At 57.9% G+C, this 57,307-nt stretch carries 52 protein-coding genes and 1 pseudogene (2 of these 53 only partly in view); 36 read left to right on the top strand and 17 right to left on the bottom strand.

What is annotated here, in order from left to right; translation table 11 throughout:
- The 5 genes in view from ACVI9W_RS24780 to ACVI9W_RS24800 are tightly spaced (at most 51 nt apart) and all read left to right on the top strand, a layout consistent with a single transcriptional unit that may run on beyond the window.
- On the top strand, positions 1 to 157 hold the final stretch of the coding sequence (locus ACVI9W_RS24780; RefSeq protein WP_461531606.1) for an aromatic ring-hydroxylating oxygenase subunit alpha. Its footprint begins 1,118 nt before the window's first position; 157 of the gene's 1,275 nt are visible here — the last part of the coding sequence; its start codon lies beyond the left edge, outside the window; its stop codon occupies positions 155 to 157.
- A gap of 14 nt (positions 158 to 171) precedes the next feature.
- Positions 172 to 648, top strand: coding sequence for an aromatic-ring-hydroxylating dioxygenase subunit beta (locus tag ACVI9W_RS24785; protein ID WP_157192604.1), 477 nt, complete (start codon positions 172 to 174; stop codon positions 646 to 648).
- A 12-nt stretch (positions 649 to 660) separates the two neighbouring features.
- Complete coding sequence (locus ACVI9W_RS24790) at positions 661 to 1,401, top strand: SDR family NAD(P)-dependent oxidoreductase (protein WP_461531607.1); 741 nt, start codon at positions 661 to 663, stop codon at positions 1,399 to 1,401.
- 51 nt (positions 1,402 to 1,452) lie between these two features.
- Positions 1,453 to 2,412, top strand: a complete 960-nt coding sequence (locus ACVI9W_RS24795) for a PDR/VanB family oxidoreductase (protein WP_461531608.1) — start codon at positions 1,453 to 1,455, stop codon at positions 2,410 to 2,412.
- Between the two features lie 11 nt (positions 2,413 to 2,423).
- Positions 2,424 to 2,921, top strand: a complete 498-nt coding sequence (locus tag ACVI9W_RS24800) for a flavin reductase (protein WP_342622165.1) — start codon at positions 2,424 to 2,426, stop codon at positions 2,919 to 2,921.
- A 66-nt stretch (positions 2,922 to 2,987) separates the two neighbouring features.
- On the opposite strand, the gene ACVI9W_RS24805 is transcribed toward ACVI9W_RS24800, so the two are convergent.
- Entirely contained in the window at positions 2,988 to 3,464 is a 477-nt protein-coding gene (locus ACVI9W_RS24805; protein ID WP_157192600.1) for a MarR family winged helix-turn-helix transcriptional regulator, read from the bottom strand.
- A 234-nt stretch (positions 3,465 to 3,698) separates the two neighbouring features.
- On the opposite strand from ACVI9W_RS24805, the gene ACVI9W_RS24810 reads away from it, so the two are divergent.
- The 6 genes from ACVI9W_RS24810 to ACVI9W_RS24835 all read left to right on the top strand — a co-directional run bounded on the left by ACVI9W_RS24810 (position 3,699) and on the right by ACVI9W_RS24835 (position 10,967).
- Positions 3,699 to 4,844, top strand: a complete 1,146-nt coding sequence (locus tag ACVI9W_RS24810; RefSeq protein ID WP_461531609.1) for an amidase — start codon at positions 3,699 to 3,701, stop codon at positions 4,842 to 4,844.
- Entirely contained in the window at positions 4,841 to 5,365 is a 525-nt protein-coding gene (locus tag ACVI9W_RS24815; protein WP_461531610.1) for a nuclear transport factor 2 family protein, read from the top strand. The genes ACVI9W_RS24810 and ACVI9W_RS24815 overlap by 4 nt, the downstream gene beginning before the upstream one ends.
- Positions 5,366 to 5,379: 14 nt before the next feature.
- The gene (locus tag ACVI9W_RS24820) at positions 5,380 to 6,867 is read left to right on the top strand and encodes an aldehyde dehydrogenase family protein (RefSeq protein WP_461531611.1); all 1,488 of its coding nucleotides are present in this window, start codon (positions 5,380 to 5,382) and stop codon (positions 6,865 to 6,867) included.
- A 223-nt stretch (positions 6,868 to 7,090) separates the two neighbouring features.
- Positions 7,091 to 8,539, top strand: a complete 1,449-nt coding sequence (locus ACVI9W_RS24825) for an APC family permease (RefSeq protein ID WP_461531612.1) — start codon at positions 7,091 to 7,093, stop codon at positions 8,537 to 8,539.
- An 87-nt stretch (positions 8,540 to 8,626) separates the two neighbouring features.
- A complete protein-coding gene (locus ACVI9W_RS24830; protein WP_157192595.1) occupies positions 8,627 to 9,943 on the top strand; it encodes an alginate export family protein in 1,317 nt (438 codons plus the stop codon).
- 88 nt (positions 9,944 to 10,031) lie between these two features.
- The gene (locus tag ACVI9W_RS24835) at positions 10,032 to 10,967 is read left to right on the top strand and encodes a helix-turn-helix domain-containing protein (protein WP_461531613.1); all 936 of its coding nucleotides are present in this window, start codon (positions 10,032 to 10,034) and stop codon (positions 10,965 to 10,967) included.
- On the opposite strand, the gene ACVI9W_RS24840 is transcribed toward ACVI9W_RS24835, so the two are convergent.
- The gene (locus ACVI9W_RS24840; RefSeq protein ID WP_461531614.1) at positions 10,964 to 11,812 is read right to left on the bottom strand and encodes an AraC family transcriptional regulator; all 849 of its coding nucleotides are present in this window, start codon (positions 11,810 to 11,812) and stop codon (positions 10,964 to 10,966) included. The two genes, ACVI9W_RS24835 and ACVI9W_RS24840, sit on opposite strands and share 4 nt — an antisense overlap.
- Positions 11,813 to 12,028: 216 nt before the next feature.
- Between ACVI9W_RS24840 and ACVI9W_RS24845 the strand changes: the two genes are divergently transcribed.
- The 7 genes from ACVI9W_RS24845 to qhpG all read left to right on the top strand — a co-directional run bounded on the left by ACVI9W_RS24845 (position 12,029) and on the right by qhpG (position 20,677).
- A complete protein-coding gene (locus ACVI9W_RS24845) occupies positions 12,029 to 13,168 on the top strand; it encodes a tyramine oxidase subunit B (protein ID WP_342622157.1) in 1,140 nt (379 codons plus the stop codon).
- 32 nt (positions 13,169 to 13,200) lie between these two features.
- Complete coding sequence (locus ACVI9W_RS24850) at positions 13,201 to 13,623, top strand: RidA family protein (RefSeq protein WP_461531615.1); 423 nt, start codon at positions 13,201 to 13,203, stop codon at positions 13,621 to 13,623.
- 63 nt (positions 13,624 to 13,686) lie between these two features.
- The gene (locus ACVI9W_RS24855; protein WP_461531616.1) at positions 13,687 to 14,982 is read left to right on the top strand and encodes an NAD(P)/FAD-dependent oxidoreductase; all 1,296 of its coding nucleotides are present in this window, start codon (positions 13,687 to 13,689) and stop codon (positions 14,980 to 14,982) included.
- Positions 14,983 to 15,070: 88 nt separating this feature from the next.
- Complete coding sequence (locus tag ACVI9W_RS24860) at positions 15,071 to 16,978, top strand: sigma-54-dependent Fis family transcriptional regulator (RefSeq protein WP_461531617.1); 1,908 nt, start codon at positions 15,071 to 15,073, stop codon at positions 16,976 to 16,978.
- A gap of 10 nt (positions 16,979 to 16,988) precedes the next feature.
- Complete coding sequence (locus ACVI9W_RS24865; protein WP_461531618.1) at positions 16,989 to 18,722, top strand: ABC transporter ATP-binding protein; 1,734 nt, start codon at positions 16,989 to 16,991, stop codon at positions 18,720 to 18,722.
- Complete coding sequence (gene qhpE / locus ACVI9W_RS24870; RefSeq protein ID WP_461531619.1) at positions 18,712 to 19,392, top strand: subtilisin-like serine protease QhpE; 681 nt, start codon at positions 18,712 to 18,714, stop codon at positions 19,390 to 19,392. Before ACVI9W_RS24865 ends, qhpE begins: the two co-directional genes overlap by 11 nt.
- Positions 19,385 to 20,677 carry a flavin-dependent monooxygenase QhpG gene (gene qhpG / locus ACVI9W_RS24875; RefSeq protein ID WP_461531620.1) on the top strand — a complete coding sequence of 431 codons (1,293 nt, stop codon included), beginning with the start codon at positions 19,385 to 19,387 and terminating at the stop codon, positions 20,675 to 20,677. The genes qhpE and qhpG overlap by 8 nt, the downstream gene beginning before the upstream one ends.
- Positions 20,678 to 20,766: 89 nt before the next feature.
- Here qhpG and ACVI9W_RS24880 read toward each other — a convergent pair whose 3' ends face one another.
- The gene (locus tag ACVI9W_RS24880) at positions 20,767 to 22,260 is read right to left on the bottom strand and encodes an aldehyde dehydrogenase family protein (RefSeq protein ID WP_461531621.1); all 1,494 of its coding nucleotides are present in this window, start codon (positions 22,258 to 22,260) and stop codon (positions 20,767 to 20,769) included.
- A 409-nt stretch (positions 22,261 to 22,669) separates the two neighbouring features.
- Between ACVI9W_RS24880 and peaA the strand changes: the two genes are divergently transcribed.
- From peaA to ACVI9W_RS24910, 6 genes are all read left to right on the top strand, one after another.
- A complete protein-coding gene (gene peaA / locus ACVI9W_RS24885) occupies positions 22,670 to 24,238 on the top strand; it encodes a quinohemoprotein amine dehydrogenase subunit alpha (RefSeq protein ID WP_461531622.1) in 1,569 nt (522 codons plus the stop codon).
- A 73-nt stretch (positions 24,239 to 24,311) separates the two neighbouring features.
- On the top strand, positions 24,312 to 25,742 hold the full coding sequence (peaB, locus tag ACVI9W_RS24890) for a quinohemoprotein amine dehydrogenase maturation protein (protein ID WP_461531623.1): 1,431 nt from the start codon (positions 24,312 to 24,314) through the stop codon (positions 25,740 to 25,742).
- Position 25,743: 1 nt separating this feature from the next.
- Positions 25,744 to 26,067 (top strand): quinohemoprotein amine dehydrogenase subunit gamma, encoded by a 324-nt coding sequence (qhpC, locus tag ACVI9W_RS24895; protein ID WP_038610709.1) that lies wholly within the window; start codon positions 25,744 to 25,746, stop codon positions 26,065 to 26,067.
- 31 nt (positions 26,068 to 26,098) lie between these two features.
- Positions 26,099 to 27,223 carry a quinohemoprotein amine dehydrogenase subunit beta gene (gene peaD / locus ACVI9W_RS24900; RefSeq protein WP_461531624.1) on the top strand — a complete coding sequence of 375 codons (1,125 nt, stop codon included), beginning with the start codon at positions 26,099 to 26,101 and terminating at the stop codon, positions 27,221 to 27,223.
- 66 nt (positions 27,224 to 27,289) lie between these two features.
- Entirely contained in the window at positions 27,290 to 28,960 is a 1,671-nt protein-coding gene (locus tag ACVI9W_RS24905) for an AMP-binding protein (protein WP_461531625.1), read from the top strand.
- 443 nt (positions 28,961 to 29,403) lie between these two features.
- Positions 29,404 to 30,021, top strand: a complete 618-nt coding sequence (locus ACVI9W_RS24910; RefSeq protein WP_461531870.1) for a hypothetical protein — start codon at positions 29,404 to 29,406, stop codon at positions 30,019 to 30,021.
- A gap of 17 nt (positions 30,022 to 30,038) precedes the next feature.
- Here the strand turns inward: ACVI9W_RS24910 and ACVI9W_RS24915 are convergent, their stop codons facing one another.
- The 11 genes from ACVI9W_RS24915 to ACVI9W_RS24965 all read right to left on the bottom strand — a co-directional run bounded on the left by ACVI9W_RS24915 (position 30,039) and on the right by ACVI9W_RS24965 (position 42,537).
- Entirely contained in the window at positions 30,039 to 30,560 is a 522-nt protein-coding gene (locus ACVI9W_RS24915) for a winged helix-turn-helix transcriptional regulator (protein ID WP_461531626.1), read from the bottom strand.
- A 151-nt stretch (positions 30,561 to 30,711) separates the two neighbouring features.
- Positions 30,712 to 31,974 carry an OprD family porin gene (locus ACVI9W_RS24920; protein ID WP_461531627.1) on the bottom strand — a complete coding sequence of 421 codons (1,263 nt, stop codon included), beginning with the start codon at positions 31,972 to 31,974 and terminating at the stop codon, positions 30,712 to 30,714.
- Positions 31,975 to 32,004: 30 nt separating this feature from the next.
- Positions 32,005 to 32,724, bottom strand: coding sequence for a nitroreductase (locus ACVI9W_RS24925; protein WP_342622145.1), 720 nt, complete (start codon positions 32,722 to 32,724; stop codon positions 32,005 to 32,007).
- A gap of 40 nt (positions 32,725 to 32,764) precedes the next feature.
- Positions 32,765 to 34,108 carry an MFS transporter gene (locus ACVI9W_RS24930; RefSeq protein ID WP_461531628.1) on the bottom strand — a complete coding sequence of 448 codons (1,344 nt, stop codon included), beginning with the start codon at positions 34,106 to 34,108 and terminating at the stop codon, positions 32,765 to 32,767.
- Between the two features lie 209 nt (positions 34,109 to 34,317).
- Positions 34,318 to 35,361: an AraC family transcriptional regulator gene (locus ACVI9W_RS24935; RefSeq protein ID WP_422414901.1), complete on the bottom strand. Its 1,044-nt coding sequence runs from the start codon at positions 35,359 to 35,361 to the stop codon at positions 34,318 to 34,320.
- Between the two features lie 220 nt (positions 35,362 to 35,581).
- Positions 35,582 to 37,162, bottom strand: coding sequence for a peptidoglycan-binding protein (locus ACVI9W_RS24940; RefSeq protein ID WP_461531629.1), 1,581 nt, complete (start codon positions 37,160 to 37,162; stop codon positions 35,582 to 35,584).
- Between the two features lie 112 nt (positions 37,163 to 37,274).
- Entirely contained in the window at positions 37,275 to 37,718 is a 444-nt protein-coding gene (locus tag ACVI9W_RS24945) for a potassium channel family protein (RefSeq protein ID WP_461531630.1), read from the bottom strand.
- Entirely contained in the window at positions 37,712 to 38,764 is a 1,053-nt protein-coding gene (locus tag ACVI9W_RS24950; RefSeq protein ID WP_461531631.1) for a DUF2955 domain-containing protein, read from the bottom strand. The genes ACVI9W_RS24945 and ACVI9W_RS24950 overlap by 7 nt, the downstream gene beginning before the upstream one ends.
- Positions 38,754 to 39,872: an HlyD family secretion protein gene (locus tag ACVI9W_RS24955; protein WP_461531632.1), complete on the bottom strand. Its 1,119-nt coding sequence runs from the start codon at positions 39,870 to 39,872 to the stop codon at positions 38,754 to 38,756. Before ACVI9W_RS24955 ends, ACVI9W_RS24950 begins: the two co-directional genes overlap by 11 nt.
- Positions 39,869 to 41,377 (bottom strand): efflux transporter outer membrane subunit, encoded by a 1,509-nt coding sequence (locus tag ACVI9W_RS24960; RefSeq protein WP_461531633.1) that lies wholly within the window; start codon positions 41,375 to 41,377, stop codon positions 39,869 to 39,871. Before ACVI9W_RS24960 ends, ACVI9W_RS24955 begins: the two co-directional genes overlap by 4 nt.
- Before the next feature lie 14 nt (positions 41,378 to 41,391).
- Entirely contained in the window at positions 41,392 to 42,537 is a 1,146-nt protein-coding gene (locus ACVI9W_RS24965) for an AI-2E family transporter (protein WP_461531634.1), read from the bottom strand.
- 404 nt (positions 42,538 to 42,941) lie between these two features.
- On the opposite strand from ACVI9W_RS24965, the gene ACVI9W_RS24970 reads away from it, so the two are divergent.
- From ACVI9W_RS24970 to ACVI9W_RS24990, 5 genes are all read left to right on the top strand, one after another.
- A complete protein-coding gene (locus tag ACVI9W_RS24970; protein ID WP_461531635.1) occupies positions 42,942 to 43,256 on the top strand; it encodes a hypothetical protein in 315 nt (104 codons plus the stop codon).
- A gap of 695 nt (positions 43,257 to 43,951) precedes the next feature.
- On the top strand, positions 43,952 to 45,769 hold the full coding sequence (locus ACVI9W_RS24975; RefSeq protein ID WP_461531636.1) for a transposase: 1,818 nt from the start codon (positions 43,952 to 43,954) through the stop codon (positions 45,767 to 45,769).
- A 3-nt stretch (positions 45,770 to 45,772) separates the two neighbouring features.
- On the top strand, positions 45,773 to 46,645 hold the full coding sequence (locus ACVI9W_RS24980; RefSeq protein WP_461531637.1) for a TniB family NTP-binding protein: 873 nt from the start codon (positions 45,773 to 45,775) through the stop codon (positions 46,643 to 46,645).
- Positions 46,646 to 46,819: 174 nt separating this feature from the next.
- Positions 46,820 to 47,392: a hypothetical protein gene (locus ACVI9W_RS24985; RefSeq protein ID WP_461531638.1), complete on the top strand. Its 573-nt coding sequence runs from the start codon at positions 46,820 to 46,822 to the stop codon at positions 47,390 to 47,392.
- Between the two features lie 3 nt (positions 47,393 to 47,395).
- On the top strand, positions 47,396 to 48,436 hold the full coding sequence (locus tag ACVI9W_RS24990) for a hypothetical protein (RefSeq protein ID WP_461531639.1): 1,041 nt from the start codon (positions 47,396 to 47,398) through the stop codon (positions 48,434 to 48,436).
- An 80-nt stretch (positions 48,437 to 48,516) separates the two neighbouring features.
- Here the strand turns inward: ACVI9W_RS24990 and ACVI9W_RS24995 are convergent, their stop codons facing one another.
- Positions 48,517 to 48,987 (bottom strand): XRE family transcriptional regulator, encoded by a 471-nt coding sequence (locus ACVI9W_RS24995; RefSeq protein WP_461531640.1) that lies wholly within the window; start codon positions 48,985 to 48,987, stop codon positions 48,517 to 48,519.
- Positions 48,988 to 49,392: 405 nt separating this feature from the next.
- On the opposite strand from ACVI9W_RS24995, the pseudogene ACVI9W_RS25000 reads away from it, so the two are divergent.
- The 7 genes and pseudogenes from ACVI9W_RS25000 to ACVI9W_RS25030 all read left to right on the top strand — a co-directional run.
- Positions 49,393 to 49,689, top strand: a pseudogene (locus tag ACVI9W_RS25000) (serine/threonine protein phosphatase); the annotation flags it as partial.
- A 28-nt stretch (positions 49,690 to 49,717) separates the two neighbouring features.
- The gene (locus tag ACVI9W_RS25005; RefSeq protein WP_461531641.1) at positions 49,718 to 49,903 is read left to right on the top strand and encodes a hypothetical protein; all 186 of its coding nucleotides are present in this window, start codon (positions 49,718 to 49,720) and stop codon (positions 49,901 to 49,903) included.
- Between the two features lie 77 nt (positions 49,904 to 49,980).
- Positions 49,981 to 50,322 (top strand): hypothetical protein, encoded by a 342-nt coding sequence (locus ACVI9W_RS25010; RefSeq protein ID WP_461531642.1) that lies wholly within the window; start codon positions 49,981 to 49,983, stop codon positions 50,320 to 50,322.
- Between the two features lie 260 nt (positions 50,323 to 50,582).
- Positions 50,583 to 52,499 carry an ATP-dependent nuclease gene (locus ACVI9W_RS25015; RefSeq protein ID WP_461531643.1) on the top strand — a complete coding sequence of 639 codons (1,917 nt, stop codon included), beginning with the start codon at positions 50,583 to 50,585 and terminating at the stop codon, positions 52,497 to 52,499.
- Complete coding sequence (locus tag ACVI9W_RS25020) at positions 52,496 to 54,160, top strand: UvrD-helicase domain-containing protein (protein WP_461531644.1); 1,665 nt, start codon at positions 52,496 to 52,498, stop codon at positions 54,158 to 54,160. The genes ACVI9W_RS25015 and ACVI9W_RS25020 overlap by 4 nt, the downstream gene beginning before the upstream one ends.
- A gap of 264 nt (positions 54,161 to 54,424) precedes the next feature.
- Positions 54,425 to 55,231 carry a hypothetical protein gene (locus tag ACVI9W_RS25025; protein WP_461531645.1) on the top strand — a complete coding sequence of 269 codons (807 nt, stop codon included), beginning with the start codon at positions 54,425 to 54,427 and terminating at the stop codon, positions 55,229 to 55,231.
- 257 nt (positions 55,232 to 55,488) lie between these two features.
- The gene (locus ACVI9W_RS25030) at positions 55,489 to 55,947 is read left to right on the top strand and encodes a LexA family protein (protein ID WP_461531871.1); all 459 of its coding nucleotides are present in this window, start codon (positions 55,489 to 55,491) and stop codon (positions 55,945 to 55,947) included.
- Between the two features lie 69 nt (positions 55,948 to 56,016).
- On the opposite strand, the gene ACVI9W_RS25035 is transcribed toward ACVI9W_RS25030, so the two are convergent.
- Positions 56,017 to 56,304 carry a vWA domain-containing protein gene (locus ACVI9W_RS25035; RefSeq protein WP_461531646.1) on the bottom strand — a complete coding sequence of 96 codons (288 nt, stop codon included), beginning with the start codon at positions 56,302 to 56,304 and terminating at the stop codon, positions 56,017 to 56,019.
- A 114-nt stretch (positions 56,305 to 56,418) separates the two neighbouring features.
- Positions 56,419 to 57,307 carry the 3' portion of a protein kinase domain-containing protein gene (locus tag ACVI9W_RS25040; RefSeq protein WP_461531647.1) on the bottom strand. Its footprint extends 731 nt past the window's final position, so 889 of the gene's 1,620 nt are visible here — the last part of the coding sequence; its start codon lies beyond the right edge, outside the window; the stop codon is at positions 56,419 to 56,421.

Consider the following 57,307-nt stretch of genomic DNA (forward strand, 5'->3'; position numbering starts at 1 on the left):
ACAGAAAGGCGCCAACGCCGGTGAAGACCTGTGGATCATGCTCAACCGCGGATTGGCAGGCGAGAAGGCCAGTGAAGATGGTCTGGTGTCCGACGTCAGTGCCGAAACCGGCATGCGTGCGGCCTACCAGCAGTGGAAAAAGATGATGTCGGCTTGAGTGTGGAGAACCTTATGAACCTGCAATTGCTGCAAGAAGTCACCGCTTTCATCTGGCAGGAAGGCGACATGCTCGACCACGGCGAATATGACGCCTGGCTTAACCTGTGGACTGACAAGGGGACCTACATCATCCCGATCAATCCCAAGGAAACCGACTTCGAAAACACCCTGAACTATGCCTACGACGACCACCACATGCGCAAGCTGCGGGTGCAACGGCTGATCGGCGGCGAGTCGATCTCTACCAGCCCGCAACCGCGCACGGTGCGTTCGCTCTCGCGTTTTCGCGTGCTGGTCGATGACGGCATGAACCTGACCGTGCGCTGTGCGCAGAACGTGCGCGAGTTTCGCAAGGAAAGCCTCAAGCATTACAGCGCCGACCTGACCTACCAGCTGGTGCGCGCCGAAGGCGGCTTCAAGATCCAGCGCAAGGTGATCAGCCTGATCAACAGCGACGATACCCTCGCCGGTATCGGTTACATCCTCTAAAGGAGCCTATCGATGAGCCAAGTCGCATTGGTTACCGGCGCCGGGCAAGGCCTGGGTCAGACGTTCAGCGCCCGATTGCTGCAAGCCGGGTACCGGGTGGTGGTCACTGACCGTAGCCTGGACGCTGCACAGGCATCGGCGCGCCTGCTCGATCCTGCAGGCGAACGCACTCTGGCAGTACAGCTGGATGTGGGGAGCAAGGCGGACTTCGAGCAGGCGCTGAACCAGGTGCTGACGCACTTCGGCGTGCTGCACGTAGTGGTCAACAACGCCGCCGTGACCAAGACCACGCCGCTGATGCAGATCAGCCCCGAGGAGTTCGATGCAGTGGTGGGCCTGAACCTGCGCAGCATTTTTCTCGGCTGCCAGGTGCTCGGTGCCTACCTGGCCGACGCCGGCTACGGGCGGATCATCAACATGGCGTCGCTCGCCGGGCAGAACGGCGGTACCGCGACGGGTGCTCACTACGCGGCGAGCAAGGGCGCGATCCTGACCCTGACCAAGATCTTCGCCAAGGAGTTCGCCAACCGTGGCGTGACGGTCAACGCCATTGCGCCAGGGCCGATCGACTCGCCTGCGGTGCATGCCGCGGTACCTGCCGAGAAGCTGGCCGGCTTGCGCGCCAACATACCGGTGCAGCGCCTTGGCGATGCGGATTTCCTTGGTGACCTGATCGTTCAGCTGGCGCGCCCCGAAGCCTACTTCACCACCGGGGCAACCTGGGACGTGAACGGCGGCCTGTTCATGCGCTGAGCCGACACCGGGCCACTGCGGTGGCCTTCCTGACTACATGGAGCAATCGCCATGAATGAACAACTTTTGAATGTAGTGGTGCGCAAGCGCCAGCTGCAAGGGGACGGCGTGGTCGTCCTCGACCTGACCCGCACCGATGGCTCGTTGTTGCCAGCCTTTGCGGCCGGTGCGCATATCGACATCCATGTCGGCCCTGGCCTGGTTCGCCAGTACTCGTTGTGCAGCGACCCCGCCGACCTCAGCAGCTATCGCCTGGGCGTGCTCAAAGACCCGGCCTCGCGTGGCGGTTCTGTGAGCGTGCACGACACCCTGGTCGAAGGGCGCGAAGTGCAGATCAGCACGCCGCGCAATCTGTTCCCGCTGGTCGACGATGCGCAGCGCAGCATTCTGCTGGGGGGCGGTATCGGCATCACGCCAATGATTGCCATGGCCTATGCCCTGCATCAGCGTGGCCAGCGCTTCGAGCTGCATTACTGCGGGCGTGCGCGCAACCGCAGCGCATTTCTCCAGGAGTTGCAAAACGCACCGTTCGCCGAGCATGTCGTCACCCATTTCGATGACGAAGCGCCCGAGCAGAAACTCGACCTGGCCAAGGTGCTGGGGCAAGGGGAGGCCGGTGTGCATATGTATACCTGCGGCCCGACCGGCTTTATGGAGTGGGTCATCAACGGCGCCCGTGAACAGGGTTATGCCGAAGACCACATCCACAAGGAGTACTTCCAGGTCGAGGTCGATGCCAGCGGCGCCAGCTTCGAAGTAGTCGCGGCACGCAGTGGCAAGACGGTCGAGGTAGCAGAAGGGCAGTCGATTCTGGATGCCTTGGCCAGTGTCGGGATCAAGATCGAGATCTCCTGCGAGCAAGGCGTGTGCGGTACCTGCTTGTGCGACGTGCTTGAAGGTGAGCCGGATCACCGTGATGTGTACCTGACCGACGAAGAAAAAGCTGGCAATGACCAGATCCTGGTGTGCTGCTCGCGCGCCAAGTCAAAAACGCTCGTGCTGGACATTTGAGGAGAACGAACATGGTTGACCTGACCAGCTTTCGCAATGCCATGGCGCTGCTTGGCGGCGCCGTATCGGTGATCACCACCGACGGTCACGCCGGGCGCTTTGGTTTCACCGCTTCGGCGGTGTGCAGCGTCACCGATTCGCCGCCCACCTTGCTGGTGTGCATGAACCGCGCCTCACAGTCCAACGCACAGTTCCAAGCCAATGCGGTGGTGTGTGTGAACGTACTGGCCGGCACTCACCAGGAACAGTCCGGTGCCTTTGCCAACAAGGCGTTGAGCATGGAGGAGCGTTTTGCCACGACCTCCTGGACCACCCTGGAAAGTGGCGCACCGGTCATGCTCGAAGCGCTGGTGAACTTCGACTGCCGGATCGTCCAGGTTCATGAGGTGGGCTCGCACAGCATTTTCTATTGTGAGGTGCAGGCCATAAGGCATGGCGGTTCGGATGAAGGCCTGGTGTATTTCAACCGTGCCTACCACCGTCTTGGCCAGTCGTCCAAGGCGTGCTGATCGATCCAGGGTTGTGCTCTTTTGCCCAGTTGCTCACTGGGCATTTTTTACCGCCGGGACCGGGTGTCAAAAACTCTCGAGATTATGGAAAACCGTTTCGAGTGTGCGGTTCAGGCGCTCCACCTGGCTTTCCGTGAGGCCGGCAAAGCTGCGCTTGAACAGCTCGCTGGTGACGCCTTGCATACGTTCGATGGTCGCCAGCCCCAGCGGCGTGATGAACACCTGGGTGACGCGGCCGTCTTCAGTGCTTTGCGCGGTATCGATCAGGCCGTCTTCCTTCATGCGGTAGACGATTTTGGTGATGGTCGACAGCTTGGCAATGGCGTGGGTGGAGATCTCGGAAATGCTCGACTGTCCGTTCTGGTTGAGGATCCACAGGACGCGCCAGCGGGCGACATCAAGATCAACCTTTTTAAGCAGCCGCTCCATGTTCTGGGTGTACTGACCGTGTACGCGCGCGAGCCAGTAAAAAGGAAAATCTTCTTTGCGGAAATCTTCGCTTGAGGGGTCGTAGCGGCTGTGACGCTTCTTCGTTGGGCTCATAAATGACTGGCTGAAGTAAGTGATGCCCAATCATAGACTTTTCCCGTAATAAGGGCACCCCGAAGTTGGCTGCGGCCAAAGCGCGCAGGTCGCTAAGGCTTGCGATTGCACGCGGTTCGGGTTCTGAGTTGATACATAATAACGTGAATATTCAGTTGACTATTCACGTATATAAACGCAATTTTAAGCAGTGTTGGCGCACCTTGCGCCCGCTACCAAGCGAGGTTTTTTGCGATGGCAATCGTGGTTGAGTCGTTGAACATGGGTGGCACTGGCCTGTGCGTGATGGTTAAGGACACCATCGACATTGCCGGATTGCCGACGCGAGCATCGAGCCGCGCACTTGAACAGGCCGAACCTGCCCGCCAGCATGCCGATGTGGTGCAACGCCTGCTCGACAACGGCTGCCGCATCACCGGGAAAACCAGCCTGCATGAGCTGGCATTTGGTACCACAGGGATCAATCACTACACCGGCACCCCGGTCAATCCACGCTTCCCGGCACTGATCCCGGGCGGATCCTCCAGCGGTTCCGCCGCTGCGGTGGCGGCGGGGCTGGCAGATTTCAGCCTGGGTACCGACACGGGTGGCTCGGTGCGGGTTCCGGCTTGCTGCTGCGGGATTTTCGGCTTCAAGCCAACCTTCGGACGGGTCAGCCGCAAGGGCGTCATGCCTGCCTTTACGACCCTGGATTGCGTCGGTCCATTTGCGACCTCGCTGCCGATGTTGATCAGTGCAATGGCGATCATCGATCCGGAGTTCAGCCCGGTCAGCCCGCCCTCCAGGGTGAAAATCGGCGTGCTCGGGGTGCCGGCCAGTGCGGCGGTGAACGCTGTAGTGCAGACGGCGTTGAAGGCCAGCGGACAGGTGCTTGAGCCTGTCGAGTGCGAAGACTTCGAGGCCGCCTATAGCGCCGGTATGGTCATCATCAACCGCGAAACCCATGCCGCCTGCGGTCATTTGCTCGCCAGCGGCAAGGTCGGTGCCGACATCGCTGGCCGTCTGCAGGCGGCCGGGACAATGACTGACGACGCCGTGGCGCAAGCCGAGCGCGTACGTGAGCGCTTCAGCGCACAAGTCGATACGGCGCTGCAGCACTGCGACATCCTGGCGCTGCCGACCATGCCGGATTTTCCCCTGCGGGTCGAAGACGCCGCCGATACCCGGGCAGTACTGGGTATGACGTCGCTGGTGCGGCCGTTCAATCTTTCCGGGCATCCGGCAGTGACATTGCCGTTGTCGAGCGCGCAAGGATTGCCGGTCGGCTTGCAGCTGGTCGGGGCAAAAGGTGCGGACGCAGCGCTGCTGGCGGCAGCCACCCTGTTACTGCAGCGTATCCACGAACAACCGCACGGCAACTCCCCTGAGGTGCAGCCATGAGCGATGCCCAGGCGCTGGAAAAACGTTTGCACTACTTCGAGTCACAGCAGGCCGTGCGGGCCTGCATGAACCGCTACATGGTCCTGTGCGATGCCCTGGATGCCAACACCCCGCTGGACGAACTGGCGGGCCTGTTCACCCGTGAGGCGGTGTGGGAGGGCAAGGGCGCCAAGTACGCGAAAAGCTTTGGTGGCTACCGCGGCCGCGAAGCGATCCGCGCCATGTTCGCAACCTACATGAAGCCACCGGCGCACTTTGCGCTGAATGTGCACTTTCTTACCAGCGAGTTGATCGAGGTTGCCGGTGACCAGGCAACCGGTAGCTGGGTCATGCTGCAAACCAGTACGTTCAGCAGCCACTCCTCACACCTCAATGCGGCGCGCCTGAAGGTGCGCTTCGCGCAGGAAGAGGGCCAATGGCGGATGTCGCACTTCCAGACCGAAAACCTTTTCGGCCGCCCGGTCAGCGCCTGGAACAGCGAGGCACCTTTGCCGGTGCCTGACGCAAGCACCCAACAATAACAAGGTAAATTCCGATGAGCGAAGTAGCACTTCTCGATAGCGTCATCACGTTCCTGGCCAAACCGCTGGGCAGCTTCATCGACGGCAGGCCGGCGCTGGACGAACAGGCTGGTGTGAGCGAGATCATCAACCCGGCCAACGAACAGGCCATTGCCCGCGTTCAGGATGCCACTGCCGTGCAGGTCGATGCGGCGGTAGCGGCAGCTTCCCGGGCGTTCAAGGGCAGCTGGGCCCAGACCTCGCCTTACCTGCGCGGCGTGCTTCTCAACAAGCTGGCGGATGCCATCGAGCAGCATGGCGAGGAGCTGGCGCAACTTGAAGCCTTGAACTCGGGCAAGGCGATCAATGTCGCCCGCGGCCTGGAAGTGGCGCAGTCGGTGGTGTTTCTGCGTTACTTCGCCGGCTGGACCACCAAGATCAATGGCGAGAGCATCACCCCGTCATTGCCCTCGATGGCCGGTGAGCAGTACACCGCCTTTACCCGTCGCGAGCCTGTAGGGGTGGTCGCCGGTATCGTGCCGTGGAACTTCCCGCTGCTGATTGCCGTGTGGAAACTGGGCTCGGCGCTGGCGACAGGTTGCACCATTGTGCTCAAGCCCAGCGAGTTTTCCCCGCTCAGCCTGTTGCGTCTGGTGGAGCTGGCGACAGCGGTGGGGATCCCGGATGGCGCGATCAACGTCGTGACCGGTGCCGGTAAGGTTGGCCAGTGGCTGACCGAGCATGCCGAGGTGCGCAAGGTTTCGTTTACCGGCTCTGTCCCCACCGGCATTGCCGTAGGGGCTGCGGCGATGAAGTCCAAACTGACCCGGGTCACCCTCGAGCTCGGTGGCAAGAACCCCGCCGCGTTGCTGGCCGACGTCAACATCGATGACGTGGTACCCGGGCTGGTGATGACGGCATTCACCCACCAGGGACAGATCTGCGCATCGCCCGAGCGTATATACGTCCACCGTTCGCGTATTGACGAGTTGGAACAGAAGCTCGGCGCGGCATTGGCAGGGCTGAAAATCGGCTCGCCGCTGGACGAGAGTGTCCAGTTCGGGCCGCTGGCCAACAAGGCGCATTACCAGAAAATTACCCGTTACTTCGAACGCATGGGTGATGGTCAGGTGGTGGTGACCGGCGGGCGCACCGTGGGCGACAAGGGCTATTTTGTCGAGCCGACCTTGTTGCGCGCATCCAGCCCCGACGACCTGTTCCTCACCGAGGAAACCTTCGGCCCTATCGTCTGCCTGCTGGCGTTCGATAGCGACGAGGAACTGATCGAGCTGCTCAACGACACGCCGTACGGCCTGGGCGCAAGCCTCTGGACCAATGACCTGTCCAGGGCCTTGCGCATGATTCCACGCATCGAGTCCGGCACGGTGTGGGTCAACATGCACACCTTCCTCGACCCGGCAGTGCCCTTTGGTGGCAGCAAATCATCCGGCATCGGCCGTGAGTTTGGCAGCGCCTTTATCGAGGCGTTTACCGAGTTGAAGTCGGTGATGATCCGTTACTGAATCGAAGCGGGCAGGGGCGTAACAGCCATCTGTCGAATGCGCTTGAAAACCGCCACCGGCGGGCCAGATGCGGCCAATTTGGGATAGCCGCCACCCCCGCCGAAGCCTAGCATCGTGCTTAGCCTGAAGGTCAAAAACAATAATTCGCCGCGTCGCATTGCGTGCAAGCGTGCCGCGGCTTTCAAACCCGCAAAGACTGCCTCATACAACAAGGTATAAAAACATGAGCGAATCCCTGCGCGACGGCTCCTCGACGGAGCTGCGGCGTGGCAGCCTAGGTGTTGCCATGATCATCTTCTTTGTATTGTCAGCGGCAAGTCCGCTCAGTGTGCTGGCCGGTGGTTTTCCCATTGGCATCATGCTCGGCAATGGCGCGGGAACGCCTGCATTACTGATTACAACCCTGGTGGTGCTGCTGTGCTTTGCGGCGGGCTATACCAGGATGGCCCGGCATATCAGCCATGCCGGCGGTTTCTATGCCTTGATTTCCCGCGGCCTGGGTGGCTTGGCCGGCGGTGCCGCTGGGATGCTGGCGATGGTCGCGTACAACGTGCTGCAAGCCGGTATGTATGGCTTGTTTGGTGCCATTGTCGCCGGCAGCCTGGCCGAGGTGTTCGGCATCCAGGTGCCGTGGTGGCTGTGTTCTGCGGTGGCGCTGGGGCTGATCGCCTGCCTTGGCTACCGCAACATCGACCTCTCTGCCCGCGTGCTGTCGATTACCGTGATCGCCGAGTACGTCGCGGTCATGGGGCTCGATGTGGCGATACTGAGCAGTGGCGGGGCACACGGCATCAACGCTGATGCGTTCACGCCGGCGCATGTCAGCAGCGGCAACCCGTCGATCGGTCTGCTGTTCTGCTTTGCCGCCTTTATCGGTTTCGAGGCGACAACGCTCTATAGCGAAGAAGCCAAGGATGCCAAACGCACCATTCCGCGGGCCACGTATCTGTCGGTACTGCTGATCGGCGGCTTCTACACCCTGTCGCTGTGGGCCATGGTGGTGGGCGCCGGTGCCGATGACATCGTCTCCACACTGCAATCGCTGCAAGATCCGACCACCTTCCTGTACGCGCTGTCCGATCAGTACGTCGGTTCAGGGCTGACCAACACCATCCGCTTCCTGTTCGTGGCCAGTATGTTCGCCGGGTTGCTGGCGTTCCATAACGCCGCCGCGCGCTACTTCTTTGCCATTGGCCGTGATGGACTGCTGCCGGAGAAACTGGGCACCACCCACCAGAAGCATCAAAGCCCGCATCTGGGTTCGGGGCTGCAGTCGCTGATCGCGGCGGGCATTCTCGCGGTGTTTGCCCTGGCAGGCGCCGATCCGGTACTGCAGTTGTTCTCGTGGTTCTCGAACGTCGCCACCCTGTGCCTGATTCTGCTGATGGTATTGACCTCGCTGGCGGTCATCGGCTTTTTCAAGGCCAATCCGCAGCATGCAGACAGCCGCCTCAAGTGCTTTGTACTGCCGGCGCTCTCAGGGGTAGCACTGCTGGCGGTGTTGATCACTGCAATCGTTCACTTCGATGTGCTGACCGGCGCCAGTACCAGCTTGTCTCTGGCGTTGTGCATGGTTGTTCCGGTCGCGGCGCTGGCGGGAATCCTGCTTGCCGCGCGCTTGCGCAGCGTTGCCCCGCTCAGGTTCAGCGGCCTCGGTAATCACGCCGCCTGAGTGTCGCCAGGCATCGGCCCGTCCCAGGGCCGGTGCGCCCCTTGTTCGTCCTTGCGCAACGCATACTGCAGTTAAGGAATTTTCACCATGTCTTCGCGTCTCGCTCTATGCGGCATCGCCGCAAGTATCGCTGTGTCCGCGGTTTGTCAAAATGCCCAGGCAATCGCGCTGATCGACACCCCGGATACCCATGTCAGCTTCGAAGGATTGGCCGCCTACGGTCTGTTCAACAGCCGTAAAAACTACGATGGAACCGAGGGCGGTTCGCATTGGCAAGAGGCCTTTATCAAGTACGGCGTCAAGGCCGACACTCTGCTTGGCGATGCGGGCAGCGCCTACAGCGGCTTTGCCATGGTGTCCTCGGGTACCTGGGGTGACGGCGATGCTGGCGGTTTCACCGATGGTAGCGAACGCACAACCAAGATCGAGGATGCCTATCTGGGCTGGCGCTCGGGCGATGTGTTCCAGACCCTGGGTAAAGACGGTGTCGATCTCTCGTTTGGCCGGCAGATCTTCAAGGCCGGCCGCGGCTTTCTGATCAATGACGACGGCCCCAACCTGGGCAAGGGCCTGGCGGACGGTAGCCTGAACCGTGGCGGTGCGTACTATCTCGGCGCGCGCCACGCCTTTGACCGCACGGCGGTGGTGCGTCTGGGCGGCGATCAGGGTTTGCATGGCAGTGCGGCCTGGTTGAAGTCTGATAACCGTGCCCAGGCTGAAACTGAACTTGCGGTGGGTACGCTTGAATACACCCAGCCGGCCGGCACCCTGGGATTGACCTACATCCACGGCATGGATGTGGTGGATCAATGGGCCAGCGAGTTCCAGCAGCGCCGCGACGGTATGGATATCTACAGTATTCGCGGGGAGGGCGATGCCGGTGTAGAGAACGCCAGTTTTGCCTTCGAGTACGCGGTTGAAGACGCTCAGGGCGACAAGGAAACCGCCTGGTACGCCGAGGCGGGCTATCGATTTGCCGATGTAGTCTGGAGCCCGAGCGTCACCGCCCGCTACACCCGCTATTCACAGAACTGGGACCCGCTTTTCACCGGCTACAGCACAGGCTACGGCACCTGGTTCCAGGGCGAAGTCGCGGCCAACTATGCCGGGCCGTTCAACAGCAATACCGAGATCAAGCACCTGGCGCTCAAGGCCAATCCGCTCGAGACCCTGACCCTGGGCGTGCTGTACTTCGACTTCAAGACTCTGGGCGCGCGCAATGAGCTGAACCTGGATGCGCAAGAACTCGACCTGTATGCCGAATGGGTCGTTTCGCCAAATCTGATTATCACGCCGTTGGTGGGGCTGTATCAGCCGGATCGCGCGCTGGGTACCGGCGGCAATCAGTCCAATGGCAATGGCACCAACGTTTACAGCCAGCTGACGGTGGCGGTGCCGTTCTGATTCAAACGGATGAGTGGTTGCTGAGGGAAAGGGCCTTTGGCCTGTAGCTTGCTTACAAATTGTTACAGGTCAATAACAGGTGTTAACGATGGCGATGTTTGCCCAAATGAAAAGCTTTGACGACGTACATCTGCACGCAGGTGCGATCGTGGGTTGGCAACAAACCTACGATCAGTTGAGCACCGGTCCCGTGCAGACAGTGCTCAAGCACGTCACGGGCGAGCGTTTCCAGATTTTTCAGGAGTCTCTGAACAAGCGGGTGGTTCAGCACGGCGTGGCGCCGCCGGGCCGGCTTTGCCTGGCAATGCCGATGTGCGGTGGCGAGCTGGCGGTGTTTCAGGGCAAAAGCCTGGGCACCGAAAGTGTCACGCTTCTTCACAGTGGCCAGGAGTTTTTCGTGCAGGCCGCTGAAGGCATGGATTTGCTGGCCATTACCGTGGAGGCCACTCGTCTGGAAAACCTCGCGGCCAGGGAGTTCTCGGACAGCGAAATGCGTCGCCTGGCGCGCCTGTCACGCCTGGAATTACGCCAGCAAGTGCTGCAAACCGTGCGCAAGCGATTGGAAGACGTGGTGACCGCTGCACTGCAAAACAGCTTTTTGCCGGAACACCTGCTGGAAGACCTGACCCTGGAGTGCATGCTCGATTTGCTCGACCATCGGGTGGAGGGGGATACAGGGCGTGCGGGCAATCACATGGTCAGTGCTTACCTGGTCAAACAAAGTCAGGAGCTGGCCCTGGCCCACAATGACGAACCGATTTCAGTGCTGCAATTGTGCGAACGCTTGAATGTCAGTCGGCGCACCCTGCAGCGAAGCTTTCAAAGCGTGACCGGCTTGCGCCCGGTTGAGTACCTGCGTTCGGTAAGACTCAATGCTGCACGTCGGCGACTGCGCCAGACCTGTGCCAATCAAGTGACCGTGGCACGCATTGCCAGTGATTTCGGCTTTACCCATCTGGGCCATTTTTCCGGGTACTACAAAGCCCTGTTTGGCGAACACCCGTCGGAGACGCCTCGCCACTAAGCATGAACGGCCGTTTCGCGGGACTGCCTGATCCGTTGCGTGTAAGCGCCCCGAATGATTCGCTGTTGATAGTCATGGGGAGTGGTACTGACCAGTTTTTTGAAATCCCGCAGAAAGTGGGACTGGTCGGTGAAACCAAGCTCCATGGCCAACTCGGAAAATGAAAGATCCTGTTCACTGTTGATCGAATGCAAGGCGGCCTGACAGCGGATGATGCGGCAGAAAGCCTTGGGCGTCATGCCCGTATCCTGGGTGAACTGCCGATGAATGGTGCGGGTGGTATAGCCACTCAGTTGTTCAAGTTGCTGTACGCGAATATCACCCTTGTGTTGCAGCACGGTCTGGATGACCGCAGCGGTGAGATCAGCGGTTTTGTGCAGCGCGGCAGGTGCAAGGTAGCTGTTGAACACCTTCATTTGCTCACTTAGCAGCGGGGTTTTAATCACCTCCTCGAAAAACCGCTGCGCAAGCGGTGTCACCTCCAGCAGATTCAATTCCTGCCCGGTCAATTCTTCGGCCAAGGCATTTATAAACCCCGGAATTACACCAGGGGTAAAACGCACACCGAAATAATGGTGATTCTCAAGTAGCTCCACTGGCCTGGCTTGCAACGGCGTGCCGCAGACCCGCGCACTTGGCTGTGTACTATCACAATCCACGACGATATCCACGCAACCATCAGGTATGGCCAGCATCATGTTGGCCGACTGCGCAACATCCAGTGCATAGAAATGAGAAATAGCCGGATGGGCGGAAGCAATCACCGAATAATTCGATGAGTTCAATACGAACCAAGGCTGTTCAAAGGGAGCGGACGCAAAGGTGGATATATGCGTTTTTTTCATAAGCTGGACCTGCCACTGACATTCTTATTTTTATGCAATGGCCACACAATGAAATGTGCTTGAACGGGCCACTCATGTCCGAAATATACAATACCCACTTTGTGGGCTCCGTATACTGAACCCCTATGTTGATGGAACAACCAGGCGAAAAGGCCTGAGGGGAGGGCGTGTCCGTGCGCTTTCTCGGAATTGTATCACTTCAGTCTGAGAAAAATTATGTCCAATAATACAAAAATTGATTTTATCTATCTTTCTGAGCAAGACATGATCCGTGCCGGTGTGACCGACATGGCGGGCTGTGTCGATACAATGGAAGAGATGTTTGGCCTGTTGTACGAAGGCGACTATCGTATGGCCGGACCTAATAATGATTCGCACGGCGCGATGGTCACTTTCCCGGAAAGTTCGCCATTCCCGAAAATGCCAAAGCCGACCGCAGATCGCCGCCTGATGGCCATGCCAGCCTATCTTGGCGGTAACTTTTGCACCGCAGGTGTGAAATGGTACGGCTCGAATATCGCCAATCGCGATAAAGGCCTGCCACGTTCGATCCTTATGTTCACCCTTAATGATCCTGATACTGGCGCACCCTTGGCGCACATGTCGGCGAATTTGCTCTCTGCCTACCGCACAGGCGCTATTCCGGGGGTCGGCGCTCGCCATCTGGCACGTAAGGATTCAAGAGTTGTCGGCCTGCTGGGCCCAGGTGTCATGGGCAAAACCACCCTTGCCGCCTTTGTTGCAGTGTGCCCGCTGATCGATACGATCAAGATTAAAGGGCGTGGTCAAAAGAGCCTTGACGACTTTATCTCCTGGTTGAAAGAAACCTATCCGCAAATCGTCAATATTCATGTCGTCGATACACTTGAAGAAGTTGTACGCGACTCAGATCTGGTCACTTACTGCAGTTCCGGTGCAACCGGTGATCCACAAACCTACCCCGTAGTGAAGCGTGAATGGGTCAAGCCTGGCGCATTTATGGCGATGCCTGCCAGTTGCCGGTTGGATGACGGAATGGAACAGGCAGATGTTCGTAAAGTGCTGGACAATACCGGTCTTTATCACGCCTGGTTCGAAGAATTGCCCAAGCCCGCGCACAACTGTGTGCCTGTAATCGGCGTGCGCTTCATGGACATGCTGGCCGAAGGAAAGTTGACGGCAGAAGAGCTGGAAGACATTGGCAAGATAATTGCTGGTGATGCACCCGGTCGTAAAAACGACGAAGAAATCATCATTATGTCGGTGGGCGGAATGCCTGTTGAAGATGTTGCCTGGGGCACGGTCGTGTACCGCAATGCATTGGAAAAAGGCATCGGTGTGAAGTTGAACCTTTGGGAAACCCCAGTGCTCAGCTAAAGCGTTTTTGTTCACTTGAAGAGACACTAAGCATGACTGAAATTATTAAGCTTAAAACCGGTTCAAAGTACGAAGAAATGGGCAGCTACTCTCGTCTGGTAGCGGTCGATAACTGGATTTATGTATCCAATACTGCCGGGCGCAACCCTGAAACCAAGCTGATTTCCGAGGATGTGGTCGAACAGACTCATCAGGTGTTCAGCAATATTGAAGCAGCGCTGAAAGCCGTTGACTCAAGCCTGGCTGACGTCATTTGCTCGCGCGTGTTTATTCAGGACCCGCAGGATGTAGCGCAAGTCATGACCTTGATTGGCGAGAAGTTCCGCGGGATCAATCCGGCCAGTACCGTTACCTGTCCGCCTTTGGGCTCTACGGTTTACAAAGTCGAGGTAGAGGTCACCGCGTACCGCAATGCATCGCGCGCCAACGTCGTGGAAATCAAACTGCCGCTGTAACGGTGAGCGCGCAATGGCGCTCCCGTTTACCTGTCTTAACACATTGTAAGTCGAGTCTTTGTCATGGCCCCCACTATTGCGACTGTGCACACTTCAAGCGCGTTTCCATCGTCCACATCGGTTGTGATCATTGGCGGTGGGATTATCGGTTTGACCGCTGCACTAGCGCTGGCCGAGCGCAATATTCCGGTGGTGGTGCTGGAGAAAGGCCGACTGGCGGGAGAGCAGTCATCACGTAACCTGGGATGGGTGCGCAAAACCAGTCGCCACGCTGAAGATATCCCGCTGGCACAAGCTTCCGATCGTTTATGGGCACAAATGCCGGAGCGGGTAGGGGCCGATGTCGGCTACCGCCAGGCAGGCATCATGTTTGTCGGTCGCAACGAAGCACAAATGGCCATGCACGAAGGTTGGCTCAAGTCGGTGAACGCGCTATCGCTTGATTCACACTTGCTCAGCAAGCGTGAAATCGAAACCTTGGTGCCGGGTGGCAAAGGCGACTGGGCCGGTGGCATTTATACGCCGTCCGATGGCCGTGCCGAACCGACATTGGCCGCCAGTGCCATTGCCAATGCAGCGATGGCCAAGGGCGCAGTGATTGTCGAACACTGTGCAGTACGCACCTTGGTCACCTCTGCCGGCAAGGTCAGTGGCGTTGTCACTGAAAAAGGCGAGATCCGCTGTCACCAGGTGCTGCTGGCCGGTGGCGCCTGGTCCAGGCGTTTTCTGGGTAACCAGGGTATTGAGCTGCCGACCCTGCCGCTGGTCTGTTCTGTGTTGCGGACCAAACCGATGCAGGGCCCGACCGACATTGCCGTCGGGGCGCCAGACTTCTCGTTTCGCAAGCACAAGGACGGTGGCTACATCATCACCCAGCGCGGCAAGCTGGATGCTTTCCTGACACTCGACCACTTGCTGCTGGGCTCACGCTACTTGCCAGCGTTTCGCGCACAACGGGATTTTCTGCGCGTCTCTTTCGGCAAGCATTTTTTCAACGATCTTGCCCTGGCGCGGCGCTGGAAGGCCGCCAACGTAACGCCGTTCGAGCGGGTAAGGGTTCAGGATCCACAGGCCAACGCATCGCTCAACAACGAAGCGATGAACAACCTCAAAGCCGCCTGGCCGGTGTTTGAACAGGCGCAGATCGAACAGGCCTGGGCCGGCACCATCGATGTGACGCCCGACTCGATCCCGGTGATCGGGCCGGTCGCAAAGCTGCCAGGACTTACTCTGGCCACAGGGTTCTCCGGGCACGGTTTTGGCACTTCGCCGGCTGCCGGACAACTGGCGGCCGACCTGGTTTCGGGGGATACGCCGATCATCGATCCGGCGCCTTATCGGTTTGAACGTTTTGTTTGAGGTGGTTTTGCCGGCAATGCGTGGAAGCAGGGAGATATTGGGGTAAAGTCAGCGCAGATGGAGCAATCGCATCACGCTGGAGTCAGAGATGGCGCGACATATACCAATAACAATTGCTACCGATCCATTGCAGACATCGCGCATGGCCCGCCTGAAACTTGTCAGTGAAGGCGCCTTGCCGCAGGGCATGCTACGCGAGGAAATTGATGCCTCGTGGCGGCGCAGCCTGGGCCATGGCCTGAGCTGCCTGGCCTCTGATGAGGTCGAGCTGGGCGTACGTCAGCGCTTGCAGGAGCTGCTCGACGGTAACCGCCTGCTGATCGACGCCGCTACACCAGAAATGGAATACCTGGTTGCCCGTCAAGGCAACAGCGGGATGATCATCCTCGGCGATGCGCAGGCCAATATCCTGGCCATCGGTGGCCAGACGGCCGAGCTCAACCAGGCCGGCCTGCGTGACTTGCACCCAGGCAGTTGCTGGAGCGAGTCGAGCCGTGGCACCAACGCCATCGGCACGGCTGTGGTCGAGGGCCGACCGACCCTGATCAACTGCGGTGAGCATTACCTGGACCGACTCAGCCCGTTTTCCTGCACCTCGGTGCCGCTGCGCGATCCCCAGGGGCATGTGATCGGCGTTCTCGACCTGACCCGCGAAGGCATCATGGCCCAGCCTCAGGACAACCTCTCCACGCTGATCATGGCGGCCAGCAATATCGAGAGCCGGATGTTCGGCCTGTGCTATCCCGATCAGCTGGTGCTGTCGTTTCACAACCGTGCGCAATACCTTGGCAGTGCCTGGCACGGCCTGCTGGCGCTGAGCCTTGACGGCGAGGTGCTGGCGGCGAACGAACGCGCCTGTGAACTGCTTCAGCTGGCGCGTCCGGCGCTGCTGGGCAGGCGTTGCAGTGAGCTGATGGGCGAACGCACATCAGCGTTCCTCACCCGCCTGTGGAGCGACCGGGTGAACAGCGTGCAGACCGCCAAGGGCGAGTTTTTCTTCCGCGCGGTACACCTACCGCAGCGTGCCGCCATGAGTACGCCGCGAGCCCTTGGCAAGGCGATCCCCGCGCCTAAACCTGCGCAACTGGAAAGCCTGGCCGGCAGCGATGCACGCCTGGCCCGGGCCCTGCGCATGGCTTGCCGGGGCCTGAACAATGATCTGCCGGTGCTGTTGCTGGGCGAGACCGGCACCGGCAAGGAGGTCGTGGCGCGCGCCTTGCACCAGTCCAGCCCGCGTGCCGACAAACCCTTTGTTGCGGTCAACTGCGCCGCCATCCCGGAAGGTCTGATCGAGTCCGAGCTGTTCGGCTATCGCGAAGGCGCCTTCACCGGCTCGCGCCGTGGCGGTATGGTCGGCCGGCTGATGCAGGCTCACGGCGGCACCCTGTTTCTTGACGAAATCGGCGACATGCCGCTGGCCCTGCAGGCGCGCCTGCTCAGGGTGCTGCAGGAGCGCCGGGTCGCGCCGCTTGGCGGCGGCGACGAGCAGGACATCGACGTGGCGGTGATCTGTGCCACCCACCGCGATCTGAAACGGCTGGTACTCGACCAGCACTTTCGCGAAGACCTCTACTACCGCATCAACGGCGTAAGCGTGCAGCTGCCGGCGTTGCGCGACCGTGACGACCTGAGCGAGGTCATCGACAGCCTGCTGGGCAAGTTCGGCGCCGCGGGTGTCGGCCTGGACAAGGGCCTGCGCGAGTTGCTCGGCAACTTCGACTGGCCGGGCAACATCCGTCAGCTGGAAATGGTCTTGCGCTCGGCGCTGGCGATGCGCGAGCCCGGTGAGCAGGTGCTGAGCCTGGAGCACCTGACAGACTGCCTGCTCGATGAACTGACTGCCAGTACCCAGCAAACCGGCAGCATTCGTGAGAACGAGGTCGAGTTGATCCGCGGCGCCTTGGCGCGTCACCAGGGCAATGTCTCGGCAGCGGCCGATGCCCTGGGTATCAGCCGTGCCACGCTGTACCGAAAACTCAAGCAACTGCGCGGATGAGGGGCTGTTGATGGGCGGTATTTTTCTCAGGCTGATCAACAGCTCCGACCCGCAGCTGATGCGCCACGCACTGGCCTGGTTGTACGGCTTCGTGCGCCCGCACCGGCGAGCGATCGCCGTGTTGCTCGGGCTGTCCCTGGCGGCTTCGCTGCTGGTGCTGGTGCAACCCTGGCTGGTCAAAACCCTGATCGACCAAGGCCTGCTGGCCAAGGACTTCCAGGTGCTCTGGCAGGTGGCGCTGGTCATGATCGCCGTCGGGGTTGTCGGCATGCTGCTGGCGGGCATCAACCGTTACCTGCATACACGCTTGTCCGGACGCATTCTGTTTGCCCTGCGCGATGACCTGTATCGCCACTTGCAGCAGCTGTCACCGGCGTTCTACGGGCGTAAGCGCATCGGCGACATTCTTTCGCGACTCGATGGCGATGTTGCCGAGATCCAGCGCTTTGCAGTGGACTCGCTGTTCGCGGCGGTTTCCAGCGTGATTGGCCTGATCGGCGCGGTGACCCTGATGCTCATGCTGTCCTGGCAACTGTCTTTGTTGCTGGCGCTGCTGATTCCCATCGAAGTGCTCTGGTTGCGCTGGATGCGCCGCAAGGTTGAACGTGAGGTGCGTAGCCTGCGCGAGCGTTCTGCCGATGTATCGTCGTTTCTGGTCGAGACCCTGCCGGCAATGAAATTCATCCAGGCGGCCGGCCAGCAGCGCCGTGAATCCGAACGCCTGGAAGGCCTTGGGCAGGGCTACATGAGCCAGTTGCTGCGGGTGCAGGTCACTGAGTTCTTCACCCAGGCGGTGCCGGGTACGCTGACCTCGCTGTGTCGTGCCTGCGCCTTTCTGGTCGGCGGCTACTGGGTGATTCAGGGTACCTGGCAACTGGGCGCACTGATCGCGTTTTCCACCTACCTGGGCATGGCGGTCGGGCCGGTACAGAGTCTGCTCGGCCTGTATGTGGCGGTGCAGCGCATGGCTGTGAGTCTCGGGCGGGTGATGGAATTGCAGCAGGAGCCGGTTGGCGTGCACCAGGCGACAGCGCCGCTGCCCATGCCGCAAGGGCCTGGGGAGTTGCGCCTGGAGTCTGTGCATTTCGCTCATGAACAGCGTCTGGGCCGGGTGCTGGGTGGCGTCGATATCTGCATACCGGCAGGGGTGAAGGTGGCGATCAGCGGTGCGTCAGGTGTTGGCAAGTCGACCCTGATCGATCTGCTGCAACGCTTTTATGACCCTGAGCAGGGGCGCATCCTGCTCGATGGCGCCGACCTGCGTGACCTGGATCTGCTGGCCCTGCGCAGGTCCATCGCCGTGGTCAGCCAGGACATCGTGCTGTTTCGCGGCACCCTGGCGCAGAACCTGGCCTACAGTGTGCCCGAGGCCAGCCGCGAGGAGCTTGAACGGGTGGTGCGCCTGACTCGCCTGGAATCACTGGTCGAGGCCTTGCCGCTTGGTCTGGACGGTCAATTAGGCGAACGTGGCCAGCAGCTGTCTGGCGGGCAGAAACAGCGCATCGCCATAGCCCGCGCCTTGCTTCAGGATCCACGGGTGCTGGTGCTCGATGAAGCGACATCGGCGGTGGACGAGGCAACCGAGCGCGAAGTGATCGCCGCCATCGACCAGCTGTTCGCCGGGCGCACGCGAATTCTCATCAGCCACCGCACCAGTACCCTGGCCGACGCCGACCTGCACCTGCACCTTGATGACGGCCGCATGCAAGCGGTCTGGCAGGAGCCATTGCGCCATGGTCGATGAACTGTGCGTGGGGGTGATCGATAGCGGCTGTTCTGTGCAGCAGACCCGCTATCTGACCGGCGGGCGGCGCTTCTGGCTGGAGCAGGGAACGCTGGGCGAAGGCGAGTTGCAGGCCGATGCCCTGGGCCATGGCAGTGCGGTGCTTGAGCGGCTGCTGGCACAGGCCGACGGGCTGTCGGTAAAGGTGGCCCAGGTGTTCGACAACCGGGGGGCGACCTCGGTATTGCAAGTCAGTGCGGCGTTGCTGTGGCTGGTGGAGCAAGGCGTGAGCCTGGTCAATCTGAGCCTGGGCTTGGCGCAGGATCGGACGGTCCTGCGCCAGGCTTGCGCCGTAGCAGTGGAAGCCGGCGTGCTGCTCTGTGCGTCCAGCCCCGCGCGTGGAGGGCCGGTGTACCCGGCCAGTTATCCGGGCGTGCTGCGCATCACTGGCGATGCCCGCTGTGCAGCGGGGCAGTGGTCGTGGCTGGACACCGCGCAGGCAGACTTTGGCGCAGCGGTCGGCGAGGACGCAGGATCTGCCGGTGCGAGCCTGGCCTGTGCAGCCCTGAGCGGGCAGATTGCTGCCTATCTACACGAGCATCGGCGGGCGACACGCGAGCAGGTGCTGGCGTACCTGCGCGAAAATGCCGCCTTCTTCGGCCCAGAGCGCCGTGGAGGCGGGCATGGCTGATCCGCGTATCCTGATTCTCGGTGCCGGCCCTGCCGGTGCGGCCACCGCCATCGGCCTGCGACGCCTGGGCTATGCGGTCACGGTGGTGTCCGAATGGCGTCGTTTCGCGGCCGTTGAAGGGGTTTCGCAGCGGGTACTTGAGGGCTTGCGTCACGCAGGTCTGGGTAGTGCCCTGCACGAAGTCGTCACACCCGCGACGCGGCAGGTGCGCTGGAATGGCCAGCACCTGCAGCTCAATCAGGAGTATCTGCTCGACCGGCAAGCCTTCGACCGGGCCCTGCGCGATGATCTGCAGCGGGCCGGGGTGAGCTTGGTCGAGGGCCGGGTACGCGAGGTGCTGGGCGAGGATGGCCATCAGGTGCGTCTGGACGATGGGCAAACCCTTGAAGCCGAGTTCCTGGTGGAGGCCCGCGGCCGTCAGGCGCCGTTGGCGGCCGACCGCTTGCGTGGCCCGGAGACGGTCAGCCTGCTCAATCTGTGGCAGGGCGAGCCTGGCAATCCGGCTTCGGCCGTGGAGAGCCTGGACGATGGCTGGGCGTGGATGGCTCGCTTGGCCGATGGCCGCTGCTACTGGCAGATCACCCTGAATGCCGAAGGCCTGCCGGGCAAGGCTGCACTGGCCGAGTACTGCGCCGAACGCCGGCGCCGCTCGGAGCTGGTAGCCGAGATGTTCGATGCGCATGCCCTGGCGCCGGCAATCGTCCATGCCCGCAGCAGCACGGCCATTCTGGCGGGCGAGTGTGCAGGCGAGGATTGGCTGCGGGTGGGCGATGCGGCGATGGCGGTTGACCCGTTGTCGGGGAACGGGATTTTCCAGTCGCTGTCCTCAGCGTTGCAGGCCCCAGCGGTGATCAACACGCTGTTGCGCTGCCCGCAGCGGGCGGCTCTGGCGCGGCGTTTTCATCAGCAGCGGATCGAGCAGCTGTTCCTGCGCTTCGCGCGGATCGGGCGGGACTTTTATGCTCAGGAACAGGCGCGGGCAGCTGGCCTGTTCTGGGCGTGCAGGCGGCAGTGGCCGGATGCGCAGCCGATACATGGCGCGTCCGACTGGGAGGCGGTGCGTGTCGAACGGCGACCGGTGTTGCGCGATGGGCTGGTGGATGAGGCCGATGTGGTGGTAACGGCGGATCAGCCGCTGGGCGTGTGGCACCTGCAGGGGATCGAGCTGGCGCCGGTGGTGCGTGGGGTTCAAGACGGGCTTGAACTGGCGCAAGTGTTAAGCGATCGGTCGACGGAGCAGCAGCGGATGGTGCGGCGCTGGCTGGCCGAGCAGGGGTATGGCTGACTAGCTGGTGGGAGCGGGCTTGCCCCGCGATGCGATGTGACTGACATACCGCAATCGCGGGGCAAGCCCGCTCCCACCCGGGGGGCGCTTCAGAGTTTGATCAGCACCGATTTCAGTTCGGTGTAGTGCTCGATGGCGGCAGCCCCCATTTCCCGGCCGACACCAGACAATTTGTAGCCACCGAACGGCAGTGCCGGGTCCAGCGCGCTGTGACAGTTGACCCACACCGAACCTGACTTGATCCGCGGGATCATCCGGTGCACCGCCGCCAGGTCGTTGGACCAGATGCTCGCGCCCAGGCCATAGGGGTTGTCGTTTGCCAGACGCACCACTTCATCAATGTCGTCGAAGGGCATGGCGACCAGCACCGGGCCGAAGATTTCTTCCTGCACCAGACGATGACGCTGGTCGACGTCAACGATCACCGTCGGTTTGACGAAATAACCCGGACCAAAACCTTCGCCACCGCAAGCGATAGTGGCGCCCAGTTCGCGACCAAGATTGATGTAGCCGGTCACCCGGTCCTGCTGCCTGGCGGAAATCAGCGGGCCCATCTGCACCTGCGGATCAAGGCCGTTGCCGAGTTTCATGCCATTGGCAATCGAGGCGATGTCGGCCACTACATTGTCGAAATGCTTGCGGTGCACATAGAGGCGCGAACCTGCGCAGCACACCTGGCCCTGGTTGAAGAAAATCGCCGTTGCGGCGCCCGCGGCGGCCTCCTGCAGGTTGGCGTCGGGCATGACGATGGTCGGCGACTTGCCGCCCAGCTCCAGGGTCACGCGGGTCATGTTTTCCATGGCCGCCTTGCCGATCTGCTTGCCGACTTCGGTGGAACCGGTGAAGGTCAGTTTGTCTACGCCGGGGTGGCGGGTGAGAGCGGCACCGGCATTCAGCCCGGTGCCGGTGATTACGTTGAATACGCCATCCGGATAGCCGGCTTCCTGCACCAGTTCGGCCAGCTTCAAGGCGGTCAGCGGGGTTTCGTCGGCAGGCTTGAGCACCATGGTGCAGCCGGTGGCCAGCGCCGGCCCGAGCTTCCAGCAGGCCAGCAGCAGCGGAAAGTTCCAGGCGACGATGGCGCCGACCACGCCGATCGCTTCGCGGCGGATGAAGCCGTGGAACTGATCGTTGGGCATCAACGGCAGCGAAGGCTCTACCGTCGTGCCTTCAATCTTGGTGGCCCAGCCAGCCATGTAGCGCAGGAAGTCGATGGCCAGTTGCACGTCCATGACTTTGGCCACCGCAGCGCTCTTGCCGTTGTTCAAGCACTCAAGTTCGGCCAGCTCCTGCGCGTCACGTTCCATCAGTTCGGCCAGACGCCACAGCAGGTTCTGCCGCTCACGGGGCCGCATGCGGCTCCAGGCCGAGTCATCGAAGGCAGCACGCGCCGCCTTGACGGCGCGGTCGACATCGTCGGCGTCAGCGCAGGGTACTTCGCCCAGCACGTCGCCAGTGGCTGGGTTGCGAAAGCTCATGGTCTTGCCACTCTGCGCGTCCTGCCAGTCGGCGCCGATGCGCATCTTCAGTTTGCGGTCGAGGAAAGCCTGGGTACGGGGGAGGATGGGCAGGGTGGAAAGCATGGGAGCAACGCCTCTTGTCTTTGGATGTGCAGGGGCTTTCGCAACCGCCATGCCAAGGTCGAAGAGCGTCATCAAGTCATTGATATCTAGCGTTTTATCGTGATCTTCAGAGAGCACAAACCAGCCCGCGCTGTAGCACTTTGAGACGGCATGAGACAGCGGTGGAACAGTTGCGCGTTGGCCTAAGCTCACAGGGAGCGCTGCCGCTGTCTCAAGCTGCAACGGGCTGTCGCAAATTTAGACGTCCAGCGTCGGCCAGGGCCCTTGCCGGGTAACAGCGCTATCGCTCAACTCATTGAAATCAAAGACTTTGCCTGGATTGGCACAGTTCCTGTATTGATCATTCGCAGAAGCACCTACGGCACCCAGCGTGCAATAACGATAAGAACAACACCGTGGAGGTCTGACCTTGAGAACGACTCGACTCCGGCGACATACCAGCAGCCTGGCGCTGATCGCCGCCGCCTTGCTATGCACCCAGGTCCAGGCCAAAGAGCCCGGCGCCGACCTGCTGCAGAGCAAGTGCATGGGCTGTCACACAGCCGAAGGCAACGACAGCTACAGCCGCATCAGTCACCAGCGCAAAACCCCGGAAGGCTGGTTGATGAGCATCGGCCGCATGCAGGTCATGCATGGTCTGCAGATCAGTGATGATGACCGCCGCACCCTGGTCAAGTACCTGGCCGACAAGCAAGGCCTGGCACCCAGCGAAACCGAAGGTGTGCGTTATGCCATGGAGCGCCGCCTGAACACGGTTGAGCAGTTTGACGAGAAGCTCAGCCAGACTTGCGGCCGTTGCCACTCCGGCGCCCGGGTCGCCCTACAGCGGCGTCCGGTCAAGGAATGGGAACATCTGGTCAATTTCCACCTCGGCCAATGGCCTTCACTCGAATACCAGGCCCAGTCACGAGATCGCGACTGGTTAGAGATTGCCTTGAACGAAATGGTGCCAGAGCTGGCCAAGCGCTTTCCGCTGGACAACCCGGCCTGGACCGACTGGCAGAAAACGCGGCCCAAGCCCGAGGTGCTGGTGGGGCGCTGGTCCTTTAGTGGACATATGCTGACCAAGGGTGACGTGCGCGGCGAGATGACCCTCGGCAGCGCTCAGGGCGATGGCACCTTCAAGGTCGAAGTCAACGGCCGTTATGCCGACGGTACGCCGTTCCAGGGCAGCGGCTCGGCCATTCTCTACAACGGCTTCGAATGGCGCGGTAACGTCACGATTGGCGATACCACGATGCGTCAGGTATTTGCCGCACTCGATGGCGAGATGAAAGGGCGCATGTTCGAGGCCGAGCATGACGAACGCGGCCTGGATTTCACTGCGGTGAAGGAGGGCAAGACCCGATTGCTGGCCGTACAGCCTTCGTTCATCAAGGCGGGCAGCGAGGCTGAGCTGACACTGGTTGGCAGCGGCTTGTCTGGCAAGCCGGACCTTGGCCCGGGTATCGAAGTGACCCAAGTGCTGGAATCAAGCGCCAACCAGGTGCGGGTCAAGGTGCGGGCTGCGGCCGATGCAGCGCCTGGCCTGCGTGAGGTTAGCCAGGGCGGATTGAAAGGGCCGAACCTGGTGGTCTACGACAAAGTCGAGGAAGTGAAAGTGGTGCCGGCGTTCTCCATCGCCCGCATCGGTGAAAACGGAGGCAGTACGCCGAAGGTGCAAGGGCGCTTCGAGGCCGAAGCCTGGGGCAAAGATGCCAAGGGCCAGCCGCTGCGTATTGGCTATCTGCCGGCGCAGTGGTCGGTCGAGCCGTATAACGAAAGGGCCAAAGAGGACGAAGACGTCAAGTTCGCCGGGCAGATGCTCGAGAACGGCATCTTCATGCCCGGTGGTGCTGGCCCTAACCCCGAGCGGCGGATGATGACCAACAACGCGGGCAATCTGAAAGTGATCGCCCAGCTGGAGGACGGTGGACAGAAAGGCGAAGGCCACCTGATCGTCACCGTGCAACGCTGGAACAATCCACCGCTGCCGTGATCGGCCGTTGACCCTACGGGCACTGCGGTGCCCGGATTCCAACGTTGATCACAATGCACATCGGGAGGTCGCCATGGGCGCACTTTTGAATCTGGTCGAACGCAATCTGCATGAAGTGCAGGTGGATGCCGACCGCATGCTGTTCCATATCCCCAGCAGTTCGCTGTTTGCCACCGACGCAGTAACAGGCGGAATCATCGACACCTTGCGAGAGCAAGGCTGTTCATCTGAGGAGTTGCAGCAGCGTCTGCAATCACGCTTCAGCGGTGAGGACATCATCGACACCTTGCACGAGCTGATCGCCCTGGAAGTGGTCAGCGACGGCTCGCCGCTGACCCCGGAAATCGGCCTGAAGCGGGTCGAGCGTACGGCGATCAATACCGTGGTATTGAACGTCAATACCGGCTGCAACCTGAGCTGTACCTACTGCTACAAGGAAGACCTGGATAAGCCCTCGGCGGGCAAGAAAATGGACGTGGAAACGGCCATCGCTTCGGTGGAGATGCTGCTCAAGGAGTCCCCGGACGAAGAGCGCTTCACCGTGGTGTTTTTCGGCGGCGAACCACTGAGCAATCGCAAGCTGATCGAGTACATGGTCGACTATTGCGAGAAGCGCTTTGCCGAGGCCGGCAAGCTTGTCGAGTTCGTGATGACCACCAATGCCACGCTGCTCACCGAAGAGACCGTGGATTACCTCAACGCCCACCGTTTTGGCCTGTCGGTGAGCATCGACGGCCCCAAGACCGTGCATGACCGTAACCGCATCACCGTCGGCGGCCAGGGCACCTACGACGTGGTGCGGCGCAAGGCCCAGATGCTGCTGTCGCGCTACAACAGCCGTCCGGTGGGCGCACGGGTGACCTTGACCACCGGTGTCACCGATGTCGAAACCATCTGGGATCACCTGTTCAACGAACTGGGATTTGCCGAAGTCGGTTTCGCCCCGGTGACCTCCGGTGACATCAGTAGCTTCAACCTCACCAGCGACGAACTGGTGCAGGTGTTCGCCAACATGAAGGCCCTTGGCCGGCGTTACCTGGAAGCTGCACTGGAACACCGCAATATCGGCTTCTCCAACCTCCACCAGCTGATCACCGACATTCATGAAGGGCACAAGAAAGCCCTGCCATGCGGCGCCGGCTTGAAGATGCTGGCGGTCGATCACAAGGGCGAGCTGAACCTGTGCCATCGCTTCACCGGCTCCAGCCTGCCGACCTTTGGCAACGTGCACAGCGGAGTGAAGCAGGTGGAGCTGAACGACTTCCTGTCCCAGCGCCTGGACCGTAGCGGCACCGGCTGCGACAGCTGCCGTATCCGCAATCTGTGCTCCGGCGGTTGCTACCACGAGAGCTACGCCCGCTACGGCGATCCTACTCATCCGACCTACCACTACTGCGAGTTGATGCGCGACTGGATTGACTTCGGCATCGAGGTTTACAGCCGCATCATGGCCGCCAATCCGGCCTTCATCAGCCGCTACATCACTCCGCGGAAGGCGCATTGATATGAAACATCTCAAGCCGCTGAACAACAAAGCGCAAATTCTTGAGCAAGCGGTCGCCCAGGACCGGGTCGAGGAAGTCGTGGCCATGAGTGCGGTCGCCGGTTGCACCGCCACCACTGACCCGGGCTGGGAGGTGGATGCATTTGGTGGCGTCAGCTCGCTGTGCCAGCCAATGGAAGCCGACCTCTACGGCTGCTCGGACCCTTGCTGGTGGCCAGCCCAGGTGCCCGACATGATGAGCACCTACCAGGACTGGAACGCCCAGGCCAGCAACTCCCAAGACGATTGGCGCAACCTCGGCACTGTGTTTCCAAAAGACAAGTGACCGGCCAACAAGAACAACAAGGGGAAACCGCATGAAACCTGGAGTTTTCGCCAAGCTGGCGTTCACCGTCGCCGCCTGTGCCAGCACCTTCGCCGCTTGGGCCACCGACAGCAGCGGGCCTGCGCTGAAGGCGGGTCATGAGTACATGATCGCGACCAACTACCCAAACAACCTGCACGTGGTCGACCTGGCCAGCGATGAGCTCTACAAGAGCTGCAAGCTGCCGGACGCCTTTGGCCCCGGCACGGCGATGATGGCGCCGGACAATCGCACCGCGTACTTGCTCAACAACCATTTCGGGGATCTCTACGGCATTGACCTGGATACCTGCAAGACGGTGTTCCACGCCAACTTGTCGAACACCCCGGGCGAGCTGGGGCGTTCGATGTTTTCCTTCGCCATCAGTCCGGATGGTAAGGAGGTCTACGCCACGGTCAATCCGACCCAGCGCCTGAATGACCACTACGTGGTCAAACCGCCGCGCCTGGAGGTATTCCGTACCGCAGACGGGCTGGCCGCCAAGCCGGTGCGCAGCTTTCCCATGCCGCGCCAGGTCTTCCTGATGCGCGCAGCGGATGACGGCAGCCTGTTTGTCGCCGGCCCCGATATTTACAAGATGGATGTGAACACCGGCAAATATGACGTCGCGCTGCCACTGCGCAACTGGCAGCGTCCGGGTTTTAGCGCCCCGGACGTGCTGTACTTCTGGCCACACCAGACCGCACAGCATGACTTCACCATGCTCTACACCGTGTCACGCTTCAAGGACGATAAGCAGGACCTGGCCACGGCTGAGCCGATGTATGGCTACCTGAGCATCGATCTCAAGAGTGGTAAAAGCAGCTACCAGGAGTTCGCTTCGCTGACCGAGCTGTACTTCACCGGCCTGCGTTCACCAAAGGACCCGAACCAGATGTACGGGGTGCTCAACCGCCTGGCGCGCTATGACATCAAGGAGCGCAAGCTGATCAAGGCGGCCAACCTCGACCACACTTACTACTGCGTGGCCTTCAACAAGCAGGGCAGCAAGCTCTACCTTGCCGGCACCTTCAACGATATCGCGGTGTTCGATCCGCAGAGCCTGGAGAAGGTCAAGAACATCAAGCTGCCAGGTGGCGACATGTCGATCACCACCACCCAGGTGTTCGTCAGGTAGGCAAGGCCGCCGCGCTGCTAGGCAGCGCGGCGTTGAATCCCGGAACAACAAGAACAAGAGAACACCATGAACGCGTTGAGCCAAACCCAAGGGCAGCTGGACACCAAGCTGCTGCAAATGTGTATCGGGGACGCCTTCGACCTCAGCGTGTCGCGCTTTGCCGAGCGCGAAGCGCTGGTGGTCCGCCACCAAGGGCTGCGCTACAGCTGGCGGACCCTGGCGGATGCGGTCGAGCGCCAGGCTCGCGCGCTGATGGCCCTGGGGCTTGAACGCGGTGACCGCCTGGGTATCTGGGCGCCCAACTGCGCGCAGTGGTGCATCACCCAGTTTGCCAGTGCAAAAATCGGCGCCATCCTCGTCAACATCAACCCGGCCTACCGCAGTAACGAACTGGCTTACGCATTGAGCCAGTCGGGCTGCCGCTGGATCGTCTGTGCCGATGCCTTCAAAACCTCCGACTACCACGCCATGTTGCTGGAGCTGGTGCCTGAGCTTGCCGCGAGCGCGCCTGGGGAACTGGCCAGCGAGCGTTTTCCTGAGCTGCGTGGGGTGGTCAGCCTGGCTGACAACCCACCAGCGGGCTTTCTCGCCTGGCAGGCGCTGCAGGCGCGAGCCGGGGAGGTCAGCGCTGCGGCGCTGGCGGCGCGCCAGGCCAGCCTGCACTACGCCGAGCCGATCAATATCCAGTACACCTCGGGCACCACCGGCTTTCCCAAAGGCGCGACCCTCAGCCATTACAACATCCTCAACAACGGCTACATGGTCGGTGAGAGCCTCGGCCTGACCGAGCACGACCGCCTGGTGGTACCGGTGCCGCTCTACCATTGTTTTGGCATGGTCATGGCCAACCTTGGCTGCCTGACCCATGGCTCGACGTTGATTTACCCCGGGGATGCTTTCGATCCCCTGACCACCCTGCGTGCGGTGGCCGAGGAGCGGGCAACCGCGCTGTATGGGGTGCCGACCATGTTCATTGCCGAGCTCGACCATCCGCAGCGCGACACCTTCGACCTCTCGAGCCTGCGCACCGGCATCATGGCCGGCGCCAACTGTCCCATCGAAGTCATGCGCCGGGTAATCGATGAAATGCACATGAGCGAGGTGCAGATCGCCTACGGCATGACCGAGACCAGCCCGGTTTCATTGCAGACAGGGCCTGACGATGACCTCGAACTGCGCGTGACCACCGTTGGCCGCACCCAGCCGCACCTGCAAAGCAAAATCATCGACAGCGCCGGGCAGTGTGTACCACGTGGCGAAATCGGTGAGCTGTGCACGCGAGGCTACAGCGTCATGCTCGGTTACTGGAACAATCCGGCGGCCAGCGCTGAAAGCATTGATGAGCAGGGCTGGATGCACACCGGGGACCTGGCGTCGATGGATGAGCAGGGCTATGTGCGCATTGTCGGACGCAGCAAGGACATGATCATTCGCGGCGGAGAGAATATCTATCCGCGCGAGCTGGAGGAGTTCTTCGCAACCCATCCGGCGGTAGCCGAGGTACAGGTGATCGGCATTCCGTGCGCGCGATACGGTGAAGAGATTGTCGCCTGGATCCGCCTGCACCCTGGCCAGAACCCGGGTGAAGAGCAATTGCGCGACTGGGCCAGGGCACGCATCGCGCATTTCAAAGTGCCGCGGTATTTTCGTTTTGTGGAGCAATTTCCGATGACGGTCACCGGCAAGGTCCAGAAGTTTCGCATGCGCGAGATCAGCATGCAGGAGCTGCATCTGTAGGCCTTGTAGGTTTCAGCGAAAGCCGCAAGTATCCATAGGTATTGAATACGGGACCGCCCGTCGGTGGTTCTTCCTTAAAAATGAACGATCGGACAATACAGCTCTCTTATTTTCCAGCAGGCCGGTCCTCAGTGATCACGCCGTGCACTCCCTCGTAAAAAATGGACGTTCATCCTCATCTGCATCGTATGGAATGCACGTGGGGATTTTTTTTACCTGAAGCCTGGAGAAACGCTATGCCCTCATCTATGGCTCGCTGGGCGAGTCGCTGCATTCTTGAAGTACCGGTTTACTGATTCAGTTTGTTCAAGTGAGTTTGATCCTGTAGTTGCGATCAGGTCGTTCGTACGCCTGTTGCAAGGTCATCTGGCACTAACGTATTAAGTGGAGAAGTCGTCGTGGAGATCAATACAATTATTAGCCTGTTCGGGCAGAAAGAATCCATGGAGCTTTTGCGGTTGGCGGTTGTTTATGTCCATCTGATAGCCTGTTGCGTCGCCATCGGCCTGGTGTTTGCCAGCGATGCTGCGATGGTCAAGGGCTTATTGAAAGGTCATGTATCGACGGGCCACGATAACGATCATATGACGAGTCTGCAGAAGTCTGTTGCCAGTGCGTTGATATTCTTGTGGATTAGCGGCGCCGCACTGATAGGTATTGATTACCTTGAAAAAGGTATTAACTATTTTGCCAATCCGAAACTTCAAGCCAAAGTCATTATTGTCTTGTTGCTGACGTTCAACGGCATGTTGTTGCATCGCTATATATTGCCTGCATTGCTGAAAGCCGGATCGCTACTTGATTTGCAGATCGGTGTGCGGATGTTTGCCTTGTTCTCCGGAGCGCTGTCGGGCGTGTCCTGGCTGTATGCCGCGATGCTGGGTGTCGGTCGTCCACTGGCCTGGAAATATTCGCTCAGCGAGTTGCTGATGGCGCATCCGGTGTTGATCGTGCTCGGATTTGCGTCGATGGTGGCATTGACCCAATGGGCACGGAACCGCAGCAGGGCGCTGCCGGCTCAGGAGAGTCCATGGCTGCTGGCGGGAATTCATACGCGCTAAGCTGATGCTCGCGAACCCTAATCGGCAATGAGATGGGCTTGCGCATCGGCCTGGCGGTAAGACTGGCCGGTGCGCAAACGCCATTGAGTCAACTCATCGGCGTTTTCCGCCACCTGTAGCTGGTGCTCTTCACGGGTAATGGGCTTGCCGGTATTGGCATCCGTCAACGCCAGCGCCACGGGTTTGCCGGTGCTTTGGTCTATCAACGCAACCTTGTCTGAACCGCTGGTGTGGCGAGCGCCCCAACTCATCAGGGTGAGGATTACCGGTCGCAAGTCCCGGCCTGCTTCGGTGAGGTGGTACTCATGGCGTGGCGGGTTGTCCTGGTAAGGGTGGCGTTCAAGCAAACCGGCTGCCACCAGATCGTTCAGGCGGCGGGTGAGGGTGCTTGAGGCGATCCCCAGGCTGTAGAGAAACTCGTCGAACCGCCGCAGACCATAGAAAGCATCGCGCAGGATCAGCAGGCTCCAGCCGTCACCAATGCACTCAAGGGCATGGGCGATCGGGCACGGCATGGGTTGAAAGCTGGCTCTTTTCATCGGGGCTCACCTGATCGCTGTCGATGGAGAGTGCGATCATACTATCGCGCCGTTAATTTCATAATGAAAGTAACATGTGCGAAGCATCACTCGAAGGTGCCCCAAGTACCGAATCGCGGGCCAGGCCCGCGATGACCCTGCCAGCGGGATTCTAGTAGTTGAAGGTGTAACGCAGAATCAGCCGGTTCTCGTTGGCACTGTCGGCATACGTGGAGCGGTTGGTGGAGTTGCGCCACTGCACTGCCAGTCCCTTCACCGGCCCGCCCTGGACCACATAAGTGATGTCGGTCATGCGTTCCCATTCCTCGCCCGATTCACCGGTGGCCCGAAGCCCTGCGGCTTGTGCGGTTTTGACCATCGTCGGGTCGACGTCTTCACCCTTGGCGTATTTGACCCCCAAGGTCAGCCCGGGAACGCCCACCGCAGCGAAGTCGAAGTCGTAGCGGGCGTACCAGACGCGCTCATTGGCGGCGGTGAAGGTACTCACCAGCGATTCAGCGAAAATGTAGGTATCGGTGCCGTTGACGAATGCAAACGGCGTATCGCCCCAGGCTTTCTGGTAGCCGCCGCCAAGGGTATGCCCCTTGAGGCTGTAGGCCAGGTAACTGGTGAGGGTGCGGTTGTCGACTTCACCCACGCCCTTGTCACCGGTCTCGTTGGCATCGAACAGGCGCACATCGGCGATCACCGCGCCGGTCGACAACGGCTGGTTCAATTTCATACCGAAAAAGTTGGTACGGTACAGGTCCTCAAGCTCGGCCACGTGATAGCTCAGGGTCAGCGTCGGCAGTGCTTTGTAGTCGAATGCCAGGTAAGAGTAGTGATCGGCCTCCACCGGGGCGTAGCCGGTGGCGGTCAGCGATTCGAAGTCGGTGGAGTTGCGTTGCTTGACCGCGTTTACCCGCAGCGCCGAGAAAGTCACGGGCGCAAAGTCGTTGGAGACCAGCAGGCCGCCGCGAAACACCTGCGGCAGCAGGCGGCTGTTATTGCTTGCAAGCAGGGGCATAACCGGGTTGATACCGCCGATGCGCAGTTCGCTTTTCGCCAGGCGGGCTTTGGCGGTCAGTGTCATCTTGCTGTAGGCGTCTTCAACATTGCGCTCCGAGTCGTAGGCCAGCAGGCCCGAGCCGGTACGATCGGGGCTTGAGTCGAGCTTTACCCCGAGCAGGCCGAGGGCATCGACACCAAAGCCGACCGTGCCTTCGGTAAAACCCGACTGCAGGTTGAGGATGAAACCCTGACCCCATTCGTCGCGCTTGTTCTGGCGTGCGTCGTCGTTGCGAAAGTCGCGGTTGTAGTAGAAGTTGCGCAGCTCAAGGCTTGCCTTGGCATCCTTTACAAAGTCCGCCATGACCATCGGGGCTTGAGCGGCGACAGCGGTGGCGAGCAGCAGCTTCACTGGGTGTTTCGACATTACAGGCACCTTTTATTTTTGTTGTTGTGATCAGGGATGAAAGGTTGCGAACGCACTGACCGGCTCCCGACCGGTCACCAAGGTGTTTTCGATGCTGGCAGGGTCCGCGTAACCGAGGCTCATGCCACACACCAGCATCTGTTCAGGCGCAATCCCCAATTGCTCCGCGATGAGGGTGTGGTATTTGAGGAATGAGGCTTGCGGGCAGGTATGCAGGCCGCGGCCGCGCGCAGCGACCATCACGCTTTGCAGGAACATGCCGTAATCGAGCAGGCTGCCCTCACCAAGGCTGCGGTCGATGGTGAACAGCAAGCCCACCGGCGCGTCGAAGAACCGATAGTTGCGACCGTGCTGTGCATGCATACGCGGCCTGTCGTTCTTGTCGATCCCCAGCAACCCGTAGAGCGCCCAGCCCACTGCCCGTCGGCGCTCGAGGTAGGGCGCCTTCCATTGGTGCGGATAGTAGGCGTATGGGTCTGCATGGTTTGCCGCGGACGCGGGATCGTTGTCGATGCGGGTGATGGCGCGCGACAGACGCGCCTTCACTTCGCCGGTCAGCACATGCACATGCCAAGGCTGCATGTTCACCCCGGTGGCACTGAAGCGTGCGACATCGAGGATGGCCTCGATGTCCTCCTGCGCCACCGGTGTGGGAAGAAATGCCCTGATACTGCGTCGCGTGGTGATGGCCCAGTCAACTGCGTGGCTCACAAGCTGCGCGGAAGCTGGCGGTGGCGATAATCGGTTCATGTTCGTTCCTGCTGGCAGCGTCTGGCGTCAAAGCATGGGTTCAGCGCGAAAGCGCGAGGGCCTTCTTCTCTTGGGTCGATTGCGCCCGGGACTGGTTGATCAGGGTGACCGCCAGGGCACCGATCAGGCCTGCCAGGCTGATGGCCATGAAGTTTTGCTGCAGCGGCAGGCTCAACGAGACCAGCCAGCCAATCAGTACCGGGGCGACAATGGCGCCGATGCGACCCACGCCGGAGGCGAAGCCGACGCCGGTGGAACGGATCTCGGACGGATAGAAGTCACCGGCATAGGCGTAGGCCAGCAGTTGCGTGCCCAGGGTCGAGGCGCCGACCAGGAACACCACCGCGAACAGTGCCGTGGTATCGCGGGTGTAACCGAGGAGGGTGAGGGCGATGGCACCGGTGATGTAGAAGCACACCAGCACATGCTTGATGCTCAGCTTGTCGCTCAGCCAGCCGCCGACCATGGCCCCGGCAATCGAACCGAGGTTGAACACGATGACGAAGTTGAGCGCCGAGCCGAGGCTGAAACCGGCCATTGCCATGAGTTTGGTGAGCCAGGAGTTGAGGGCATACACCATGAACAGACCGGTCATGAACGCGGTCCAGATCATTACTGTGCTGAACCCGCGCCCTTGCTTGAACAGGTCGCGAACCGGGGTTGCCTGAGTGTTTTGCACGGCGACATTGCCGGTGACCACCAGCGTATCGGTAACCGCATGGCCTGGCTCGATCTTGCCGACGATCTCACGCAATTCGTCCTGACGGCCGTTCCTGAGCAAGTAGCCAATGGATTGCGGCATGCTTTTGAGAATGAACGGAATCAACAGCACCGGCAGCCCGGCGACATAGAACACCCACTGCCAGCCATAGCTCTCGATCAGTTGCTTGGCGGTCAACGCCACGAGGATGCCGCCCACCGAGTAACCGGCAAACACCAGGGTGATCAGGCGGGTGCGCAACTTCAGTGGCGAGTACTCACCCATCTGCGCGGTACATACCGGCAGTACGCCGCCGATACCGAGACCGGCAATGAAGCGGGCAATGCTGAAACTGACCGGGTCGTCGGCCAGGCCCGCCACCGCCGTGAAAATGCTGAACAGCGCCACGCAAATGGCGATCATGCGCGGACGACCGATACGGTCAGCCAGCGTGCCCAGGAAGATCGCACCCAGCATCGTACCCAGCAGTGCCGAGCCGGCCATGATCCCGGCGCTGGTAGGGTCGACGTTCATGTCTTGCATGATCGCCGGCAGTGCTGCGCCCACCACGGCCAGGTCATAGCCGTCGATGATCAGGATAAGCATGCACCAGAAGAGGATGCGCCCATGGAAACGATTGAACTTCGAATCCCCCACTAGCGCGTAGATGTTCACCGATTGCATAGCGTGTCTCCTTCGCTGTTGTTTTTGTTTGTGAAGTGCACAGTCGTATGTCAGCAAGCTGGCCAGGGCAGGTGAGGGCCACAGCGCAACCTGTGGCGAATCCTAGGGCCGATTGGCGGTGCGGCACATGCCCGCGGGCGTCGATGTGTTTGACCGATCTGGGCACATTGACGCGGGCAGGGGGCAAGCGGGAGAGAAGGAGAAGGGGATCAGCTTGCCGATTGAGTCAGAGACTGGTTGGACGCATCAGTACTCGAACGGCGATACGCGCCGGGGCTTACGCCGGTCCATTTCTTGAAAGCGCGGTGAAATGCGCTGGTTTCCTGAAAGCCGGCCTGGGCGGCAACTTCGCAGACGGTCAGATCCGACTGACCGAGAAAGTTGATGGCCATGTCACGCCTGAGGTTGTCCTTGAGTCCCTGGTAACTGATGCCCTCAGCTTGCAAGCGCCGCTGCAGGGTGGAGCTGGACATGCTCAACTGATTGGCCACTTCATCCAGCGCCGGCCAGTTTTCCGGCGTATGGTTGCGCAGCCGCTGCCTGATCTGGGCACTCAAACTGGCGTCGTTGCGGTACTTGACCAACAGACTTGCCGGCGAGTCTCTAAGGAAAGTGGCCAGGCTCTCGGGCGTCTGGGCTACCTTGAGGTTTAAAAAGCACGCATCAAAGCAGACCCTGGTCACCGGGGCGGCAAACTCGATGTGCTCACAGAAGCGCATGCGGTAGTCGCTGTCATCATCCGGACGCGGCGAGCGGAAGCTCAGGGCCTGCAACGGAATTCTGCGGTTGCCGAGCCAGCACAGCAGCCCATGCACCAGAATCAGCCAGGTGCCATAGCTGAACAGCCTGCGCTCCACGCCATGGTCGTGGATGATGATCGACGCCGTGTCGCCGTCCAGGTGCAGCTCACCGTACAGGTCATCAAGCCCCAGGCGCAGGAACGCCAGAATTCGCCGCAGGGCCTGTTCCAGCGACTCACAACCGATGGTTGCGTGGCACATGAGCCGAAAGCTGCCGCGGCGTAGCGGGTGGCTGTCGATTGCGAAGAATTCATCGTCGAGCATGTCCGACAGGGCTACCCACAGCCGTGAAAACGCCGAGGCGCACACGCGAGCATTCGCAGAGCTGAGCAGTTGCGGGTCGATGTGCGCCTGCTGCAAGGGAAGAGATATGTCCAGACCTCGCTGGGTTGCGCCGTAAAGGGCTTCTCGCACCAGGCTGATGGAGGTGGTTCCTTTATAGGCTGCGAGCATCTGGTCATCTCCATCCGGTGGTAGAACCTGGAAGGAAACTTACCAGATGGTTACAACCGGTGGAGCGCGCATTTTTGCATATGCCAAAGGCGTTTTAGGGCTAGGTTTGCAGCGCCACCGACTTATCACTGCAACGCCGATTCGTTCGTGCGCCGGGCGGTGTCCCAGCGCACGCCCGGCTAGTTGAGGGTGCTTCTCTGCGGAGTACCGTCTGGCGGCTCTAGGCCTCGGGCCGCAATCGAATGATCCCCGCTACATTTTTCATCTGTCGAGTACCGTTGACGCTCTGATTGTTGCGGTTGCCTTCGGCGGTCTGCAGGGTTGTGCCGTTACCCGGCCCTTGGCGCACGATGCCAATGTGGTCCAGGGTCTTGTCACCATCGAGCCACTCGAAGCAAACGATGTCGCCGCGTTCGGGTGTCAAATCGTCAACAGCGTGCCAAACCCCCTGGTCTTTGGCCCAGGCCTTCCACATTTCTACAAGCGCCATGGTTGCCTTGTGGCCCGGTGGCTGATCGGGGATGGTATAGCCGGCCTGACGCGCACAGTAAGTCACGAAGGCGGCGCACCAGTTGTAGAAAACCGGTTTGCTGCCGATATGCCCGAGCTTTTGCATAGGTGCGCGCAACGGCTTCAGATAGCGCTCAGCTACTGATGATGCGTCGGTCCAGGACAGGCCCATCGAGGCTTCCGTTTCAGCAATGCTCGCCAGGCGTTCGCGGCTGCCGCTGGAAAACACAACGGTCGCGGCTTTGGGTTGTGGCCTGCCGCCCAACGCAGTCCAGCTGACCGGGCCGGCAATGCCGTCTACGGTCAATTCGTTGATGCGTTGAAATTGCCTGAGTGCCTGTTCGGTCAAGGGGCCAAACTCGCCGTCGATTTTCCCGGGGTCAAAGCCTTTGGCGGCCAATGCTGTCTGCAGCGCTGTAACGGCCTTGCCTTTGGCGCCGTTGCGCAGCTCCCCGGGGAAGTCGCCCAGGCTGACGGGCGCAGGCGCCGGGTCGGGCCCGGTAATCAGCGCAGCAGTGCTGGAGTAATCAAGGTTCCAGGCCTGGCCTGCAAGGCCCTGCGTTGGCGCGCGAAATATCGAAGACCCAGGAAATGCATTCAGGAAACTCTGCAAGGTGGCCGCAGTAGCGGGGTGCTTGGCATCTTCTTCGCTACCCCAGATAGGCAGGATAGGGTTTTTCAGACCGAGGCTTTTATGTGCGGCCAGTGCCTCTTTGACTTCCTGCGCATCGGTGGCGCCATATCTGAACTTTTCAAAGTAAATCTGCGGAAAGGCGATATCGGTTTTGCTATCGAGCAGCTTCCAGGGTACCTCGCTGTGAAACCCTGGGTGGCCAAAGGACGTATACCCGAGGAACTTGCTGGCCGTAGCTTCGCGTAAAGAGGTGAGTAAATCATCCAGGGGCGCTTTGGCTTTCGGCGATTTCACCTCTGCCTCGACATCGACGATATAACCGTCCAGGCCACACGCCATGGCCAAGGCCACGGCTTTTACTTCTTCGGCGACCGGTATCGAGGTGCGCTGATCGAAGTGATAGCCCCAGCCGACAACGCTGATGCCTTTAGCGTTAAAGGCCTGAACGACCGCAGCGGTGCATTGAAAATCCCAGAAAAAGTCGTCGGCGCTATCGCCGTGCAGGTCATCGAATACTTTCAGATAGACGCGTTTGCAGCCTACCTCGGCCAATCGATTCAGGTATTCACGATCGATTTTGGCCAGGCGCCAGATCCACATACCAGGAGGGGTATCGACGAGTATCTGTTTGACTTCGTCGGGGCTGAGATTTGGCATGACGGGTTCCTCGAAGCGAGAAATTGAAATAACTGCCCGTTAAGAATAGTTGCCCGTCAGCCGTACCTGATTCGATTGTGATAGGGCGGTGGAGACAAGTGCAATTTAGCCTTTACCGTTTTGCATGCTCGCCAGACGTGTGTTGTTTGATGATGTCCATTACGGCAGCGGTCATGATGGCGGTGGAAACGCCGAACATGAGAATGCCATTGGCCGCCTCCAGTGGACTGAGCAGACGCCATTGCTGACTCAGGACCACATCGCCATAACCCAGGGTGGCGAAGGTCACCCCGGAAAAGTACAACGCGGTGATGAAGTCCTCGAACTCACCCAACAGCAGGAACAGCAGCGCCCACAGCGCCATTTGCACATAGTTGCCGATGAGCATCACCACCATGACCATCGACAGCAAACGCACGTCATCGCTCCAGGTAGGGCTCAGGTTCATCTTGTGTCGCAGCGACACATAGCGACGCGCACACAGGGCTAGAAACAATGCCTGCAATACAACACAGAGCACGATCACCGGTAGGCCTACCAGAAAATTGATCAGCATGGGCGAGCCTCTTCAGCGGTTGGGTTGGACGCATTTCGACGTTGCCGGCGCTTATCGAGCAGATGAACCATCGCGCAGGCATATAGGGTGACCAGAATGAACAGCCCCATGCGGATGGCGAAGGCGGTGTAGACATCCTTGCCGGCGGCGCTGTCCTGCACCGACTGGCCGAGCAGAATGATCATGGTCGTCAGGCTGTTGAGCCAGAAGCCCGGTTTGTAGTTGCCAGGGCTCAGCCCGTAGAGCTTTCGGGCCAGCACCAGCCCGAACAGCAGCATCCACAGGAAGAACATCCACAAGTTGACGAACAGGCCCAGGGCGAACCAGAAGAGAATCGCCATCAGGCCGCCGAGCAGGGTCGAGCCGAGCAGCTCCCGCCCGGCAGTGCGCGCACTGGTGGCGGTGCTCTGCTGGCCGAGGTTGACCGACTTCATGATGATCGGCATGTAGCTGGCCGGATCGATCAGCGCCAACAGGAAGGCGGGCATTACCACCAGCGCGGCGCGCAATGCCAGCCAGTTGATTTCATCGGCCGACAGGGCAGGTGTGGGGGCGGGCGGCTGGGTGCCGACCGGGTCAGGGAGCAGCCAGTGGCTGATCGACACCACCGTGACGGCCAGGAGCAAGCCCTTGACCAGCGATACGATCACCTGCAGTGCCAGGTCGAATTCGGTAGCGCCGGCCGCGCTGATCATCGTCAAGCCAACCACCATGAAGGTGGCGACCAGCGGGTTGCCGCCACTCATGCCATAGCGAAACACCAGAAACAGGCACAGGCCGACCAGCATCACGCCGGTTAGCGCGTAGTAATGCAACAGCGGTATCAACAGCAAACCGCTGCCGGTGGTCACCATCAGCACCACGGCCAGGCCCAGGCTGGCCTTGAACGGCAGTGGTCGATTCATCGCCGCCAGCATCGTCAGCGCCAGCATCGGTGCGATGAAAGGGATTGGCAGGGCCAGGCCGAAGCTCGCGGCCAGGCACAGCGCAGTGCCAGTGGCCAGGCGCAGGGCTCGCCTGGCACGGACTTGTTGCTCAGTAGGCATACGACATCCAGCTCATCACGCGCAGGAACAGCCGGCCGAGCAGGTTCAGCGGGTTGCCTTCGCTGGGAAACGCCATGACCTCGGCCTGGCCACCGACACGGATGCCGCTGATGTCGGCCAACTGGCCGGGCGCAAGCTCGATGATCACGGGGAAACGCTGGGCCGGGCGCAGCCAGTCACGACTGTTCTGTATTGTGGGCAAGGTCCCGGCTGGCGTGCTCTGGCCGGTACTGACGCCATAGCCGATGCTGCGCACATGGCCTTCGAATACCGTACCGGGAAGACTATCCAGGACGATGCGTACCGGGGTCCCGGGCCTGACCTTGCCCAGGTTGTTCTCCGTCATGTCGGCGGTGACCCACACATCGTGGATGGCGATCAAGGTCATCAATGGCGCCCCGGCTGCGGCGAACTGGCCGACATCGGTGCGCAGGTCGGTGACCAGGCCGGCCGAGCGGGCACGAACCGTACTGTTGGCCAGGTCCAGTTCGGCCTTGTCGACATTGGCGATGGCGCTGAGCAACTGGGCGTTTTTCTCGTCGCTGCCACCTTGGGTTTCGCGGGCGCGTTCCACTTCTGCCCGCGCTGCGGCGACGTTGGCGACGGCCGCATCGAGGGTGGAGCGGGAAATTTCCAGCCGGCGCAGGGAGATGGTCCCAGGGTCTTCCTTGTACAGGCGCTCAAGGCGTTGGAGGTCTTTGCGGGACATAACCTCGTTGGCCTGGGCGGCTTTCAGGGACGCCAGCTTGGAGTCGATGCCTGCGGTGTTGGCGCCAATCTGCTTGCGGGTGGTCTGCAAGTCGGCACGCGCGCGGTCGACAGCGATTTGGTATTGCTGCGGGTTCACTTCGAACAGCACTTCGCCGGCCTTGACGTCCTGGTTGTTGCGCACGTTGACTTTGGTGACCCTGCCGGCAACCTCTGCCGCCACCGGAACGACAAATGTCTGCACCCGTGCCTGTTGCGTGTAGGGGGTATAGCGGTCGGCCAGCAGGTACCAGACCAGGCTCAGGACGATCAGCACAGCAACCCAATTCAGCGCTTTTTTTGTCGGATCGGCCGCAGGTGGCGGTGCGGTTACTTCCTGCTCTTGTTGGCGGTCACTCAATTGACACCTTCCTTCGCTTCATCGAGCAGGTTGCCCCAGTCGGTGCGTTGCTGCATCTGTTGGCGGGTGGCGGGATCGAGCAGCGGACGGTCACTGTACCAACCGCCGCCGAGGGCCTTGTACAGAGCGATCAGGCTGTTGACGGCCGTGTTGCGATTGACCAGGTAGTTATCCTGTTGGGCGAACAGGGCAGCCTGGGCATCGAGGACCCGCTGGAAATCCGAATAGCCTTCACGGTACTGGGCATTGGCCAGGGATACCGAACGCTCGGCTGCAATCGACGCTTCGCTGAGGATACGGTCGCGCTCCAGGGCCTTGACCAGACCGGTCGCCGCATCGTCGGCCTCACGCGCCGCCTGGCGAACGCTGTCCTGGTAGACGACGATCAATTGTTGCAGGCGGGCATCCTGGATGCGCACGTTGTTGGTGATCCGGCCATGGTCGAACACGTCCCAGCGCAGGCTCGGCCCGCCGATCAGGTCCAGGGTGTTGGAAGTGCCGTTCAGCGAGCTCGCGGACCAGACGATACTGCCCAACAGGCTGATGGAGGGGTAAAGGTCGGCCTCGGCAACACCGATCAGCGCTGACTGGGCCGCGACTTGCGCTTCTGCAGTACGAACATCCGGGCGGCGTAACAGCAGGTCAGCCGGTACCCCCTGCAGCACGGCGCGGTCGACCAAGGGCACCATACCGGTGTTGGTATGGAGTTCCGGCATCGCGCCGGGCGGGCGACCTATCAAGGTGGACAAGGCATTGCGTGTGCTTGCAACCTGCGCCTCGAAATCGGGGATGGTGCTCAAGGTTCCCAGGTACTGGGTCTTGGCCTGTTGCAGATCGAGCTCGGCATTATCACCGCTGGTGAAAAGGCGTTCGGTGATCTCATAGCTGCGCTTCTGCAGTCTGGCGTTGTTCTTGGCGATGAGCAGGCGCGCCTCGGCGGTACGCAACGCGTAGTACGTTTGCGCCACCTGAGCGTGAAGCAGCACCAGAACGTTTTCATAGTTGCTCTGGGCAGCGAACCAGGCGGCGTCGGCCGATTCGATGGCGCGGCTGAAGCGGCCCCAGAAATCCAGTTCCCAGCCGATGTCGAAACCCGCGCTGTGTTGCCACAGATGGCTGTCCTGCGGGTTGTCGCCGCCCCATTGGCGACGCTTGAGGTAGACGCTGTCGGCGCTGATCTGCTGGAATTGCGGGTAGCGGTTACTTAACGCGATGCCCAATTGCGCGCGGGCTTCCATCACCCGCAGGCCGGCGATTTCCAGGTCGGCGTTATGGGCGTCGGCCTCGGCGATCAGATGGTCGAGCACCGGGTCGGTAAATACTTGCCACCACTGGCGGGTATCGGGTTGCACACGTTGCTGGCTGGCAAGTTCCAGGGCCTGAGTGTTCCAGTGCTCGACCCAGGCCTGGGTCGGTGACTGGAAGTCCGGGCCCAGGCGCACACAGCCGCCCAGACTCAGGGCGCCACACAGCAGCAGCCGGCTCATGCGCGCAGGACACGACATCAAGCGCACTCTCCTCAGCCCGGTGGGTGCTCGTTCGGTGTCTCAAGTCGCGGTTGCTCATCGCGCGGTTGTTCATCCAGCACGTCGATTTGCGGTTGGTCCTCGACCCATTGCCAGAACAGTTGATAGGCGACCGCCAGTGCCACCGGCCCGATGAACAGGCCGATGAAACCACCGCTGACCATACCGCCCAAGGCGCCAATCAGGATCACCGGCATAGGCACATCGACGCCGCGGCCCAGCATCAATGGCTTGAGGATGTTGTCGGCCATCCCGGCAATCAGGCTGTAGATGGTGAACACAATGGTGGCAAGCGAGGTGCCTTCAGTGGCAAAGACATAAGCGATTACCGGCAAACTCACGAGAATCACCGGCAACTGCATGATCCCCATCAACAACGCGAGCATGGCCAGCAGCCCGGCACCGGGCACCCCCATGAGCACAAAACCGACCCCCACCAGCAGCATCTGGATAAAGGCGATACCCACCACGCCCTGGGCGACCGCGCGGATGGTCGCGGTGCATAGTTCAATAATGCGCGGGCCGCGCTTGGGGCCGGAGAGGCGGGTGGCGATAGCGATGGCGCTGCGTTCGCCGTTTTCGCCGTAGGCCATGAGCACACCGGCAATGATCAGGGCGCCGATGAATAGCATAAAGCCCACGCCGACACCGGCCATCTTGCCCAGCAAGGTCAAGCCGACCGTCTTGATGTAAGGCATCAACTTCATCAGCACGCTGCTCATGTCGGTCGCCGACTGCACCCAGAAGGTGTAGAGCGGTTTGCCGATGAGGGGCAGGGTGGCGATCTTTTCGTTCGGCAGCGGAATTTCCAGGCTGTCGGACTTGAGCACGGCCAGGGTGCCTTCGATCGAATCACTGATCGAAGTGCCCAGCAGGTAAATCGGTACCATCAGCAAGGCAAGGGCGACAACTACGATCAGGGTAGCGGTGCGACCGTCCTTGTTGCCCAGCTTGCGCTTAAGCATGTTGTGCAGCGGGTACAGGGTAATGGCCAGGATCACTGCCCAGAGCATCAGATTGAGGAAGGGGCGGAATATCTCGAAGCAGAACAGCACCAGCACCGTAATCAGTCCGGCGCGAATCAAAACATCGAGCAACCCACCGGACAGCGCCCTTGCAGACATGTTCGTGCGTAACATTGTCTAGCACCTCGCGATTCGTCACCAGCATCGGGATACGCTTAGGCAGCATAGACGTTGATTTGCCGGGAGATCCAAGCTGATGCAACGAAGTTATGAACCACTGCGCCGCGCAGGCTCGGCCAAAGCCCGCGAAATGGGCGGAGAGGGAACGAGAGGGGTAGGCTATACAACTTTTAGTTGCGCAGCCACAGACGAACAAATATAACTCAACTAAATAGTCATTTAGTGTAGTTATAAACTGTAGCTATAACTGGGAGGAAGGGTAGCTCATTCTTGTTCGCTATCTTCCAAGTTTGTACGGTATCTTTCAAGGGCACGCATAATCGGCACGTGAAATCGGCAACAAGCCCCGTAAATCAAGGGCTCCAGCCAACTGTGATGGCCATTCAAAGGCGTGTGCAATGGGTCACTTCCCGAGCTGGATGCTTCAAAGCGCTCACAATTACCTGATTTCTGTGCCTGACCAGAATCAAGGTGAATCCGGCGAGACCTACAAACTCGACGCCGCAGTGTTGGCCGCAGCTCATCAGTATCTGCAAAGCGCTGACAAAACCAATCGCAAACCCCCTGATAGGCACGATTTGTTGACGCTGTTCCATGCGATACCCGAAGCAATTCGTCGTAGCTTGTCCCTGGACAGCCAGGAAGATTCCTTCGAGAGATACCGCGACGTGTTCACCAACAGCCGGTATCCATATGAGTCGAGCAGCTGGTAATTTTCCGATCCAGTGCTGATGAGATTGCTGCGGTGGACGCTGGCCAACGTGGTTGGCAATTACCAGGAGCAAAGTTCGCGTTTGTCCTGGATTACATCGCTGATGTGACGCTCAGTAAAAAAAGATCATCCCCTCAACGCAGTCTACCTCTTAGCTTTCAGCGGTTTAATCATCCTAAAGTGATTATTAACAAGACGGCGTTTGAACTTTTGATCATTTTTCAGCGTAACAACCCCTCAGCCCAGGAAAATCAAGGCTTGTAGCCGATTCGGTTCCTCACATAAAAATGATGCTTTATAAGCATATGAAATCATTGTATTTTTCCCAGTAGGTCTGGGTATACCGATTTGTAATCGATCATTTTTTGTTGGTCTCAGAAGCGACAGGCGCGTGCTAGGTCGTCCCGGAGGCAACTTGATTTTTTTTCATATAGATTCTCGCGCTGGATTAGCTAAGCTCTTGTTCTCGCAATAAATACAATAAATTGTTTTATATTATATAAATTGACGCTCTCTAGATTCTCGTTTGACAAGAGTAACTTAGCAGCTGGCCTAATATTTGCTATGGCATTTAATGGGCTTTGTTATCTGTCAATATTTCAGTATTGGTAAGAGCGAGCTAAAGCGGCAGGGGCTTTTGACGTATGGATCTTGATTTGTTTAACTTCGGCAAAGCTTAAGTTGCTGGGGTTATGAATGAAGAGGTTCGTAAAAAAAGGAAGTCTTGTAAAGCATGATGAAAAATCATTCCGCGTTATAGCAACTTATCAAGATGGGTCAGTCACGCTTGAAAGTTTGGATGCAGACCATACTTTCAACGTTCCGTTTACCGAAATTGCTCTGCTAGAAATTGATGGCGCACGTGAGGACTACATAGCTGAGCGTCGCCTTGCATGGCTTGAGCAGTCAAAAAACAACCCGAAAGAGATGCAGGTTGCAATCAAGCGCGCAGAAGGCATCGAGCGGTACCGCTCAGGAAAAATTTCACGTTCTACGCTATTACTTGAGATCGAAGTTTCCGTACCTACCTTGACTCGTCTCCTCGGTAGGTATGACCCTGAGTTAGGTGCAGTTTCGCTGATGAGAAGTGCACGAGGTAGAAAAGCCTCCACTCGTATGCTTAGCGATACTCATGAGCAGATCATTGAAGAGGGAATAGCTCGATATCTCAAGAAAACCAATAAACTCACTACTTTCTCTGAGCTATATGAGTACATTGAATCGAAATGTGTGGTGACCGGACTAAAGCCCCCTAGCGCAAATACAGTAAAAAAACGACTCGACGCATTTGGTGCTCGCGCGGTTTACTCCATACGTTATGGTCGCGAACCGATGCTACAGAAGTTTGTTATGAGGCCAGGATCAGTAGACGTCGAAACGATTTTGTCAATGGTGCAGATCGATCATACTAAAGTCGACGTGATAGTTAGAGATGAGGCTGGAAAACCTCTTATGCGACCATGGCTGACTGTAGTTATCGATCTAAAGAGTAGAATTGTTCTTGGGTATTACTTAGCATTGCATCCTCCGAGCGCAGTGAGTGTTGCGATGGCGTTACTTTCTGCATGCTATCCAAAATCGGAGCAGCCATTAATGATGGGCGGCGGGAAAGGTACTATGCACCGCTATTGGGGTACTCCAGCTGCCGTAGGAGCTGACAACGCTGCAGAGTTTACCTCGGACGCTTTTGAAGCAGCTTTGAGTTTTTACAATATTGATCTTCTTTTAAGGCCAATTGGTAAAAAACATTACGGCGGACATGTCGAAAGGTTAATTGGTACATTGATGGGTAAGGTACACATGCTGCCTGGTACCACCTATTCAAATGTTCTGACTAAAGCAGAATATGACTCCGCTAAAGAATCTGCGCTGACATACAAGCAGCTATGCGTATGGTTTGCTGATCAAGTAGCAATATATCACGGCAGGGCCCATGAGGGATTGGCTCGCAAGACTCCTTCCGAAGTGTGGGATGAAGAAATTGGAAAGCTTGGAGCAAGTTATGTTCCGCCGATGCCTGGGGATTTTCGCACTTTTGCGCTGGACTTCTTTCCGTCAATCCAAAGAACTGTTCAGACCAAAGGTGTTGAGTTCAAGGGGGATTTCTATGTTTCATCGGTAGTCCGCAGGCGGGTGGGGCAGCGGCTAATCTTCAAATACAACCCCCTAAATCTTGGAAAAATATGGCTCCGTTTGGATGGAAAGTATTACGAAGTACCGTACTCGGATGTAACTAAAGAATCCATATCATTGAGTGAGTATTGGGCTCGCATAGGATCGGGCAGGCGGCGGAGGGGCGAGCTTGCTGATCCTAGCCTTCATCTGCTTCGGCTCCAAACCCACGAATATGTCGATGGTGCTGTAAAAGAAACTAAAAGAATCAGGCAGAATGCTGCGAAAAGAGATCAGGCAGCTGAGTCAATGAAGCTGTTAAACGACAGTTCGCCTGATGATGCCGACTTTAAGCCACTTTCTGCTGATCAAACGCGTAAAAAATTAGACTGGAAGGGATGACTCATGCCGTTCGAACACCTGGAAGAAAGCCGTCGCTTCGCAATGGAGTTGCCTGATCTGGATCGCATAGACTTCATTCGCAAGGATGTTGTGATTACCACGGAACACCTGAGGAATGTTAAGACTATTGCTTACAATATGATTCATATTCCCAGAGGGTGCATGGAGGCTCCGTGTCTTGTAGTAACTGCTGATAGTAACTATGGGAAGTCTACAATTTGCAATGCAATTCGTGGAATGGATGAAGGGTGGTGTCGTAAAATTCGTTATGTTAACTTTGTGCGCGACACTAAGAATATTAGGGCGCGACCTAGGCCGGGTGAAAAACTCATGCGTGCGTTGGGTTTGGATCCTGGAAAAACTGGGGTCGACATTTCGATTATCACCGAGTATTGCCTAGCAAACGATGTCAGGGCGGTTTTCATGGACGAGTTCCAAGACTCTATTCTGCAGTTGTCTAATCAAGAGCAATTGGCATTTTTATCAATGCTGCGTGGGATGTGTGGCCCGCCCGCATATTTGAGTTTTTTTGTGTTCGGTGTGGCTGAAGCGCTTAATGCACTGCAGTTCGATCCACAGTACGTCCGACGCTTCGAGAAGTACGAGGTGACGAGATGGCAGCGGAGTGATTCGGAGTACCTGAATTTCCTCGATACTTGGGAGAGCATTATGCCGCTAGCATATCCTTCTAAACTATCCTCTGCTGAACTCAGCAGTGCGATTCACAATAAAACAGGCGGAGTTATTGGCTGCCTCTGTGACCTGCTCAAAGCTGCGGGTGCTTATGCTATTTCATCCGGCACTGAGAAAATTACGATTGAAACTCTTAAGAAGGCGGAAAAATCAAGATGGCTCCAAGAGATGCCGAGTAGGTGAATTTATATGAAAGTCTTGAGGTGCCAATTTCAAAGGCAAGCAAAGACACAAATCTTAAGCTCCCTGCATGAGAAAGACCTAGTTCTCTTACAGGGAGAGCCACTTTCGGGAAAAAGCACTCTGGTTTCGCTACTATTCTCGAAAATAGAAAGATTTGAGAGTAGGTGGCCGATAGTGATCCGCTCTCCCCATCTGCATTTGTGTGGCTCGCTGCGGCATTCATTCGCGAGCGCACTAGGACTACCAAGTTGGGTTGCTAGTGATTCATCTAGCGGGCTCCTCAGTGTCCTGCGTGAGTTGGATGATGAGGGGGTGTCGGTGCTTCTCGTAATCGACGATATTGATGCTTTTCTTCTAGGGTCGGCATCAAAGTACGCCGAGTCATGTGATTTTATATGTTATATATCCAAAACAATTAAATCCCTGAAGGTTTTTGGGACTTTTTCGCGACTTGAACGAATCGATACTCTTGCTAATGATTTGGCTTTCAGTAGGTATCGCATCTTGAAACTTTCGAGCTGGTCAGTCGCGAGCGGTTTTGTTGATTTTGTAGGGTATGTGGCAATAACCTTTGGCATCAAAAAACATCAAGTTTCTAAGGAGGATTTTCTGAGGGATTTATTTCAGCTAACAAGTGGGGCTACCGGATCTGTAATTCAAACTATAAAAATTCTGGGGATAAGCGGAGTGCTTGCCGATGGGAAAATCGCAACTCCTGAGGATCTTGCAAGTCTTTGGACGTACTGAGTTATGAGAATTGAAGAACGAGGTGCTCATCCAAAAGTCATCATGGGTGAAACCATGTTGTCTTGGGTTTTTCGGGGGTTGTCTCTAGGCTGGCTAAAAGACCCACATCTATTTCGTAAGGTCATTCAAAAAAATTATAGTTTAGAGTTTTCTGAAGCTGGTTTGGTTCCGGAATGGCCGCTGAGTGTTAGCCCTGATCTGGAGTTTGATAATCTCAGTGGATTAGCACCCATATTTTGCGACACCTACCGAGTATCTACAGAGGTACTTGGTAATTATTTTGGGGATAACGGGTTACTATTGACCACGTTGCGCTACAGGAACCTTTCATGCGAGGATTGCTTGACTTATGGCTTTTTTACGTATCGATTTCCAGTCTGGAAGAAGGAATGGTGTTATGTCACATCTGCGTATTGTCCAATTCACTTAAAGCCACTTAAAGCTCCAGCAGCGCTTCCCCCAGTTGAACGCCGTATGTGGGATTGCTATTTATATGCTTTACGGAGAGGGCGTATTCCGGTTACGTCTGAGGAAAAGTGGCTGGCCATTTTGGCGCTTAAAGCGCAATCCTGGATACAGAAACGCACCATCCATGATAGCGAGGAGTCTGAGGCACTACATGTTCTCTATGGGCTGTTTCTGAGTAAACGTACTATTCACGCTGCTGAGGGCGTCGCCGCATCAGGTTTTGGTCATCCTCGGAGATCTCTGTATCGCGGAAAGCTGGACTTACAATGCCGATTGGAATTCGGGATGCACAGTGCCGATGGAACCCAGCGTGGCGGCGCACTATTACTACTCGGTTGGATTGTAGGATTATTTCCTACCAAGGACATCGAAGGGGCAATTCGAGGAAATAGGATGATACGACGATCGCTGCCTAGGAATCCGCGCATGCTTGGAACATTGGCCGCGCGCGTTTGCACGACCAAACAAGAAGGTGAATTGATCACTAAAATGATGCTACCGCTGAAAACAATCAACTCCGAAAGTTTCCATGAATTTTGGAATGGTTTCGACGTAGCTGTGTCGTCCTTACGATAAACGGAAAAACGTGGCATCAGTGTTCCGTAGAGATTTTCCGTAGCCGCTTAGCTATCGAGCAGCTTTGGCACAGTAACTGTTCATTTTTTCCAATACTCCATCACCGACGTCAACGCCAATCCCAACCTGGTAGCAGCTTGCTGAGGTAACAGACCTTCAGCTTTAAGCGAGAGCACCGCCTTCTCATTGTCAGCGTTCAGCGGTCTACCGCGAGACCTCTTGACCAGGGAACCGCCAGCGTCGAATTGCTCCCGAATCAGCTCCATCCCGCCGGCGCCTTCAAAGTCGTTCAGCTTGGCCATTGAGTCGAGAATCTTTTCCCGCGGGACAACTCCTTCACGCACGGACACACACAACGCCATTAGAGCGATCGAATCAAGACCCAAGGATTCTGCGAGAGCGTCGAACTGCTCAAGGGTGACGCTCGTTTGGGCGTTCTCGAGCTCAGCGATTTTGCGACGGTGCGTGGCGTCCGAGAGATCGGCATACCGGGCACCACGGACGAGGCGGAGCGCGCGCAGCACCCCTGCGAAAGCTGTTCTGAGATCCATGACTCGCTCAAAAGTCAGGATATAGCCACATCCGGCCTTTACGAATAAACGCTAAATCAGTGTATTATTCGTAATCGCTGGATGACCCTAGACCTGTGCGTTGAGGTCAGAGAAGGTCGGTAGGACACCTTCAGCCTTCTCAGCAGCAGCGCTAAACGAGGTTCAGCAGGTGGAAAACCGCAGAAATCAAGCTCCCCCAGAAAGCGGAAGAGCACCAATGCGGGGTATGCCCGGTCTGTGTGACGTCAGGAACTTTAAGCATCTATTGCCAGTGTCCTCTCTCTGGCAATGTGTGTCGATAACGAGGTAGTGAAGGTGTTTGTAACCAACGGAGATGCGATCAAGGGGCGTTTCAAAGCTGATGACAGTGAACGGCTGCTCTGGAAAGCGGTTGAGCTCAATCCTGTCACCACTCGTGAGTTCTTGGTCACAGAGCTCGCCAAAGATTTTGAGCGTAAGACCGTGGTGATCACTCACCACTGCCCAATCCAAGAGGTCGCGGGTGATGGACACGAAGGCCATCTGGGTGCCGCCTACTTCAATGAATGGCATGACTTGGTTGCCCAGGCTGACGTTTGGATTTTCGGTCATACGCATCATGCAGTCGACACAATCGTCTCGGGCTGTCGGGTCATCTCGAATCCGCGAGGCTATCCAGGAGAGCGCACTGGTTTTTCACCAGACTTCACCATTGAGGTTTGACATGGTACCGCCTGCAGGAGCGAGCAATTTGAGCTTTGAAAAGGAAGAGCTGATGTCAGCTGAGATCAACATCGAGTACCACTGCAAGAGCCTGCCAGATTTCCAGCTCAAGCGGCTCATACGAGCGATGCCTTACAAATACTCGCCGCCTGTCACTGCGTACTTGAGCGATGTCTTCATCACGGCGGAATGCGCTGTCGGCAATCGCCTGTGACTGGCCGGCCTATACAGTGACCTTTCTTCTCGCAGCGAAGCTTGCGAGAAAGGGGTCGCCAACACATGAGGTTTTACATGGTCAGACGCAGGACACCGATTTCCTCATCCAAGATTTTCGACACTCCTTTAGCTGCTATGCCAAGCAGCGTGATCAAGGCGATGCATATCGATTTTGGTTGGGAGATCAAAGCATTTTTGTCATCTGTTGAGTACGGAGCAGGAGAGCTCTTTCTGAAGGGCATTGTGTTCCGTGATCGTGATAAGCGATTCGATGATGGTGATCCAATTCGAACCTCCTTTATCATGGGCTCTAAAGAGATCCAAGGGTATCTGGTGGTGCAAACGCTTAGTAGCCGTTACGTGATTTGTGACTGGGCAGGTGATGGTGCTAGAGGTAACTCTAAAACTCAGGACTGAATCAGACAGTTAAGATAATGAGCGTCTATGAAGCGAGTAAACCGGAGAGCTGGATAAGACTTTGTCATGACTCAGAAAATGGGGGCTCAGCTATGCCGGGCCTCCATCCTTGTAACTCCGGTCTTCATGGCCTGCGCGCTCCGCTTGCGTGAATGACCTACTTCTCGATTAGTGGCCCTCTACCATCACTCCGTGAAATGAGCTTATTCTCCTCCCACCCTGACTGGTGGAAGCCAGTGCATCATGGACGGAGAGAGGCAATGAAGCTGCACAGTGTTCGACTGAAAAATTTTCAATCCTTCGGCAAGCCGACCTCGATCTCTTTTGAGGATTCCACGTTTCTGATCGGCCCGAACGGAGCAGGCAAAACTGCCGTTCTACAGGCGTTGTGCCGGATGTTCTGCTTCGATCCGTCGCTGCGTCGGATTCGCCGTTCCGATTTTTACGTATCGTTCGATGAGGTGGAGGCACCCGAAGAGCGTTCTCTGTGGCTTGAAGCGGATTTTCACTTCCCTGAGCTACTGAAGGAAGACGACAACGCGACCGTGGCGCCTCATTTCGCCCATATGCGAATGGACTCACCAGATGGCATTCCCCGTGTCAGATATCGTCTTGAGGCCACCATGGGCATCGCCGGTGATATCGAGGAAACACTCCTGTACGTTTTGGACGCAAACGAAGAGGGTGTCGCGCTGACTACAGCGCCAGTGACCCGGCACCACCGCAATGCCATTCAGATGCATTATCTCCCGGCGCGGCGTGACCCGGCTGACCACATAGCCTACGGCGCTAACGCACTCCTTGGGCGTTTACTACGGGCTGTGGATTGGGAGTTGGATCGAGGAGTTGTACAGGCGCTGACTGATCAGATCAGTGAGTCGCTATCCTCCAACGTATCCATCAAGGCCTTCAGCGAAATTCTGAGTACCACCTGGAAGGGACTACATCGTGGCACCTTCTTCTCTGATCCTAAGCTGACCTTCATCACATCGGAAATAGAGTCACTACTGCGCCATATGTCGGTGTCTTTTACCCCTGGCCACGACGACAACCTGGTGGATTTCTCGCGACTGTCGGATGGCCAGAAATCGATGCTGTATCTCTCCCTGGTTCTGTCATCTCATGCGATAGGTCGCGCCGTACTGAAAGGCGAATCTATGGCATTCGACGTCCAGAGGCTCAAGCCACCGTCGTTCACCCTGATCGCCATCGAAGAGCCGGAAAACAGTCTCTCTCCTCACTATCTGGGAAGAATCGTCAACGCTTTGAACACTTCAATTGGCGGTGCGGATTCTCAGGCGTTGATTGCTACCCACGCACCCTCCATGCTGAGGCGGGTAGACCCCGAGCATATTCGCTACCTCCGACTTAATGGGAATCGTGTCACTGAGGTTTCGACGATCCAACTACCCGAAAAAGACGGCGATGCTCGAAAGTTCGTAAGGGAGGCAGTCCAAGCGTTCCCAGAGATCTACTTCTCTCGCCTGGTTGTACTAGGGGAGGGGGATAGCGAGGAGATCGTTCTCCCGCGAATCCTGAAAGCCAAGGGAGCACCGGTAGACGAGTCTGCGGTCACCATTGCACCGCTCGGAGGACGCCATGTGAACCACTTCTGGCGGCTCCTTGAGGGACTGGGCACCCCATATCTGACGTTGCTGGATTTGGACGTTTCCAGGTACCAAGGTGGATGGGGCCGGATTCACTACGTCAATAACCAACTGAAGCTCTACAATCCGGCCCAACAGCTGCCAGCTGGCTGGACTATTCCGAATTGGGATGCGGTGGACGTACCAATTAGGAAGAAGAACCGTTTCGGCGAGCTTTATCTTGTCAAGGAGCTTGAGCAGCGAAGAGTGTTCTTCTCGGCTCCGATGGATCTCGACTTCTCAATGATAAGCTCATATCCGGACGCCTATGGTGTAGAGCGTGCCGTGCCGGATGAAGCGACTCTCAAGGCTGTCCTTGGCAAGAAACGGCATGAACCAGAGCAGTATTCTGACGAGGAGCAAGAGCTATTCGCCTCTTATCATTCCAAGTTCAAGCTGGGTAGTAAGCCCGCAGCTCATATCGCGGCGCTCGCCGAGCTCTCTGACGAAGATCTTCTAAAGAATCTACCGTCTTCGTTCAACCGTCTTGCTGACGCCGTGATTACTGCTCTGGAAGGTCTGCCGGAATGACGAGCGTAGAAGCATGGTCGCCCGCCGACGGGTTAACCCTTGAGAAGAACGCACTGTTTGCAGTGAAGGAGCTTGAGCGGTCACTCGCTCTGACGGCGGGCCCAGGCGCCGGTAAGACTGAGGTGTTAGCGCAACGCGCTGATTTCATGCTCAGAACTGGTGAGTGCAGGTACCCCAAACGAATTCTAGCCATCTCGTTTAAGGTCGACGCGAGTAAAAACCTCAAGCAGCGTGTACAGAAGAGATGTGGTTTCGAGCTGGCATCACGCTTTGATAGCTACACCTTCCATGGCTTCGCAAAGCGCATCGTCGACCGGTTCAGGCCTGCATTGCTGGGGGACGACTACCTAGAGCCAGGCTACAAAATTGGCACGCAGTTCATTCGTGGAAAGCAGATCAAGCTCGACCAGCTGATCCCGCTGGCTATCAAGATACTGTCCTCTTGTGCGGCGTCCCGCAACGCTCTCTGCCAAACCTACAGCGATGTTTTCCTAGACGAGTTTCAAGACTGCACCACTCAGCAATACCAGCTACTCCACCTCATATTTCTAGGCAAGCCCATACGGTTGACCGCTGTGGGCGATGTGAAGCAAAAGATAATGGGGTGGGCTGGAGCAATGGATGGCATCTTTGCCAAATTCGTCGATGATTTTGGGGCAAAACCCGTCCACCTCTTCAGGAATTTCAGGTCAAAGCCTCGGTTGCTGCGCATGCAAAACGAGGTAATCCGGGCTCTTGATCCTGAAGCCGTCATGGCTGGTGAGCTGATTGCCGGCGATGAAGGGGAAATCATCGCTTATCACTTTGAAAACTCTGAGCGAGAAGCTGCCTACATAGTGGATGCGATTAAAAAATGGGTCACGGTTGACCAGATTCCTCTACATGAGATAGCCATTCTGTTCTCTCGGCAGATCAGCGATTACGGGACGTACATCATGGCGGGCCTCGACGCGGCTGGTATCCCGTACCGAAACGAACACCTGTCTCAAGACCTAGTCAATGAGCCGGTGGCTCGCTTGATCATCGACTACCTCGCTTGTCTTTACAGGCCGAGAGAGCCGAAGGGGTGGATGCGGTTGATGGAGCAGTTTTCCGTGGTTGACTCAGAAGACAGTGAATCCACTGCACAGGCCGCATTTGAATTGATCTACGGAGCACACCGAAAGCGCGTCAAGGCGCTAGCTCGGTCTATCCAGCCGTATGATTCTTGGTGGGATATGGCTCAAGAATTCCTTGAGAAAGTGGGGCTACCAATGTTGACGTCTCTGTCGCAAGACTACGAAGCGCATGCCAGGCTCGCAGAAGTTGTGGCTCAGACCCATCAACAGCTCAACGTGCTGTATGAGCAAGGTTCGGATTTGTTGAGTGCATTGGATCGATTTTCCAATGACCAGGCAATCAGGCTGCTTACGGTTCACAAAAGCAAGGGATTAGAGTTCCACTCGGTCATCATGCCAGCGATTGAAACACAGACTTTTTGGGGAAACCCCTACGAGGAGCGATGTTCTTTCTTTGTCGGGGTTTCTCGAGCGAAAGACCGGTTGCTGCTGACCAACTGCGAGAAGCGCTTTATGCCGCCGACACACCCACCAAGGTGGAGTGAGTCACGTAGCCAGCATGCCGAGTTCTTGGGGTACATCGTCCCGTTCCTATCCACATGAGACGTGGATGTTCGGCGTTCCGCCGCACCTTGGCGCTGGCGGACATCCATCCTATTCACCATCCTAGGCCCTCGTGCTCCGCTTGCCTGGTTGCGGCTGAAGGCGTCAATGAGTGAGTAGCCCCGAGCCACCTACAGACTGAATATTTATCAATAGTAATAATGAGACCTGCGTTTACATAGTGGTTGTTCTGAGTTCCTAATTGCTTTCAGATTCTAAGAAATAATGTAATAGGCTGAGTTTTGGATGATTGGGAGAGGTTCTGTGGGTTATAGTAAGATGGTTGTTATATTTTTGGATGTGCTAGGTTCTAAAAATATGACGGAATTTGACACCAAGCTTAAGATTCATAATCTATTTCATGGCAGTATTCAGGAAAGCCAGCGTCGCCAGAGTTCAGGTGACTTAGGTCATGTGATTTATGATAGGAGGTTGTTCAGCTTCTCTGACTGTGCATTTATATTCTACTTTTATAAGGAAGGTATTGCTGAGTCAAGAAAAGACGAAAAGAAACTAATGGGAGTAGCCTTGTATAATACCTCTCTTTTGATTACTAAGATCATGAGTGAGGGTTTTTATGTGAGAGGCGGTGCTACGTATGGTGATGCTTTCATTGATGGTGTTAGCTTCTTTGGCCCAGCGGTTGATCGCGCTTTCTATATAGAAAGTAATCTATCAAAAATGCCACGGCTAATGATTGATCCTGATATTGGTCGTGAGCAGTATGAGTATGAGGCGGAGATATACGCCCGCCCAGAAGTTGTACAGGCACAGTCGCTCACCAAGAAAAGAATTTCAACGATAGTTTTGCGTGAAGATGATGGCTTTTATCTCAATGCTCTTTACCATCTTGAGATGGAAGGGTCGATGAAATATGAAGGCGAGATGCTGACTTTGGATGGTGTGAAGTGCAATTTACTTTGTGCAATAGAAAGAAACATTAATATTTATAATGAGGAAAACTTTCCTCGAGAATACGCCAAGTTGAGCTGGCTAAAGAAGTATGTGGAGGGTACATCATCCTGCCTAAGAGACGGGGTTTATAGTCATAGCGAGACAGTGAGGGTTTAAATTACTCTTTGGTATTGTGGCTCTGCTTTAAATTACTCGCAAGCGTACCCATAGCGGGGAGAAGTTGGCCATGGTTTCTCCCGGCAGAGGCGTTTTCAGCGGTCAGTATGGACAAGCATGGAGAACCGATTTTCTCAACAAAACGGGTCGTTAGCGGTCATTCGTATCCCTGCCGCCACCAGCTTGTCCAGACTGAATTGACCAAGTGATGAGAAAACGCTTAACTGTACGAATATACAGTGCTGGCGTTTCTCGTCATGATCTCGTTCCTTGGCACCCTCGACCCCAGCACCATTGACCTCCCTCTGTACTCATTCCAGGTGCCTGCAGGCTTCCCCTCTCCAGCAGCCGATCACTTGAAAAAACGTATTTCACTCGACGAGCTCTTGGACGTGCGGGCGCCTCACATCTACCTAGTGCGCGTGGAGGGTGACTCGATGATCGGGGCGGGGATTTATCCAGGCGATCTTGTCCTGGTCGACCGATCTATTCCACCCGAGCCAGGACACATCGTGATCGCAGCTGTGAACTGTGAGCCACTATGCAAACGCCTTGCTCGTGACGGCAGCCAGGTCGTACTGCGTTCAGAAAATCCGCGCTACCCTTCGAGATATTTGTTGGAGGGTGAAGAGCTCGAGATCTGGGGCGTGGTGACATACAAAGTCATTCTGGATGCGGGTCGCAGCGTAGTCTTGGCATGGTGTATTGGTCTTTGAATGCGACCGGCCAGCGATGTGCCCGCAGGATGCCCGATAGGTGTAGCTGCGATCCGCTTCAGACATGACTTACGCCTGTCCCCATGCATCGATGCCGGCTTTGTCCAGCGTCACTGTCTCACCTGGAGTCGACTGCGAAGCTCTGGAAACGCTGCGGCTCAGCCAGAGGAAGAACTCTCTGAAGTTGAGTCCTTTCAGCCGCAGAGGAGGGCGACCCGGGGACAACGTTCCCAGAGTTTCCATGTTAGCTGCGGCACCGATCGCAATCGGGAACACGCTCAGCTTCTTACTCTGGCACAACGCACGAATGCGATCACTAGCGAGGCTAATATCGTCTGTGGGTTCGCCATCAGTCATGATGACCATCCAAGGCTGGAAGTAATCAACACCAGCGCGCTGGTAATCCGCTTATCTACGAGGTCTTCTTGGCTGAGGATGAAGTCGTCGTTCACATTGATTTCCTATCGATAGTTATTTGGAAAAAAGCGCGCGCAGAACGATGCCGATAAACTCGGCGACTTTCGACTTTCGCTTGCGGGCGTTTGGTTGAGTTCGAGGGAGCGGAGCCGCTTGAGGGCGCGACGGAGTTGGCGATTGCGGGGGGGGCGGCTGATGACTACTCTGCTGGGCCTGCGGACGTGATTGGATTGTGCTCGCGGCGCGACTTTGCAGAGGTTGCGTTTGTACAGCCGGTTGCGGCCTTGCTTGTGGCTGGGGCACAACTGGGCGTGGTGTTGGCGCTGGCCTCTGTATGATCGTCGGGCGTCCCTGATTTTTACGCTCGGCCTCTTGAGTCTTCTTAAGGCTCTCCCGCGCCATGGTTGTGAGTCTGTGCTTCTTGTGACAGCTCTGGCACCAAGGCTTAAAGCCTTTTTTGGCTTGCTTCTCGACGTATTTTTTCGACGCAGTGATCGTTATCTTGCACCGTCCACACGGCACGACGACAGGGTCTCGGACGAAGTAGAACGAGGTGGGGAAAACCTCATTTCCGTTAGCCTTCTTCGCGATCGAAGATCGGTAGCTCTCCAAAAGGTTAATCCACCGATCCACGGAAATGCGCTCTCCCTCTCGGAATGTCTTTTGGAAGGCTTTCCGAACATCTGCTTTCAGGTGATTCCAGATGGTCTGCCAGTCGCCTTCCGGAGCATTTTCACCAGAGAAATTTTCTGCGTTATCGTGATCTCGATAGGGGAAGTTTCTTGCCTTGATGTTTTCCGCCTGGGTGCCGCCATTCTGCTGGGAATAGGGCGTTTTGCCGGGGAACAAGATCATGAACAGCATCGTCGCAACGGAGAACAGTTCATGCTCCTTGGTGCGCATAAAGTTCCCATACGTTTCGCCCTGAATTTCTGGGGCCGTG

It is taken from the genome of Pseudomonas sp. 210_17 TE3656 (assembly GCF_054821965.1).

Coding starts and splice junctions, on each gene's coding strand:
- ACVI9W_RS24790 (WP_461531607.1), top strand. CDS start 661: ATGAGCCAAGTCGCATTGGTTACCGGCGCCGGGCAAGGCCTGGGTCAG.
- ACVI9W_RS24835 (WP_461531613.1), top strand. CDS start 10,032: ATGGCGATGTTTGCCCAAATGAAAAGCTTTGACGACGTACATCTGCAC.
- ACVI9W_RS24965 (WP_461531634.1), bottom strand. CDS start 42,537: ATGTTACGCACGAACATGTCTGCAAGGGCGCTGTCCGGTGGGTTGCTC.
- ACVI9W_RS25015 (WP_461531643.1), top strand. CDS start 50,583: ATGAAGCTGCACAGTGTTCGACTGAAAAATTTTCAATCCTTCGGCAAG.
- ACVI9W_RS25020 (WP_461531644.1), top strand. CDS start 52,496: ATGACGAGCGTAGAAGCATGGTCGCCCGCCGACGGGTTAACCCTTGAG.
- ACVI9W_RS24940 (WP_461531629.1), bottom strand. CDS start 37,162: ATGCCAAATCTCAGCCCCGACGAAGTCAAACAGATACTCGTCGATACC.
- ACVI9W_RS25010 (WP_461531642.1), top strand. CDS start 49,981: ATGGTCAGACGCAGGACACCGATTTCCTCATCCAAGATTTTCGACACT.
- ACVI9W_RS25030 (WP_461531871.1), top strand. CDS start 55,489: ATGATCTCGTTCCTTGGCACCCTCGACCCCAGCACCATTGACCTCCCT.
- ACVI9W_RS24905 (WP_461531625.1), top strand. CDS start 27,290: ATGAACGCGTTGAGCCAAACCCAAGGGCAGCTGGACACCAAGCTGCTG.
- ACVI9W_RS24945 (WP_461531630.1), bottom strand. CDS start 37,718: ATGCTGATCAATTTTCTGGTAGGCCTACCGGTGATCGTGCTCTGTGTT.
- ACVI9W_RS24825 (WP_461531612.1), top strand. CDS start 7,091: ATGAGCGAATCCCTGCGCGACGGCTCCTCGACGGAGCTGCGGCGTGGC.
- ACVI9W_RS24930 (WP_461531628.1), bottom strand. CDS start 34,108: ATGCAATCGGTGAACATCTACGCGCTAGTGGGGGATTCGAAGTTCAAT.
- ACVI9W_RS24840 (WP_461531614.1), bottom strand. CDS start 11,812: ATGAAAAAAACGCATATATCCACCTTTGCGTCCGCTCCCTTTGAACAG.
- ACVI9W_RS24960 (WP_461531633.1), bottom strand. CDS start 41,377: ATGTCGTGTCCTGCGCGCATGAGCCGGCTGCTGCTGTGTGGCGCCCTG.
- qhpG (WP_461531620.1), top strand. CDS start 19,385: ATGGCTGATCCGCGTATCCTGATTCTCGGTGCCGGCCCTGCCGGTGCG.
- ACVI9W_RS24855 (WP_461531616.1), top strand. CDS start 13,687: ATGGCCCCCACTATTGCGACTGTGCACACTTCAAGCGCGTTTCCATCG.
- ACVI9W_RS24880 (WP_461531621.1), bottom strand. CDS start 22,260: ATGCTTTCCACCCTGCCCATCCTCCCCCGTACCCAGGCTTTCCTCGAC.
- ACVI9W_RS24920 (WP_461531627.1), bottom strand. CDS start 31,974: ATGTCGAAACACCCAGTGAAGCTGCTGCTCGCCACCGCTGTCGCCGCT.
- ACVI9W_RS24810 (WP_461531609.1), top strand. CDS start 3,699: ATGGCAATCGTGGTTGAGTCGTTGAACATGGGTGGCACTGGCCTGTGC.
- ACVI9W_RS24970 (WP_461531635.1), top strand. CDS start 42,942: ATGGGTCACTTCCCGAGCTGGATGCTTCAAAGCGCTCACAATTACCTG.
- ACVI9W_RS24845 (WP_342622157.1), top strand. CDS start 12,029: ATGTCCAATAATACAAAAATTGATTTTATCTATCTTTCTGAGCAAGAC.
- ACVI9W_RS24805 (WP_157192600.1), bottom strand. CDS start 3,464: ATGAGCCCAACGAAGAAGCGTCACAGCCGCTACGACCCCTCAAGCGAA.
- ACVI9W_RS24990 (WP_461531639.1), top strand. CDS start 47,396: ATGAGAATTGAAGAACGAGGTGCTCATCCAAAAGTCATCATGGGTGAA.
- ACVI9W_RS24910 (WP_461531870.1), top strand. CDS start 29,404: ATGGAGCTTTTGCGGTTGGCGGTTGTTTATGTCCATCTGATAGCCTGT.
- ACVI9W_RS24865 (WP_461531618.1), top strand. CDS start 16,989: ATGGGCGGTATTTTTCTCAGGCTGATCAACAGCTCCGACCCGCAGCTG.
- ACVI9W_RS24830 (WP_157192595.1), top strand. CDS start 8,627: ATGTCTTCGCGTCTCGCTCTATGCGGCATCGCCGCAAGTATCGCTGTG.
- ACVI9W_RS24915 (WP_461531626.1), bottom strand. CDS start 30,560: ATGAAAAGAGCCAGCTTTCAACCCATGCCGTGCCCGATCGCCCATGCC.
- ACVI9W_RS24935 (WP_422414901.1), bottom strand. CDS start 35,361: ATGCTCGCAGCCTATAAAGGAACCACCTCCATCAGCCTGGTGCGAGAA.
- ACVI9W_RS24995 (WP_461531640.1), bottom strand. CDS start 48,987: ATGGATCTCAGAACAGCTTTCGCAGGGGTGCTGCGCGCGCTCCGCCTC.
- qhpE (WP_461531619.1), top strand. CDS start 18,712: ATGGTCGATGAACTGTGCGTGGGGGTGATCGATAGCGGCTGTTCTGTG.
- peaD (WP_461531624.1), top strand. CDS start 26,099: ATGAAACCTGGAGTTTTCGCCAAGCTGGCGTTCACCGTCGCCGCCTGT.
- ACVI9W_RS24980 (WP_461531637.1), top strand. CDS start 45,773: ATGCCGTTCGAACACCTGGAAGAAAGCCGTCGCTTCGCAATGGAGTTG.
- ACVI9W_RS24815 (WP_461531610.1), top strand. CDS start 4,841: ATGAGCGATGCCCAGGCGCTGGAAAAACGTTTGCACTACTTCGAGTCA.
- ACVI9W_RS24925 (WP_342622145.1), bottom strand. CDS start 32,724: ATGAACCGATTATCGCCACCGCCAGCTTCCGCGCAGCTTGTGAGCCAC.
- ACVI9W_RS24860 (WP_461531617.1), top strand. CDS start 15,071: ATGGCGCGACATATACCAATAACAATTGCTACCGATCCATTGCAGACA.
- ACVI9W_RS24975 (WP_461531636.1), top strand. CDS start 43,952: ATGAAGAGGTTCGTAAAAAAAGGAAGTCTTGTAAAGCATGATGAAAAA.
- ACVI9W_RS25035 (WP_461531646.1), bottom strand. CDS start 56,304: ATGACTGATGGCGAACCCACAGACGATATTAGCCTCGCTAGTGATCGC.
- ACVI9W_RS24950 (WP_461531631.1), bottom strand. CDS start 38,764: ATGCCTACTGAGCAACAAGTCCGTGCCAGGCGAGCCCTGCGCCTGGCC.
- peaB (WP_461531623.1), top strand. CDS start 24,312: ATGGGCGCACTTTTGAATCTGGTCGAACGCAATCTGCATGAAGTGCAG.
- ACVI9W_RS24795 (WP_461531608.1), top strand. CDS start 1,453: ATGAATGAACAACTTTTGAATGTAGTGGTGCGCAAGCGCCAGCTGCAA.
- ACVI9W_RS24850 (WP_461531615.1), top strand. CDS start 13,201: ATGACTGAAATTATTAAGCTTAAAACCGGTTCAAAGTACGAAGAAATG.
- ACVI9W_RS24800 (WP_342622165.1), top strand. CDS start 2,424: ATGGTTGACCTGACCAGCTTTCGCAATGCCATGGCGCTGCTTGGCGGC.
- ACVI9W_RS24785 (WP_157192604.1), top strand. CDS start 172: ATGAACCTGCAATTGCTGCAAGAAGTCACCGCTTTCATCTGGCAGGAA.
- qhpC (WP_038610709.1), top strand. CDS start 25,744: ATGAAACATCTCAAGCCGCTGAACAACAAAGCGCAAATTCTTGAGCAA.
- ACVI9W_RS24820 (WP_461531611.1), top strand. CDS start 5,380: ATGAGCGAAGTAGCACTTCTCGATAGCGTCATCACGTTCCTGGCCAAA.